The following is a 57,671-nucleotide window of genomic DNA, read 5'->3' as shown; positions in this document are numbered from 1 at the left end:
AACATCGAACCGGCCCCGTGTACCGGTCGCGCGCTCGTCGCGCTAGCCCAGACTGAGTGAGATAGGAGAGAGACCATGGCTTTCGAATTGCCGCCGCTGCCTTACGCGAAGAACGCCCTTGAGCCGCACATTTCCGCGGAAACCCTGGAATACCACCACGACAAGCACCACAACACCTACGTCGTGAACCTGAACAACCTGGTTCCGGGTACCGAGTTCGAAGGCAAGAGCCTGGAAGACATCGTCAAGACCTCGTCGGGCGGCATCTTCAACAACGCAGCCCAGGTGTGGAACCACACCTTCTACTGGAACTGCCTGAGCCCCAACGGCGGTGGCCAGCCCACCGGCGCCCTGGCTGACGCCATCAACGCTGCCTTCGGTTCCTTCGACAAGTTCAAGGAAGAGTTCAGCAAGACCTCCATCGGCACCTTCGGCTCCGGCTGGGGTTGGCTGGTGAAGAAAGCCGACGGTTCCCTGGCCCTGGCCAGCACCATCGGCGCCGGCTGCCCGCTGACCAGCGGCGACACCCCGCTGCTGACCTGCGACGTCTGGGAACACGCCTACTACATCGACTACCGCAACCTGCGTCCGAAGTACGTCGAGGCATTCTGGAACCTGGTCAACTGGGATTTCGTGGCCGAGCAGTTCGCTGCTTGATCGCACCCCGATTGATCTGAAAAAACCCGGCCCCGTGCCGGGTTTTTTCGTAATGGGCGCGTAACGCCTTCGTGTCGGCTAACCTGAAAGGCCGGTACAGTCACGAAACACAACGATGGCCCTTTGACGCCATTGCGCCAATTGCCAATACTCAGCCCCAGTCGTTCGCCCCTGGCGAGAAACAAGGAAAGACCTTGAAACTGGATCCCCGGCACAGCCTCTCCCTCAAGCTGCTGCGAATGGTATTGCTCGCGGCCCTCGTGGTCGGGGTGGTACTCAGCTGTGCCCAGATCGTCTATGACGCCCACAAGGCGCGCCAGAACGTACACAACGACGCCCAGCGCATCCTGGCGATGGTCCGCGACCCTTCCACCCAGGCCGTCTACAGCCTGGACCGCGACATGGCGATGCAGGTCCTCGAAGGCCTGTTCCAGCACGAAGCCGTGCGCTATGCCGCCATCGGCCACCCGGACGAACCCATGCTGGCGGAAAAATCCCGCCCGCTGCTGGACTCCAATACCCGCTGGCTGACCGACCCGATCCTCGGCGCCGAGCAGAACTACTCCATCCGCCTCGCCGGCCGGGGCGGCTCCAACGAATACTACGGCGACCTGAAGATCACCCTCGACACCGCGCCCTACGGCAACGATTTCGTCGCCACTTCGGTGATCATCTTCATCTCCGGCATCCTCCGCGCCATGGCCCTGAGCCTGGTGCTGTTCATGGTCTACCACTGGCTGCTGACCAAGCCGCTGTCGAAGATCATCGAGCACCTGGCCTCGATCAACCCGGACCGCCCCAGCCAGCATAAGCTGCCGATGCCCGACGGCCATGAGAAGGACGAACTGGGCCTGTGGGTGAATACCGCCAACCAGTTGCTGGCCTCCATCGAGCGCAACGGCCACCTGCGCCGCGAGGCCGAAGACAGCCTGCTGCGCATCTCCCAGTACGACTTCCTCACCGGCCTGCCCAACCGCAAGCTGCTGCAACAGCGCCTGGACCAGATCCTCGAAGGCGCCTCGCGCCTGCAGCGCCGTGTCGCCGTGCTCTGCTTGGGCCTGGATGACTTCAAGGGCATCAACGAGCAGTACAGCTACCAGTTCGGTGACCAGTTGTTGATCGCCCTCGCCGACCGCCTGCGCACCCGCAGCGCGCACCTCGGCGCCCTGGCGCGGCTGGGTGGAGACCAGTTCGCCCTGGTCCAGGCCGACATCGAGCAGCCCTACGAAGCAGCGGAGCTCGCCCAGCAGATCCTCGACGACCTCGAAGCGCCCTTCGAGCTGGACCAGCACCTGGTCCACCTGCGCGCCACCATCGGCATCACCCTGTTCCCCGAGGACGGCGAGACCACCGAGAAGCTGCTGCAGAAAGCCGAACAGACCATGACCCTGGCCAAGAGCCGCTCGCGCAACCGCTACCAGTTCTACATCGCCAGCGTCGACAGTGAGATGCGCCGCCGCCGCGAACTGGAGAAGGACCTGCGCGAAGCCCTGGCGCGCAACGAACTGCACCTCGTGTACCAGCCGCAGGTGGATTACCGCGATCACCGCGTGGTCGGCGTCGAGGCGCTGCTGCGCTGGCAGCATCCGACCCAGGGCTGGGTCGCGCCGGACCTGTTCATCCCGCTGGCGGAACAGAACGGCAGCATCTTCAGCATCGGCGAATGGGTGCTCGACCAATCCTGCCGCCAACTGCGCGAGTGGCACGACCAGGGCTTCGACGACCTGCGCCTGGCAGTCAACCTGTCCACCGTGCAGTTGCGCCACAACGCCCTGCCGCGCGTGGTCAGCAACCTGTTGCAGATGCACCGCCTGCCGCCGCGCTCGCTGGAACTGGAGGTCACCGAGACCGGCCTGATGGAGGACATCTCCACTGCCGCCCAGCACCTGCTCAGCCTGCGCCGTGCCGGCGCCCTGATCGCCATCGACGACTTCGGCACCGGCTACTCCTCGCTGAGCTACCTGAAGAGCCTGCCGCTGGACAAGATCAAGATCGACAAGAGCTTCGTCCAGGACCTGCTGCTGGACGACGACGACGCCACCATCGTTCGCGCCATCATCCAGTTGGGCAAGAGCCTGGGCATGCAGGTGATCGCCGAGGGCGTGGAGACCGTCGAGCAGGAGGCCTACATCATCGCCCAGGGCTGCCACGAAGGTCAGGGCTACCTCTACAGCAAGCCGCTGCCGGCGCGCGAGCTGACCCTCTACCTCAAGCAGGCGCGGCGCCTGGCCGAGGCTGCCGGCGGCAACTCCAACGGTTCCGTCGAACGTCACTGACTCCGCCTTACCGTAGGGCGCACAACGCGGAACGCTTTATCCGGCGGCTGCGCTTCCAATGTCGGTGGATAACGCCAGAGGTGTTTTTCGCCCTACAACGGCCTCCCGCTTAAATCACGTGATACTCCCGCGAGCGGCCGCTCTGGTGGCAACTTACTGGCCCCGCGGCGAATGGCGCCAGCGATCTCTCTTTTCAAAAATGCAAATCTTTCGCATTATGTTGCGGATTTTCTTGCGCAGTCCTTTTTCGTGCGCCTCCTCTCCATGCAAAGGAACCCGTCATGACTCGTATGCCCTGGGCCACTGCCAGCCTGCTCGCCATCGCCATTTCCCTCGCCGGCTGCGGCGATGACAAGAAAGCCGAAGCCCCCGCCGCCGCGCCGGCTGCCAGCACCCAGAGCACTGCCCCGGCAGCGGCTGCCAAGGTCGACGAGGCCGCGGTCAAGGCCGTGGTGAAGAACTACCTGGACATCGCCGAAGCCACCTACGGCGACGCCCTGACCACCGCCAAGGCCCTGCAGACCGCCGTCGACGCGCTGATCGCCAAGCCCAGCGAAGAAACCCTGAAGGCCGCCCGCGAAGCCTGGATCGCTTCCCGCCCGTCCTACTCGCAGAGCGAAGCCTTCCGCTTCGGCAACTCGATCATCGACGACTGGGAAGGCGCGGTTAACGCCTGGCCGCTGGACGAAGGCCTGATCGACTACGTCGCCAAGGACTACCAGCACGCCGAAGGCAACGCCGGCGCCACCGCCAATATCATCGCCAACACCGAGATCCAGGTCGGCGAAGACAAGATCGACGTCAAGGAAATCACCGGCGAGAAGCTCAAGGGCCTGAACGAGCTGGGCGGTTCCGAAGCCAACGTCGCCACCGGCTACCACGCCATCGAATTCCTCCTCTGGGGCCAGGACCTCAACGGCACCAAGCCGGGCGCCGGCGATCGCAAGTACACCGACTACGCCCAGGGCAAGGACTGCACCAATGGTCATTGCGACCGTCGCGCTGCCTACCTGAAGGCCGTCACCGACCTGCTGGTCTCCGACCTGGAAGAAATGCACGGCAACTTCAAGTCCGGCGTCGCCGACAACTACCGCGCCAAGGTCGAGGCCGACACCGCCGAGAACAATCTGCGCAAGATGTTCTTCGGCATGGGCTCCCTGTCCCTCGGCGAGCTGGCCGGCGAGCGCATGAAAGTCGCGCTGGAAGCCAACTCCACCGAAGACGAGCACGACTGCTTCAGCGACAACACCCACAACACCCTGTTCTTCAACGCCAAGTCCATCCGCAACATCTACCTGGGCGAATACAAGCGCACCGACGGCAGCGTCGTGAAGGGCCCGAGCCTGTCCGACCTGGTCGCCAAGGCTGACGCCGCCGCCGATACCGATCTGAAGAATGACCTGGCCAACACCGAAGCCAAGATGCAGGTCATCGTCGACCGTGCCGAGAAGGACGGTGTGCACTTCGACCAGATGATCGCTCCGGAAGACAAGGACGATCAGCAGAAGATCCGCGACGCCATCGCCTCGCTGGTCAAGCAGACCGGCGCCATCGAGAAGGCCGCTACCGCGGTCGGCGTGCAGGACCTGAAGCCGGACAACGCCGATCACCAGTTCTGATCCGCGCGTCCTGAAGTGACTGCGGCTCCAGGCCGCAGCTACTGAAATGGCAAAGGCAAAGCCCCGCACTGCGGGGCTTTGTCGTTTCCGGGCGGCAAACGATGTCGTTCGCAAATACAAATTTTTCATATTTGCATTTGACGCCCCTGATAACATGGCGCGCTGCCATGTCACCGCTCTGGAACCCGTCGATGCTCCACCGCCGTACCGCCCTGCACCTCGTGCCGCTGCTGACTGCCCTCGCCCTTGCCGCGTGCAAGCCGGAGACCTCCCAGCACGCCGTGAGCGAACCTGGCGAAGCGCTTTCCGGCGGCGCCACCACGGTCAAGCAGAGCGACCGCAACGCCTATTCCATGCCCTCGGCCAACCTCACGCCGAGCCGCCGCCTGGACTTCGCCGTGGGCAACAGCTTCTTCCGCAATCCCTGGGTGATCGCGCCGACCACCACCACCGCGCGCGACGGCCTCGGCCCGCTGTTCAACACCAACGCCTGCCAGAACTGCCACATCAAGGACGGCCGCGGCCATCCTCCGGAGTTGAACGACGTCAACGCCGTATCGATGCTGGTACGCCTGTCGATCCCCGCCGGCTCCGCCGACGCCGAAACCATCAAGCGCCTGGGCGTGGTGCCCGAGCCGGTGTACGGCGGCCAGTTCCAGGACTCGGCGATCCCCGGCGTGGCGCCCGAAGGCAAGGTCCGCGTGGAGTACGACGCGGTGCCGGTGACCTTCAAGGACGGCACCGTGGTCGAGTTGCGCAAGCCGAAACTGCGCATCAGCGACCTGGGCTACGGCCCGATGCACGCGGACACGATGTTCTCCGCGCGCATCGCCCCGCCGATGATCGGCCTGGGCCTGCTGGAGTCCATCAGCGAGGCGGACATCCTCGCCAACGCCGAGCAGCAGGCCAAAGGCAGCGATGGCATCCATGGCCGACCGAACCGCGTCTGGGACGATGCCACGCAACAGACCGTCCTCGGCCGCTTCGGCTGGAAGGCCGGGCAGCCCAACGTCGCCCAGCAGAACGCCCACGCCTTCTCCGGCGACATGGGCCTGACCAGCGATCTGCTGCCCAGCGACGACTGCACGGCGGCGCAGACCGACTGCAAGAGCGCCATCGACGGCGGCAAGCCGGAAGTCAGCCAGCACATCTTCAACCAGGTCGCCTTCTACGCCCGCAACCTCGCGGTACCGGCGCGGCGCAAGGTCGACGACCCACAGGTGCTGACCGGCAAGGGGCTGTTCTTCGACACCGGCTGCGCCAGTTGCCACACGCCCAAATTCACCACCGGGCCGAACGCCGCCGAGCCCGAACTGGCCAACCAGGTCATCCGCCCGTACAGCGACCTGCTGCTGCATGACATGGGCGAGGGACTAGCGGACAATCGCCCGGAATTTCTCGCCAGCGGCCGCGATTGGCGCACCGCGCCGTTGTGGGGCATCGGCCTGACCGAAACGGTCAACGGCCACACCCAGTTCCTGCATGACGGCCGCGCCCGCAACCTGCTCGAAGCCGTGCTCTGGCACGGCGGCGAAGCCGAAGCGGCCAAGCAACGCGTACTGAACTTCGACGCCGGGCAGCGCGACGCCCTGCTGGCGTTCCTGAACTCACTCTAAGGAGCCGAGCCCACCATGTTCCGCCCCCGACTTCTGATCACCAGCCTCGCCATCGCCCTGGGCGCCTGCTCGCCCACCGATCCGCAGGCGACCACCAGCGCCACGCTGGCCCAGCAGGTGATCCTGCCGACCTACAGCCGCTGGGTCGACGCCGACCGCGCGCTGGCCGCCAGCGCCCTGGCCTACTGCCAGGGCAAGGAAGACCTGAGCAAGGCCCGCGCCGACTTCATGGCCGCCCAGAAGGCCTGGGCCGAGCTGCAGCCGCTGCTGGTCGGCCCACTGGCCGAAGGCAACCGTTCCTGGCAGGTGCAGTTCTGGCCGGACAAGAAGAACCTCGTGGCGCGCCAGGTCGAGCAACTGCTGAGCAGCGGCAACGCGATTTCCCCGGCGACCCTGGATAAATCCAGCGTCGTGGTCCAGGGCCTGACCGCCTACGAATACATCCTCTACGACGCCAAGATCGACCTGGCCAACGCCGAGACCAAGGCGCGCTACTGCCCGCTGCTGGAAGCCATCGGCAGCCACCAGCAAGCCCTGGCGGAGAACATCCTGGCGCAGTGGAAGCAGGACGGCGGCATGCTCGCCCAGCTCTCCAAGTTCCCCAACGACCGCTACGCTGACGCTCACGAGGCCATCGCCGAACTGCTGCGCGTGCAGGTCACCGCGCTGGACATGCTGAAGAAGAAACTCGGCACCCCGCTGGGTCGCCAGAGCAAGGGCATCCCGCAGCCGTTCCAGGCCGAAGGCTGGCGCAGCGACATGTCGCTGGCGAGCCTGGACTCCAGCCTGACCGGCGCCCAGGCGCTGTGGGACGGCACCGACAAGAAGGGCCTGCGCGCCCTGCTGCCGGCCGAGCAGAAAGAGCTGGCCGGCAAGATCGACGCGGCCTACGCCGACGTTCATGGCAGGCTGAAGGCGATCAACACCCCGCTCAGCGAACTGCTCAAGGACGATGCCGGCATCAAGCAACTGAACGAGCTGTACGACAGCCTCAACGTCGTCCACCGCCTGCATGAAAGCGACCTGGCGAAAGCCCTCGGCGTACAGCTGGGGTTCAACGCCAACGACGGCGACTGATTCGGTCTGCTGCGCGTCGGCCAGGTGTCGTTGGAAAATACGTCGAATTGCTCATTGGCTGGAGCCAACTCCGCATTCGCCGCACCTTTCCGCCTAACCTGGCTCTAGCTCGCAAGACCGATGGAATACGAGAAGTGATAGAGGTGAACGCCATGTTGCGACGTCACGTGATCGGCCTGGGCAGCCTGCTGCTCGGTGCCCTGACCTTCGGCGGCTGGACGCTGTCACGCAAGGGCAAGGAGCCCCTGGTGCTGTCCGCCCGTGACGACGCGGATGGCAAGCACTACGCCGTGGGCTATCGCCTGGACGGCAGCTGCGCCTTCGCCACCGAAGTCGGCCTGCGCTGCCACGACGTGGTGCAGCATCCCGAGCTGCCACTGGCGCTGTTCGTCGCCCGCCGGCCGGGCCGGCAGAGCTACCTGATCGACCTGAACGACGGCCGCCTGCTGCAGACCCTCGACTCGCAGGCCGACCGCCACTTCTACGGCCACGGCGTGTGGCACAAGGACGGCGAATGGCTCTACGCGACGGAGAACGACACCACCGATCCGGGCCGCGGGATGCTCGGTGTGTACCACTTCGACGGTGAACGCCTGAGCCACACCGGCGAGATTTCCACCCACGGCCTCGGCCCGCACCAGGTGTCCTGGATGCCCGATGGCGAAACGCTGGTGGTGGCCAACGGTGGTATCCGTACCGAAGCCGAAAGCCGCGTGGAAATGAACCTCGACGCCATGGAGCCGAGCCTGGTGCTGATGCGCCGCGACGGCTCGCTGATCTCCAAGGAAACCCTGCCGCAGCAGATGAACAGCGTGCGCCACCTGGCCATCGCCGGGGACGGCACCATCGTCGCCGGTCAACAGTATATGGGCGATGCTCACGACCGCGCCGACCTGCTCGCCATCAAGCGCCCCGGCGAGGCCTTCCAGCCCTTCCCGCTGGCCGACGAGCAGCGCCTGGCGATGACCCAGTACACCGCCAGCGTCGCCGTGCACAACGAGCTGCGCCTGGTCGCCCTCACCGCGCCGCGTGGCAACCGCTTCTTCATCTGGGACCTGGACTCCGGCGCCGTGCGCCTGGACGCGCCGCTGCCCGACTGCGCCGGCGTCGGCGCGGTGAAAGACGGCTTCGTCGTCACCTCCGGCCAGGGCCGCTGCCGCATTTACGACTGCCGCCAGGAACGCATCGCCGGCACGCCGCTGGACCTGCCGCCGGCCTTCTGGGACAACCACCTGCACCTGGCTTGATAACGGCCCGCGCGCTGCATCCAGATTTGCACCGATTCAGCGCGCATTTCTCGTAAACCCTTCAGTTTCAGCGGGAAACGTCTTGTAAACGCGGCCCTTTGACTCGCCACCGATTCAGGAATAAGGTGCGCAATTGCGCCCCGCAATGGGGCGTCCCACGTATAGGCTTCAGAGCCTGATCGACATCTGCGCGAACGGAAGGCCGCCCGGCCAATAGTGGGCGAGCGATCGCGCTCGATAGCTGCCAGGCACGTACCAAGGAACAGGAAGATGTTGCGCCGCATGCTGATCATGCTGGGCGTAGTTGCCGTCATCGTTGCGGTGCTCGCCGGCTCGAAATACCTCTCCATCACCCAACAGATCGCCATGTTCTCGGCTCCCCGCCCGCCGGTGAGCGTGAACGCGACCCACGCCGAAGAACGCGACTGGCAGAGCCGCCTGGCAGCCATCGGCACCCTGCGCGCGATCCAGGGCGTGACCCTGACTGCGGAAGTCTCCGGCACTGTGAGCGCCGTGCAGTTCGTCTCCGGCGACAAGGTCAAGGTCGGCCAGCCGGTCGTGCAGTTGGAATCCGACGTCGAGCAGGCCACCCTGCGCACCGCCGAGGCAGACCTGGGGCTGGCCCAGGTCGAGTACGAGCGCGGCAAGAGCCTGGTGGGCCGCCAGGCTATCTCCAAGAGCGAGTACGACCGCCTCGCCGCCCAGCTGAACCGCTCCACCGCCACCGTCGCGCAGCTCAAGGCGGCGCTGGCGAAGAAGCGCATCCTCGCGCCGTTCTCCGGCACCATCGGCATCCGCCAGGTGGACGTGGGCGACTACGTTTCCCCCGGCACCGAGATCGTCACCCTGCAGGACCTTTCCACCCTTCAAGTGGACTTCTTCCTGCCCGAACAGGACTTCCCGCTGCTCAAGCGCGGGCAGAAGGTGGTGGTGCGCGTGGCAGCCTATCCGGGCCAGAGCTTCGACGCGCAGATAGACGCCATCAGCCCGCGCGTGGACAACCAGACGCGCAACCTGCTGGTCCGCGCCAGCATGGCCAACCCGGAGGGCAAGCTGCTGCCGGGGATGTTCGCCAACCTGGAAGTGCAATTGCCCGACAGTGCGCCGCGCGTCGTGGTGCCGGAAACCGCCGTGGCCTTCACCCTGTATGGCAACTCGGTATACGTGGTGGTGCCGCACAAGCCCAAGGACGGAGAGAAAGCCGCAGAGGCCAAGGCCGGAGACGCACCGAGGCTGGAAGTCGAACGCCGCTTCGTGAAGACCGGCGAACGCCGCGAAGGCAACGTGGTGATCCTCGAGGGCCTGAAGGCCGGCGAAGAAGTGGTGACCTCCGGCCAGCTCAAGCTGGACAACGGTACCGCCGTGGCCATCGTCAAGGACCCGCAGTAATCGCATAGCCGGCGCGTCGCTCGATGCTGCGCGCCAACAGACCCCGCCGTCATCCGGCAGGGTCCGCATTAAAGGATTGAGCTATGTTCACCGATCCCTTTATCCGTCGCCCCGTGCTGGCGACCGTGGTCAGCCTGCTGATCGTCCTGCTCGGCATGCAGGCCTTCAGCAAGCTGGTGATCCGCGAATATCCGCAGATGGAAAACGCGCTGATCACCGTCACCACCTTCTATGCCGGCGCCAACGCCGAGACCATCCAGGGCTACATCACCCAGCCGCTGCAGCAGAGCCTCGCCAGCGCCGAAGGCATCGACTACATGACCTCGGTGAGCCGGCAGAACTACTCGGTGATCTCGATCTACGCGCACATCGGCGCCAACACCGATCGCCTGGTCACCGAGTTGCTGTCGAAGATCGGCGAGGTGAAGACCCAGCTGCCGCCGGATGCCGAGGACCCGATCCTCGACAAGGAAGCGGCCGACGCCTCGGCGCTGATGTACATCAGCTTCTTCAGCGAGCAGATGAACAACCCGCAGATCACCGACTACCTGTCGCGGGTGATCCAGCCCAAGCTCGCCACCCTGCCGGGCATCGCCGAAGCCGAGATCCTCGGCAACCAGGTGTTCGCCATGCGCCTGTGGCTGGACCCGGTGAAGATGGCCGCCTACGGCATTACCGCCGGCGACGTGGCCAGCGCAGTGCGCGAGTACAACTTCCTCTCCGCCGCCGGCGAGGTGAAGGGCGAGCTGGTGGTCACCTCGGTGAACGCCACCACCGACCTGAAATCCCCGGAAGCCTTCGCCGCCATTCCGCTGAAGACCGCAGGCGACCGCCGCGTGCTGATGGGTGACGTGGCGCGCATCGAACTGGGCGCGGCGAGCTATGACGCGGTCAGCTCGTTCAACGGCATCCCCTCCGTGTACATCGGCATCAAGGGCACGCCCAGCTCCAACCCGCTGGACGTGATCAAGGAAGTCCGCGCCAAGATGCCGGAGCTGGAAGAGCAGCTGCCGCCGGGCCTGAAAGTCTCCATCGCCTACGACGCCACGCGCTTCATCCAGGCATCCATCGACGAAGTGGTGAAGACCCTGGCCGAGGCGATCCTGATCGTCATCGTCGTGGTATTCCTGTTCCTCGGCGCGTTCCGCTCGGTGATCATCCCGGTGGTGACCATCCCGCTGTCGATGATCGGCGTGCTGTTCTTCATGCAGATGATGGGCTATTCGATCAACCTGCTGACGCTGCTGGCGATGGTGCTCGCCATCGGCCTGGTGGTGGACGACGCCATCGTCGTGGTGGAGAACATCCACCGCCACATCGAGGAGGGCAAGTCGCCGTTCCAGGGCGCCATCGAGGGCGCGCGGGAAATCGCCGTGCCGGTGGTGACCATGACCATCACCCTGGCCGCCGTGTATGCGCCCATCGGCTTCCTCAGCGGCCTGACCGGCGCGCTGTTCAAGGAGTTCGCCTTCACCCTCGCCGGTGCGGTAATCATCTCCGGCATCGTCGCCCTGACGCTGTCGCCGATGATGTGCTCGCGCCTGCTGCGCCACGACGAAAACCCCAGCGGCCTGGCGCATCGCCTGGACCTGATCTTCGAGGGTCTCAAGCAGCGTTATCAGCGCGCCCTGCATGGCACGCTGAACAGCCGTCCGGTGGTAATCGTCTTCGCCCTGCTGGTGCTGGCGATCATCCCGCTGCTGTTGATGTTCACCCACAAGGAACTGGCGCCGGAGGAAGACCAGGGCATCGTCTTCATCATGGCCAACGCACCGCAGACGGCGAACCTGGATTACCTGTCGAAGTACACCGCCGAGTTCGAGGGTATCTTCCGCAAGTTCCCCGAGTACTATTCGGCGTTCCAGATCAACGGCTACAACGGCGTGCAGACCGGCATCGGCGGCATGCTGCTCAAGCCCTGGGACGAGCGCGACCGTAGCCAGATGGAACTGCTCCACGCGGTACAGGAAGAGCTGAACAAGATTCCCGGCCTGCAGATCTTCGGCTTCAACCTGCCGTCGCTGCCAGGGACCGGCGAGGGCCTGCCGTTCCAGTTCGTGATCAACACCGCCAGCGACTACCAGTCCCTGCTGCAGGTGGCCGAGCGGGTGAAGAAGCGTGCCGAGGAATCAGGCAAGTTCGCCTTCCTCGACCTCGACCTGGCCTTCGACAAGCCCGAACTGGTGGTCGACATCGACCGCGCCAAGGCCGCGCAGATGGGCGTCAGCATGCAGGACCTGGGCGTGTCCCTCGGCGCGCTGCTGGGTGAAGGCGAGATCAACCGCTTCACCATCGACGGGCGCAGCTACAAGGTGATCGCCCAGGTCGAGCGCGCCTACCGCGACAACCCGAGCTGGCTGAACAACTACTACGTGAAGAGCCAGAGCGGCCAGCTGATCTCGCTGTCCACCCTGGTGACCTTCCACGAGCGCGCCCGCCCGCGCCAGCTCAACCAGTTCCAGCAATTGAACTCGGCAATCATCTCCGGCGTGCCCATGGTCAGCATGGGCGAGGCCATCGAGACGGTGCGCGGTTTCGCCGAAGAGGAATCGCCGCGCGGCTTCTCCTTCGACTACGCAGGCGCCTCGCGGCAGTTCGTGCAGGAAGGCAGCGCGCTGATGATCACCTTCGCCCTGGCATTGGCAGTGATCTTCCTGGTGCTGGCGGCACAGTTCGAGAGCTTCCGCGACCCATTGGTGATCATGGTCACCGTGCCGTTGTCGATCTGTGGCGCGCTGATCCCGCTGTTCCTCGGCCTGTCGAGCCTGAACATCTACACCCAGGTCGGCCTGGTGACGCTGATCGGCCTGATCAGCAAGCACGGCATCCTCATCGTCGAGTTCGCCAACCAGCTGCGCCATGAGCGTGGCCTGTCGGTGCGCGAGGCGGTCGAGGAAGCCGCGGCGATCCGCCTGCGCCCGGTGCTGATGACCACCGCGGCGATGGTGCTGGGCGTGACCCCGCTGCTGTTCGCCAGCGGCGCCGGCGCGGTCAGCCGCTTCGACATCGGCGTGGTGATCGCCACGGGCATGAGCGTCGGTACGCTGTTCACCCTGTTCGTCCTGCCCTGCGTGTACACGCTGCTGGCCAAGCCGGACAAGAAGCCTGCTGAAGCCGGCACGCCAGCCACGGCGCACTGAATGAAAAAGCCCCGCATCCGCGGGGCTTTTTTCTCTGTTTGATCCGCGCGCCTGGCCCTTGTAGGAGCGAGCTTGCTCGCGAACCGCCTGATGCCAATGTCCCTGGCTAAACCGCGTTCGCGAGCAAGCTCGCTCCTAGAGTTCCTGCACAACCGGGACTTCACTGTTTCGGAATTGAAAACGCCACCAGCCGATACCCGTCGGCGGTGCGGATGAAATCGAAACTCGCATGCTTGGCCGGCTCGAATGAGCCCTGCTCCCAGTGCTCCATGGCCGAGACCTTGGGCGTCATCCACTGAGCGAAGTCGCCGCAGTTGTCGAAGTACTGCGGGTCGCTCTCGGGGTCGAACGGCCAGCCCATGTCGTCCTGGCGCACGCCATAGCCACCTGACGCACGCAGGGTTTCCAGGCGCTTGCGCAGCCCGGCCACGTGTTGGCGCAAAACATCGTCCACCGGAGCGGCCTGCCAGTCATCCAGCGATTCGCTGCCCTGACCGTGCCAGACTCGCGAGTAGCTGTGCGCCTTCAGCGAATCATCATCGAGCTGCGCGAGAAAAACGTCCCTGAACCAGAGGGCGAAGTCCTTCTCGATGTCGACGAAGCTGATGTAACGACCGTCGACTCCCTGGAAGGAGACGCGGCGCGGGTCGTTGGAGGGTTGTTCGCTCACCTGCCGCGAGAACCAGTCCAGCGCGCCAGCACGGGTGCTGTCGAAGTTCGACACCAGCGCCTTGCCATGGCGGTCGAGCAGCAACTCGGTGCCGCCCTTCCAGCCTCGGTGTTCACAATGCTCCAGGCTGATACCCGGATCGGCGCAGGTTCGGCGGGCCCCCGTCAGCGCCATGACCATGCCGTTACGCATGGCACTGGCGTCGCTCAGCTCGGCCGGGATCAGCACCCGGCCATGGCCATCGAGGAACCCCACCTTGTCACGCTGGCGATCGCGGAAGCGGATGCTGTTCTCACTCTCGCAGACCGGCGCGTTGTCGAAGAAGTAGACCGCATCCGGCGCCACCCGACGACCATCGCGCAGCAGGTGGTAGGTGCGGTAACCGTCGGCGGTTTCCTCCCCGGTGGCGATGATGTGCTCGAAGCGCCGCGCCATCGTGAACATCGGGCTGAGCCTGGGCGGGACCTGCACCGTGCCCTGCGCATCCTTGAAGCCGATGAGGTCGTTCTGCGTGAACGCCACCCAAGGCTCGTTCGCTCCTGCCGGAGCGCACAGCGCCAGTGCCCCCAGGACAAGCAGCCCTGCACGAATGCCCTTTCCTTCCATGCTGGAAATCTCCCCTCGAACCCATGTTCCGTCGCATTGTGCCACGCACAAAGAAAAGCCCCCGCGCATCGCTGCGCGGGGGCTCGGTGCCGAACTGGCAGTATCAGGCCGGCTGGCGTTGCATCGCGCCGCTGCCGCTGTCGCCCTTCAGGCTCCAGCTCTTGAGGTGCTCGAGGCTGGCCCGGTATGGCTTCAGGCCGTTGGCCAGGAACAGCGCGCCCGCCAGCAGGGCCACGGCGCTGACGATCAACAGCGAATAACGCAGCGCCATGTCGTCGGCGAACACGTAGTCGGTGACCAGGGCGATGGCGGTGGGGCCTACGCCCAGGCCCAGCAGCGTGACCACGAACAGGTAGATGGCCGAGGCCTGGCCGCGCATGGAGTTGGGCATGATTTCCTGGATCGCCGCCGGGGCGACGCCGAAGGGCATGCTGAGGAAGAACACGATGGGCGCCATCATCGCGGCAGCCGCATTGGCACTGTCCAGCAGCGGGTAGACCAGGCTCAGCGGGATGGCCAGGATGGCGGCCAGCAGGCCCACGCGCATGTTGGCGTCGGTGCGCCCGCGCTTGGCCCAGTAGTCGGCCAGGCGGCCACCGCAGACGATGCCCAGGCAGCCGAACACGGCGACGATGCTGCCGTACACCACGCCCACGTGGCCGGCGTCCCAGCCATAGGTGCGGACGAAGAAGGTCGGCACCCAGGCGCCGCTGCCGTAGCTGGCGAAGGAGATGCAGGCGAAGCCGAAGTTGTGGCAGATCACCGTCTTGCGGTTGGCGCGCAGGTAGGCGCCCACCTCGCTCATTGGCACCACCACGCCGGCCCCCACGCCACGACGGGTCGGCTCCTTGACTGCGAGCATCAGCAGGGTGAACAGCACGCCGGCCGCGCCGAGAATCAGGAAGATCAGCTGCCAGGGGCGCACTTCACCGAGGACCGGCAGGTGCACGTCGCCCTGGGCCGAGGCGAACTTAATCACCAGGCCGCCGAGCAGGAAGGCCAGGCCCGAGCCGAGGTAGATGCCCATGGAGTAGACGCTGATGGCGGTGGCGCGGCGATTGGCCGGAAAGCTGTCGGCGATCAGCGAATAGGCTGCCGGCGACAATGCCGCCTCGCCCACGCCGACACCGACGCGGAACAGCAGGAAGTGCCAGTACTGCTTGGCCAGGCCGCAGGCGGCGGTCATGGCGCTCCAGATCAGCACGCCGACGGTGATCAGCCCGCGGCGGCTGCGGCTGTCCGCCATGCGCCCGAGGGGAATGCCGCACAGGGTATAGAACAGCGCGAAGGACAGGCCCATCAGCAGGCTCATCTGCGTGTCGCTGATTTCCAGGTCGCGGCGGATGGGGCCGACCAGCAGGTTGAGAATCTGTCGGTCGATGAAGGAAAGCACGTAGGCGACCATAAGGATCGCAACCGTGGACCAGGCCACGGCACTGGAGGGGTAGCCGTTATTGTTGTTGTTCATGCCGGGCTCCTGATACGCCGCCAATCGCGGCGAAGGCGAAGGGGAGACCCGCAGAGTAGGCATTGCGAACACACAGCGCGCGCACTATCAGGTCTCTGAATGCGTGCGTCGGCCGTTGGCTGATGAATGGGTGGTCAGAGGCTGGCCGCCGGGTTTCAGCAGGGGCGCTCCTACGAAGAGCAGGCAAGTACCGGAGATACTCTCACCCCAGCCCTCTCCCAAAGGGAGAGGGGGCAATCCGAGCCGGCTGACGCGGAGCTTTCATCCTGTACCGAACGCTCCCCTCTCCCTCAGGGAGAGGGTCAGGGTGAGGGGAAGCCAGAGCGCCGAAGTCGATCAGATCGCGGCCGGCGTCCGCTCGCACAACTTCGCCAACGCCCGCGCCCACAACTCCTGGTCATTCAGGCAAGGCACCAGCACCAGCTCCTCGCCACCTGCCGCACGGAACTGCTCGTTGCCGCGCTGGCCGATTTCTTCCAGCGTCTCGATGCAATCGGCGACGAAGGCCGGGCACATCACCAGCAGCCGTTTCACGCCCTGCTTGCCGAGTTTGTCCAGCTGTGCCTCGGTATAGGGCTCGATCCACTTGTTGCGTCCCAGACGCGACTGGAAGGACACCGACCAGCGCCCGTCCTCCAGCCCGGCACCCGCGGCGAAGTCTTCGGCCGTGCGCAGGCACTGGCTGCGGTAACAGACAGCCATGACGTCCTCGTGCACGCCCCGGCTGGAGCTGGCGGTGAGGTCGTGGCTCTTGTCCTTCACCAGCTTGCGGATGTGAGACTCGGGCAAGCCATGGAAGCTCAGCAACAGATGGTCATAGGGCTGCTCCAGATAGGGCTTCACGCTATCCACCAGCGCCTGGCGGTACTCGGGCTCCGCGTAGAACGGCGGCAGCACCTTCAGCTCCAGCTTGAGGCCATGCTCGCGCATGACCCGGCGGGCTTCCTCGATGGCGGTGGTGGTGGTGCTGTCGGCGAACTGCGGGTAGAGCGGCGCGAAGGTCACCTGGGTAATGCCCTGCTGGCTCAGGCGCAGCAGCGCACCCTCGATGGACGGCTCGCCGTAGCGCATGCCCAGCTCCACCGGGCCATGCGACCAGAACGGCCGGACGGCCTCCTGCAGGCGGCGGCTCAGCACGACCAGCGGCGAGCCGTCGTCCCACCAGATCGACGCATAGGCATGGGCGGACTCCTCCGGGCGCTTGCGCAGCACCAGCGAAACCAGCAGCCGGCGAATCGGCCAGGGCAGATCGATCACGTAGGGGTCCATGAGGAATTGATCGAGGTAGCGGCGCACGTCCTCGACCCGGGTGGAAGCCGGCGATCCCAGGTTGACCAGCAGGAGGGCGTTTTGGGTCATGCAGTGTCCTTAAACCGGTGCGGTAGGCGGTCATCGTGCGGGCTGCGCAGTTTACACGCAGCTCGCTCCATCAAGAGGCCCCGAGGCTGTCACCGATGTCGCAGGGCCTCGGCAGGCCGGGGTTCAGCGGGCCTCGCGAAGCACGTCGGCCAGGGCCTCCTTCAGCTCCGGGAAACGAAACTCGAAGCCGGCGTCCAGCAGGCGTCGCGGCACGATGCGCTGGCCGCCCAGCAGCAGGGTCGACATCTCGCCCAGCAGCAGGCGCAGGGCGAAACCCGGCATGGGCATCAGCGTCGGCCGGTGCAGTGCCTGGCCCAGCTCCTGGGTGAAGTCACGGTTGCGCACCGGCTGCGGCGCGCAAGCATTATAGGGACCCTCGGCATCGGCCTTGCGCAAAAGAAAATCGATCAGGGCGATCTGGTCCTCTATATGGATCCAGGACATCCACTGGCGACCGTCCCCCAATCGCCCGCCCGCGCCCAGGCGGAACGGCGGCAACAGGCGCTTGAGGAAGCCACCTTCGGGCGCCAGCACCAACCCGGTACGCACCAGGACCACACGGATGCCCAGTGCCTCGGCCTCGCGGGCGATCTGCTCCCAGGCCAGGCACAGCTCGCTGGCGAAGTCTTCGCCGGCCGCTGCGCTGTTCTCTTCCAACGGGCGCTCACCCGCGTCGCCATACCAGCCGACCGCCGAGCCGTTGATCAGCACTGCCGGGCGCTGGCTGCGGCTTTCCAGCCAGGCCACCAGGCGCTCGGTCAGGCGCACCCGGCTGTCCCACAGCAAGGCCTTGCGCCGGGCACTCCACGGCTTGTCGGCAATCGGCTCGCCGGCCAGGTTGACCACTGCGTCCAGCGGCCCGTCGCCATAGCCTTCGAAGTCGGCGATGCCGCGCACCGTCTCGCCGCACAGCGACGGAACGCGCTGCGGCTGGCGGCTGAGCACGGTGAGCTGGTGCCCCTCGGCGCTCCACTGGCGGCAGAGGCGGCGGCCGATCAGGCCGGTACCACCGGTCAAGAGAATATGCATGGCGAACTCCTTGTTGCGTTGTTCCACCTTCCATCAGTCTGGACGAGAGGGAGGCGATTGCATTGACACTCCCTCTGCGGCGAGGTCTACGCTGTAAGTGCCGGAACCCGAGCCGGGCTCATCTCTGAATGAACCGATGCGGCACCGAAGGTTCCGATGATCGGATTCCTATCGATGACGAGCGCAGGCAACTGAAAAACAATTGTACAGATAGTTTCGTTTGTACAAGAGCATCCCGCTCGTTACGCTGAAAGACACAGAATACGAGGCATGTCATGAGCGCCCCCATTGCCATTATCGGCACCGGTATCGCCGGACTCTCGGCGGCCCACGCCCTGCGTGACGCCGGACAGGACGTCCAGCTGTTCGACAAGGGCCACGGCAGCGGCGGCCGGATGGCCAGCAAGCGCAGCGAGGCCGGTGCACTGGACCTCGGCGCACAGTACTTCACCGCCCGCGACCGGCGCTTCCTCGACGCCATTCAGCAGTGGCGCGAGCATGGCTGGGTCGCCGAATGGGACCCAGCCCTCTACCAGTACCGCGACGGCGAGCTCAGCCCCTCTCCCGACGAGCAGCCACGCTGGGTCGGCACCCCGCGCATGAGCGCGATTACTCGTGCACTGCTGCAGGACCAGGTCGTCACCTTCGCCTGTCGCATCACCGAGGTATACCGCGGCGAGGAGCACTGGCACCTGCAGGACTCCGAGGGGCAGACGCACGGTCCGTTCAGCCGCGTGCTGGTCGCCACCCCTGCGCCACAGGCCGCCGCCCTCCTGGCCAGCGCGCCTAAGCTGGCCGCCGCCGCCGCGAGCATTCCCATGGAACCCACCTGGGCCGTCGCCCTGGCCTTCCGCGAACCGCTGGATACGCCGGTGCAAGGCTGCTTCGTCCACGAGGGCCCGCTGTCCTGGCTGGCCAGCAACCACTCCAAGCCGGGGCGCGACGAACAACTGGACACCTGGGTGCTGCACGCCGCCAGCGGCTGGAGCAAGCAGCACATCGACCTGCCCAAGGAAAGCGTGATCGAACACCTGCGCGGGGCCTTCGCCGAGTTGATCGGCTGCGCCGTGCACGCGCCCGACTTCGCACTCGCCCACCGCTGGCTCTACGCCCGGCCCATGGAAGCCCATCAGTTCGGCGCCCTCGCCGATGCTGACCTGGGCATCTACGCCTGCGGCGACTGGTGCCTTTCCGGTCGCGTAGAAGGCGCCTGGCTGAGCGGCCTGGAAGCCGCCCGCCGCCTGCTCGAACACCTCTGATCGCGCACGGCCCTCACCTTCCGGAGAGGCCGTGAAGCCCCACGCTGGCGTCGCGCCCCTGTACAAAGCTTTGCACTTGTACAGGCTTGCGTCTATCCTGGCCGATAGTTGTACAAATAAATCATCATGTACAAGAAATCGGTCAAAACCATGTCCAGCATCCCGCCACGTCCCAAGCTCGGCATCAGCGCCTGCCTGCTGGGCGAACCGGTGCGCTACAACGGCGGGCACAAGGCCTCGCGCCTGTGCCTGGACGTGCTCAGCCGCTATTTCGACTTCGTCCCGCTGTGCCCAGAAGTCGCCATCGGCCTCGGCGTGCCACGCCCAACCCTGCGCCTGGTGGGCGACCAGGATGATCCCCGCGCGCTGATCCAGCGCGAGGGCGGCCGCGACGTCAGCGAAGCCCTGCGCAATTTCGGCCGCCAGCAGGCCACTCTGCAGCAGGACATCTGTGGCTACATCTTCATGCAGCAATCGCCCTCCTGCGGCCTGTACCGGGTGAAGCTGTACCGCTTCGACGGCCAGTTGCGCTCAGCGGGCGGGCGCGGGCTGTACACGGAAACCTTCTGCGCCGCGCGCCCGGAACTGCCGGTGGAAGAAGAAGGCCGGCTCAACGATCCGGTAATCCGCGAGAACTTCCTCACTCGCGTCTTCGCCTACGCCGAATGGCAGAAGCTCTGTACCCAGGGCCTCACGCGCCATGCAGTGATCACCTTCCACTCGCGCTACAAGTACCAGCTGCTGGCACACAACCCGCGTCAGTACAGCGCCCTCGGCCAGCGTCTGGCGAAGATCGGCGAACAGCCGCTGGAAGACTTCGCCCCGGGCTATTTCCGCGACTTCATGCAGGCCCTGGGTAGTTGCGCCACCCGCGGCACCCACAGCAATGTCCTGCAGCACCTGGCCGGCTACCTCAAGCACGACCTGCCCTCCGCCGAGAAGGCCGAGATGCAGCGCCTGATCGATCAGTACCGCGAAGGCGTGATACCGCTGGTGGTGCCGCTGACCCTGCTCAAGCACCACTTCCGCCTGCACCCGCACCCCTACATCGACGCTCAGGCTTACCTGCAACCGCACCCGGAAGACCTGAGCCTGCGCAATGCCATCTGACGTACCCACAGGATCCCCATGAACCCCGACCACCCTCACCGCGAGTCGGACGACGACTACCGCCAGGCCCTGGCCGACGGCTGGCTGCCGATCCGCGAAGTATCCCGGCGCACCGGCGTCAACCCGGTCACCCTGCGCGCCTGGGAACGCCGCTACGGCCTGGTCGTCCCCCAGCGCACGCCCAAGGGCCACCGCCTCTACTCCGAAGCGCAGGTCTCGCGCATCCAGGCCATCCTTACCTGGCTCGGCCGAGGCGTGGCAGTGAGCAAGATCCGCGCGCTACTCGACGACAACGCGCCGCTGCCGCTGGACACCTCCGCCTCCCCCTGGGACGACCTGCGCCAGCAATGCATCGCCGCCATCGGCCGAATCAGCGAGCGCCAGTTGGACGAACTGTTCAATGGCGCGCTGGCGATCTACCCCGCACAGACACTCTGCGAACAATTGATGCTGCCGCTGCTGGACGAACTGGAACGGCGCTGGCAGGGCCAGTTCGGCGCGCAGCTGGAACGGGTGTTCTTCCATACCTGGCTGCGCACCAAGTTCGGCACCCGCCTGTACCACCACAACCGCCAGCAACGCGGTGCCCCGCTGCTGCTGGTCAACCAGTCCGGCTTGCCGCTGGAGCCGGGCCTGTGGCTCACCGCCTGGCTGGCCAGCAGCGCCGGCTGCCCACTGGAAATATTCGACTGCCCGCTACCGCCGGGCGAGTTGGCACTGGCGGTGGAGCGACTGCAGCCACGCGCCGTGCTGCTCTACTCCAGCCACACGCTGAATCTGGTGCAACTGCCCAGACTGCTGGCTGGCGTCGACTGCCCGCGCCTGCTGGCCGGCCCCGCCACTGCCATCCACCCCGATGCGCTGCAGGAACTGGACATCGGCGAACCGCCGCTGCACCTGGCGAGCGACCCAGTCGCCGCGTTCGACCTGCTGCGCGAGCTGCACCTGCTCAACGGGGAGGCTGCATGAAGCGCCAACTCGTCTGGCTGCGCACCGACCTGCGCCTGCGCGACAACAGTGCCCTGCACGCCGCCGCCGAGCGCGGACCGGTGATAGCCCTTTACCTGCTCAGCCCCAGCCAGTGGCAACGCCACGACGATGCACCGAGCAAGGTCGACTTCTGGCTGCGCAACCTGCGCGAGCTGCGCACCGGCCTCGGCGAGCTGCACATCCCGCTGCTCATCCGCACAGCGGACCACTGGGATGAGGCACCGAAGGTCATCGCGCAACTCTGCCGCGAGCTGGACATCGAGACGCTGCACGTGAACGAGGAGTACGGCGTCAACGAAACGGCCCGCGACGCCGCCGTGGAGAGGGAGCTGGTGCACAGCGGTGTCCGCTTGCGCAGCCACCTTGACCAGCTGTTCTTCACACCCGGCACCATCCTCACCAAGAGCGGCACCTACTTCCAGGTCTACAGCCAGTTCCGCAAGGTCTGCTACGAACGCCTCAACCTGGGCGTACCCAGCCTTGTGCCTGCGCCCCGCTCACAGCAGGAGCTGAATATCGCCAGCGATGAGGTGCCCGAATACATAGAAGGCTTCGAGCCTCCGCCGCCGCAACTGCGCGAAGAATGGCCCGCTGGCGAAGACGCCGCGCACGAGCGCATCGTGCTGTTCACCGACGAGATCCTCAGGACCTACCAGGACACCCGCGACCTTCCCGCCCGCGACGGCACCAGCCGCCTATCGCCCTACCTGGCCGCTGGCGTGCTCTCGCCCCGGCAATGCCTGCATGCGGCGCTGGCGAATAACCATGGCGAGTTCGAGACCGGCAACAGTGGCGCAGTCAGCTGGATCAACGAGCTGCTCTGGCGCGAGTTCTACAAGCACATCCTGGTCGGCTTCCCGCGCGTGAGCCGGCACCGCGCATTCCGCGAAGACACCGAGAAGCTGAAGTGGCGCCAGGACAAGAAGGACCTGGAAGACTGGCAGCAGGGTCGTACCGGCTTCCCCATCATCGACGCCGCCATGCGCCAGTTGCTCGCCACCGGCTGGATGCACAACCGCCTGCGCATGGTGGTGGCGATGTTCCTGACCAAGAACCTGCTGATCGACTGGCGCGAGGGGGAACGCTGGTTCATGCGCCACCTGATCGACGGCGACCTGGCGGCGAACAACGGCGGCTGGCAGTGGAGCGCCTCCACGGGGACCGATGCGGCGCCCTACTTCCGCATCTTCAACCCGATCTCGCAATCCGAGCGCTTCGACCCGGACGGCCGCTTCATCCGCCGCTGGGTTCCGGAGCTGGCCGGACTGCAGGGGCGCGCGCTGCACGATCCGTCGAAGCAGGGCCTGTTCGGGCCTGACGGTTATCCACAGCCGATGTGCGACCTCTCCGCCACGCGGGAGCGGGCGCTGGAGGCGTTCAAAAGCCTCGCAAACTCCCGCTGAGGCCCCCTCTTCGTGGGTGCGGCTGAACCTCGATATGGCGCACATAAAAAAGCCGGGCGCTGGGCCCGGCTTTTTGTCAGCGATCTGTTACAGCGGATGCGTGTAATAAAGGCTGTAGGATTCGATGCCATCGTTCGGCTGGCTGATACCGGCGTTGGAGTAGTGCATGGCCCGGACACCCAAGGCCTGACCCTCGCCGAAACGCAGGCCGACGCCCAGGCGATCCTCGAAGTTGAAGGCGCCACCCAGGTTCTGGTCGCCGACACGGGAACCGCTGAATACGGCTACGCCGATACCTGCCTCAACGAAGGGTTTGACCTTCTCGCCGGAAAATTCGTAGACGAATACCGGGCTGAAGGACAGCGAGTGGCGGCCACTGGCTTGGTCACCGCCTTCCCAGTAAGTGTAGCCGGCGTCCCAGTAACCGGTGAGGCGGCCCGTCGAAGTTTCCCACCAACTCTTGTCCCAGTCGAAACCCAGGCCCAGTCGGTAGGTCATGTCGTTCTGCCCGGTGAAACCGACAGCGCCGGTCAGGCTGGCTGCCTGCGAAGAGACCATGTATCCGAGAGTCAGAGCTGCCACAGTGGCAAGCGAGAGCAGTTTCTTCATCGAAACGTCCTTTATTAGAAAGCTGAATGAAAAATCTCCGCGAATAGCTGGCAATTATAAGGCCATTTGTCAGCATTTACTGACAGACCAAAGTAGATAGCTAGCTATTTTCCATCAGCCAGGGAAGTGACTGACAGGTTCGTCAGTTCCCCAGAGCACTGGCAATACCGGTTCAAAGGCTTCGACTGCGCCGCTGGTCCATAGCTCAATTTTTTTTGCGTGGCCTTCAGCCAGCATCCCCCGTGCCTGCAGCACCCGCTCAAGCTGGCGAGCTACGGCGGCCCCGGTGTCGATCAGCGAAACGTCCGCGGGCACCAGTTGGCGCAGCAGCGGACGCAAAAAAGGATAGTGCGTGCAGCCCAGGATCAGCGTGTCGCAGCCTTCGGCCAGCAACGGCGCAACATAACTCATCAGCAGTTCACGGGTCTGGGGGCCGTCCAGATCGCCCAGCTCGATGCGCTCCACCAACCCAGGACAAGGCTGGGTGATAACCCTCACATCGCTGGCGAAACGATCCAGCAACGCGGCGAATCGCGCACTCTTCAAGGTCCCGGTGGTGGCGAGTACGCCCACCACACCGCTGCGGGTCGCCTCGGCGGCGGGCTTCACCGCCGGCTCCATGGCAACGATGGGCAGCTGTGGATAAAGCTCGCGCAGGTCGGCGGCCGCAGCGGCCGTTGCAGTGTTGCAGGCCAGCACCAACGCCTTGGCGCCACGGCCCAGAAGGAATTCGGCGATGGCACGGCAACGCGCGCGGATGTACTCGGGAGTCTTCTCGCCGTAGGGCACATGGCCGCAGTCGGCAAGATAGATCAGCGATTCATGGGGCAGCCGTGCGCGGATTTCGTGGAGGACGCTCAGGCCGCCCACGCCGGAGTCGAACACACCGACCGGCGCGGCATCAGCCATGCGCCGCTCCGCACACGGCGCACTGCGGATCGCGCTTGACCCGCAGCTCGCGGAAGCGCGAGCCCAGCGCATCGATCAGCAACAGGCGGCCCACCAGCGGCTCGCCGAAACCAGCCAGCAGCTTCAGCGCTTCCAATGCCTGCAGGCTGCCCACCAGGCCCACCAGCGGACCGACCACGCCGGCCTCGCTGCAAGTCAGCTCGGCTTCGCTGCCATGGCCATAGAGGCAGTGGTAGCAGGGGCTTTCCTCACGGCGCGGGTCAAACACCGAGAGCTGCCCTTCCAGGCGAATGGCCGCGCCACTCACCAGCGGCTTCTTCGCGGCAACGCAGGCGGCGTTGACCGCCTCCCGGGTGCCGAAGTTGTCGCAGCAATCCAGTACGAGATCGACGGCAGCAACCGCGGCGTCGAGGGAGTCGGCGTCCAGCGCCTGGCGATGGGCGACCAGCTTCACGTCCGGATTGATCGCCGTGAGGCGGGCAATGGCGGAATCCACCTTGCTCACTCCCACGCTGTCGCTGTCGTGGATGATCTGCCGCTGCAGGTTGGTCAGGTCGACCGTATCGAAGTCCGCCAGGTGCAGCTCGCCAACGCCGGCGGCGGCCAGGTACAACGCCACCGGAGCGCCGAGGCCGCCGAGGCCGACGATCAGTACGCGGCTGTCTTTCAGGCGCAATTGGCCGTCCACGTCGATCTGCGGCAGCAGTATCTGCCGGCTGTAGCGCAGCAGTTCGTTGTCGGTCAGCATGTCCAGCGCCCCAGGCTGATGCGCTCGTGGCCACCTAGGTCGCGGCGACTTTCCACGGCAGTGAAGCCACGGCCTTGCAGCAGGTCGCGCACGGCGTCAGGTTGGTCGAAGCCGTGCTCGAGCATCAGCCAGCCGCCGTTTTCCAGGTGGTCCGGCGCCTGGTCGATGATCAGGCGGATATCGTCCAGCCCGTCCTGCCCGGAGACCAGCGCGCTCGAAGGCTCGAAGCGCACGTCGCCCAGCTTGAGGTGCGGGTCGGTACTGGGAATGTAGGGTGGGTTGCTGACGATCAGCGAGAAGCGCTCGCCATCGACCGCAGAGAACCAGTGACTGGCACGGAAGGCGACATTGGTCAGGCGCAGCCGTTCGCGGTTGCGCTCGGCCAGGGCCACGGCCTCGGGAATGCGGTCCACACCCAGCACTTGCCAGCTCAGGCGCTCACAGGCCAGCGCGAGGGCGATGGCGCCAGTGCCGGTGCCCAGGTCGAGCACGCGGGAAGGCGAGGCCGGCAGCAGCGCCAGCGCGGTCTCCACCAGCAGTTCGGTGTCCGGGCGCGGGATCAGGGTATGCGGCGCGACTTCCAGGTCCAGGCTCCAGAAGCCCTGGCGGCCAAGGATGTAGGCCACCGGCTCGCCGGCTAGGCGGCGCGCCAGGTAGCGGTCGAAGAGGTCGTGCGCCTCACGGCTGACCACGCGTTCGGGCCAGGTGCGCAGGAAGCTGCGCGGTTTGCCCAACGCGGCGGCGAGCAACAGCTCGGCATCCAGGCGCGCACTGGGCGAGTCCGGCAATTGCGCCTCGTTGAGCAGAGTCATGATGGTTGCCATGGTCTGTCGCTCTCTTAATCGCCGAGCGCGGCCAGCTGGTCGGCCTGGAACTCTTGCAGCAAGGGCTCGATCACTTGCTCCACCGCGCCTTCCATCACTTCGCCCAGGGAATACAGGGTCAGGTTGATGCGGTGATCGGTGACGCGCCCCTGAGGGAAATTGTAGGTGCGGATGCGCTCGGAGCGATCACCCGAACCGACCAGCAGCTTGCGCGTGCTGGCGATCGCCTGCTGGGCCGCGGCCTGCTGCTGGTCGTTGAGCTTGGCCGCCAGCCAGGCCATGGCCTTGGCGCGGTTCTTGTGCTGCGAACGCTCTTCCTGGCACTCGACCACAATGCCCGACGGAATGTGCGTGATGCGCACCGCCGAGTCGGTCTTGTTCACGTGCTGGCCGCCGGCACCGGAGGAGCGGTAGGTGTCCACGCGCAGGTCGGCTGGGTTGATCTCGATGGCCGCCTGTTCGTCCGGCTCGGGCAGCACCGCGACGGTGCACGCCGAGGTGTGGATACGACCCTGGGACTCGGTCGCCGGCACACGCTGCACGCGGTGTGCGCCGGACTCGAACTTGAGCTTGGCGAAGACGCTTTCGCCCTCGACGCGGGCAATCACTTCCTTATAGCCGCCATGCTCTCCCTCGTTCTCGGACATGACTTCCACACGCCAGCCCTGCTTCTCGGCGTAGCGCGAGTACATGCGGAACAGGTCGCCGGAGAAGATCGCGGCTTCGTCGCCGCCGGTGCCGGCGCGGATTTCCAGGAAGACGTTGCGGCCGTCGTTGGGGTCCTTGGGCAGCAGCATGCGCTGCAGGCGGTCCTCCAGGCCAACCAGCGCACTCTTCGCTTCGGCGACTTCTTCCTCGGCCATTTCGCGCAGGTCCGGGTCGCTGTCCTTGAGCAGCGCCTGGGCGCCTTCAAGATCGGACTGCACCTTGCGGAACTCGCGGAAGGCAAGGATCACCGGCTCCACCTCGGCGTACTCACGGGAGTAGGCGCGGAACTTGGTCTGGTCGCTGATCACCTCGGCGTCGCCCAGGAGCGCAGTGAGCTCTTCGAAGCGATCGCTGAGGATATCCAGCTTTTTCAGGAGGGACGCTTTCATCGCTTGTCAGTGCCCTCCTCGAGGGCGAACAGTTCCTGCGCGACGGCCAGCGCATCGATGCGGCCCTCGGCGGAGAGTTTCTTCATCTGCACGCTGGGGGCGTGCAGCAATTTATTGGTCAGGCCACGGCTGAGCTGGGCGATGACTTCCATCGGGTCGGCGCCATTGGCCAGCAGACGCTGGGCCTTCTGGGTTTCCTCGTCGCGCAGGCGCTCGGCCTGCTGGCGATAGGCGCGCAGCACGTCGACCGCGGCCAGTTCGCGCAGGCGCTGCATGAACTCGACGACGCCATCGCCGACAAGCTCCTCAGCGGCCTGGGCGGCGCCCTGGCGGCTCTTGAGGTTCTCGGCGACCACTTCGTGGAGGTCGTCGACGCTATAGAGGTAGACGTCTTCCAGCTCGCCGACTTCCGGCTCGATATCGCGCGGCACGGCGATATCGACCATGAACATCGGCTTGTGCCGGCGCTGCTTCAAGGCTCGCTCCACCGCGCCCTTGCCGAGGATGGGCAACTGGCTGGCGGTGGAACTGATGACGATGTCGCTGTTGACCAGCTCGTCCGGCATGTCTGCCAGCAGGATGGCGCGGGCGCCGAACTGCTCAGCCAGTTGGCTGGCGCGCTCCAGGGTGCGGTTGGCGACCACGATGCGCTTCACGCCCTGCTCGTGCAGGTGGCGGGCGACCAGCGTGATGGTCTCGCCGGCGCCGATCAGCAACGCCTGGCTGCGGCTCAGGTCGCTGAATATCTGCCGGGCCAGGCTTACAGCGGCGAATGCGACCGACACCGGGTTCTCGCCGATGGCCGTGTCGGTGCGCACGGTCTTGGCGGTGCTGAAGGTAGCCTGGAACAGGCGCCCGAGCATCGGCCCGACGGTGCCGGCCTCGCGGGCCACCGCGTAGGCGGACTTCATCTGCCCGAGTATCTGCGGCTCGCCCAGTACCATGGAATCCAGGCCGGCCGCCACGCGCATCATGTGGCGCACGGCTTCCTCGTCCTGGTGGACGTAGGCGCAGGCGCGCAGGTCATCGATGCCCAGGTTGTGGTAATCGGCCAGCCAGGCCAGCACGTCGCCGGCATCCGGGTGTTCGATCTCCAGGTAGAGCTCGCTGCGGTTGCAGGTGGAGAGGATCGCGGCCTCGCGGCTGGAGGTCAGCCTGCACAGCAGCTGCAGGGCCTCGACCATCTGCTCGGGAGTAAAAGCCACGCGCTCGCGCACGGCCACGGACGCGGTCTTGTGGTTGATGCCGAGGGCAATGAAGGCCATGCAGAATCGCTGATGCTGATCGGAAAGCCCGCAATTGTCCTACTTAGGCCAGTGAAGGACAACCACCCGCGACGTATCGCACACTGCAAATCGTATACAGGCCATCCAGCGGCGCTTGCCCATGGGATTGGCACTTTCCTTATGTCATGATGGTCCCATTTCGCAGGTCAGGCCCTCGTCCTTCCTCTATGAACAAGTCTCTTGCGCTGCTGACTGCTCTGCTGCTGCTCGGCGGCTGCCAGTCTCTTACACAGAAAAATTCCGACAGTGCTTCCGCGGAGAAGGACAAGGCCGCGGCTGCCCAGAAGGACCAGAAGTACGGCTCCTTCAGCGAGGACACGATGTTCTCGCTACTGACCGCCGAACTGGCAGGCCAGCGCAACCGCTTCGACATCGCCCTCGCCAACTATGTCGAGCAGGCCAAGGAAACCCGCGACCCGGGCGTCGCCGAGCGCGCGTTCCGCATCGCCGAATACCTGGGCGCCGACCAGGAAGCCCTGGACACCTCGCTGATCTGGGCCAAGGCCGCGCCGGACAACCTCGACGCCCAGCGCGCCGCCGCCATCCAGCTGGCGCGCACCGGGCAGTACGACGAATCCATGGTGTACATGGAGAAAGTCCTCAATGGCCAGGGCGACACCCACTTCGACTTCCTCGCGCTGTCCGCCGCCGAGACCGACCCGGATACCCGCGCAGGCCTCTTGCAGAGCTTCGATCGCCTGTTGAAGAAGTACCCGGACAACGGCCAGTTGCTGTTCGGCAAGGCCCTGCTGCTGCAACAGGACGGCCGCCCGCAGGAAGCCCTGCACCTGCTCGAAGACAATTCCGCCAGCAAGCACGACGTCGCCCCGCTGCTGCTGCGCGCCCGCCTGCTGCAGAGCATGAAGCGCAGCGATGAAGCGCTGCCACTGCTCAAGGCCGGCATCAAGGAACACCCGGACGACAAGCGCGTCCACCTCGCCTACGCCCGCCTGCTGGTGGAGCAGAACCGCCTGGAAGACGCCAAGGCCGAGTTCTCCGCGCTGGTCGAGCAATTCCCCGATGACGACGACCTGCGCTTCTCCCTGGCCCTGGTCTGCCTCGAAGCCCAGGCCTGGGACGAAGCCAAGGTCTACCTGCAGGAACTGGTGGAGCGCGACAGCCACGTCGACTCCGCCCACTTCAACCTGGGCCGCCTGGCCGAGGAGCAGAAGGACCCGGAAACCGCGCTCAAGGAGTACGCCCTGGTCGGACCGGGCAACGACTTCCTCCCGGCCCAGCTGCGCTCCACCGAGATCCTGCTGGACCAGAAACGCTATGACGATGCCTCGCGCCGCCTCGCCGAAACCCGCGACCGCCAACCGGACTACGCCATCCAGCTGTACCTGATCGAAGCGGAAGGCCTGTCCAACCGCGACCAGGTCGATCGCGCCTGGAGCGTCATCCAGCAAGGCCTCAAGCAGTTCCCGGACGACCTCAACCTGCTCTACACCCGTTCCATGCTCGCCGAGAAGCGCAACGACCTTGCGCAGATGGAGCAGGACCTGCGCCTGATCATCCAGCGCGAGCCGGACAACGCCATGGCGCTCAACGCGCTGGGCTACACCCTGGCCGACCGCACCACCCGCTACAGCGAAGCCCGCGACCTGATCCAGAAGGCTCACTCGCTGAACCCGGACGACCCGGCGATCCTCGACAGCCTGGGCTGGGTGAATTATCGCCTGGGCAACCTCAGCGAAGCGGAAACCTACCTGCGCAAGGCGCTGGAACGCTTCCCCGACCACGAAGTGGCCGCGCACCTGGGCGAAGTACTCTGGGCCCAGGGCAAGCAGAGCGAAGCCCGCAAGGTCTGGGCCACCGCCCTGCAAAGCCAGCCTGACAGCGCCGTCCTGCGCGACACCATGTTGCGCCTGACCGGCTCCGGAACCCTCTGATTTATGCGTTTACGTCATCTGATCGGCGCTGCCGCGCTGGCCCTGCTGGCCGGCTGCTCCAGCTTCGGCACCCACGAAGCCCTGGAAGGCCAGGGCAACGCCACCGCCTGGAATGCCCACAAGGCCCGTATCGCCACCCTCGACGGCTGGCAGATCGACGGCAAGGTCGGCATCCGCGCGCCCAAGGATTCGGGCAGCGGCACCCTGTTCTGGCTGCAGCGCCAGGACTACTACGACATCCGCCTGTCCGGCCCGCTCGGCCGCGGCGCCGCGCGGCTGACCGGCCGCGAAGGCGCCGTGACCCTCGAAGTCGCCGGCCAGGGCCGCTATGAAGCCGCCTCCCCCGAAGAGTTGCTGGAACAGCAGATGGGCTGGCGCCTGCCGGTTTCCCACCTGCTCTGGTGGATTCGCGGCCTGCCCGCCCCGGACAGCAAGAGTCGCCTGACCCTCGACAGCGAGAGCCGCCTGGCCAGGCTGCAACAGGACGGCTGGGACGTGGAATACACCCGCTACAGCGAACAGAACGGCTACTGGCTGCCCGAGCGCCTGAAGCTGCACGGCCAGGACCTGGACGTCACCCTGGTGGTGAAAACCTGGCAACCGCGCCAGCTGGGCCAGGCGAGCCAGCAGTGACATGCAAGACCGCCTGACCCTGCCGGCACCGGCCAAGCTCAACCTGTTCCTGCACATCACCGGTCGCCGCGCCGACGGCTACCACGAGTTGCAGACCCTGTTCCAATTTCTCGATCATGGCGACGAACTCCAGTTCGCTGTGCGCGAGGACGGCGAAATCCGCCTGAACACCGACATCGCAGGCGTGCCCCACGACAGCAACCTGATCGTGAAAGCCGCACGCCGGCTGCAGGAACAATCCGGCACGAAGCTGGGCGCCGATGTCTGGCTGGACAAGCGCCTGCCCATGGGCGGTGGCATTGGCGGCGGCAGTTCCGATGCCGCCACTGCCCTGCTGGCGCTGAATCATTTGTGGTCACTGGGCTGGGACGAAGACCGCCTTGCCGCACTGGGCCTGAGCCTGGGCGCAGACGTCCCGGTATTCGTACGCGGCCGAGCGGCATTTGCCGAAGGCGTCGGCGAGCAGCTCACGCCAGTGGAACTCGACGAGCCCTGGTTCCTCGTCGTTGTGCCGCAAGTCTTTGTCTCCACTGCAGAAGTTTTCTCCGATCCCGAGTTGACACGGGATACTCCGCCCATTAAAGTTCGCAGCCTTCTCGGGGTGGACGGTCATAACGACTGCCAGCCGGTCGTCGAGAAGCGTTACCCGGATGTACGTAACGCACTGATCCAGCTAGGTAAATTTACCGAAGCGAGATTGACCGGCACCGGAGCTTGTGTGTTTGGGAGCTTCCCAAACAAGGGCGATGCTGATAAAGTTCGCCGCCAACTTCCGGCCACTCTGCCGAGTTTTGTTGCCCAGGGCCGTAACATCTCGATGTTGCACCGAAAGCTGCAAGGCCAGGCCTGAGAAGCAGTAATGTAATCGGTTGTACGATACAGGGGCGTCGCCAAGCGGTAAGGCAGCAGGTTTTGATCCTGCCATGCGTTGGTTCGAATCCAGCCGCCCCTGCCATTAACCCAAGGGGTTATACGTACAGCGTCAACGAACACATTGCTCCGCAAGTTGTAAGCTACAGGGGCGTCGCCAAGCGGTAAGGCAGCAGGTTTTGATCCTGCCATGCGTTGGTTCGAATCCAGCCGCCCCTGCCATTTTCTTCTGGCTCAACCGGGCCTACCCTCAAGCCGACACAGGTACCGCAGCGTGTCCAAAATGATGGTTTTCACGGGGAACGCCAACCCCGATCTGGCACGCCGTGTCGTACGGCAGCTGCACATCCCCCTCGGTGACGTTTCTGTCGGCAAGTTCTCCGACGGCGAGATCAGCGTTGAAATCAACGAAAACGTTCGTGGTAAGGACGTCTTCCTGATTCAACCGACCTGCGCACCGACCAACGACAACCTGATGGAACTGGTGGTGATGGCCGATGCCTTCCGCCGCTCCTCGGCGACTCGTATCACGGCAGTCATCCCCTACTTCGGTTACGCCCGCCAGGATCGCCGCCCGCGTTCCGCTCGCGTGGCCATCAGCGCCAAAGTCGTTGCCGACATGCTGACCGTCGTAGGCGTCAACCGCGTACTCACCGTTGACCTGCACGCCGACCAGATCCAGGGCTTCTTCGATATCCCCGTCGACAACATCTACGGCTCGCCCGTACTGGTCGACGACATCGAAGACCAGCGCTTCGAGAACCTGATGATCGTCTCCCCGGACATCGGTGGTGTGGTGCGTGCGCGCGCCGTCGCCAAGTCCCTGGGCGTCGACCTGGCCATCATCGACAAACGTCGTCCGAAGGCCAACCAGTCCGAAGTCATGCACATCATCGGTGATGTCGAAGGCCGTACCTGCGTACTGGTCGACGACATGGTCGATACCGCCGGCACCCTCGGCCACGCCGCCAAGGCTCTGAAAGAGCACGGCGCCGCCAAGGTCATCGCCTACTGCACCCACCCGGTGCTGTCCGGCCGCGCCATCGAGAACATCGAGAACTCCGTACTGGACGAGCTGGTGGTGACCAACACCATCCCGCTGTCCGCTGCTGCACAAGCCTGTGGCCGCATCCGCCAGCTGGACATCGCTCCGGTTGTCGCTGAAGCCATGCGCCGCATCAGCAATGAAGAATCGATCAGTGCCATGTTCCGCTAAGGCGGGACAGGCCTGACGTAAAGCGCTTCGCCATGCCGGCGGAGCATCAGCAAAATCGCCCGAACGCTGGTCGCAAGCGTCCGGGCGATCTTGTCATTTTGGAGATAGTCAAATGGTTGATTTTGTACTGAATGCCCAAGAGCGTTCCGACCTGGGGAAAGGTGCGAGCCGCCGCCTGCGTCGTAATGCTGGCCTGATCCCGGCTGTGATCTACGGTGGCGAAAAAGCCCCGCAATCCGTCACCCTGGAACTGCGCGAGATTTCCAAACTGCTGGAAAACGAGGCTGCCTTCAGCCACGTGATCAGCCTGAACGTCGGTTCCGCCAAGGAAACCGTACTGATCAAGGCCCTGCAGCGCCATCCGTCCAAAGGCTTCGTCATGCACGCTGACTTCCAGCGCGTCGTTGCCGGCCAGAAGCTGTCCGCCCACGTTCCCCTGCACTTCCTGAACGAAGCGACCGCTGTTGGCGTCAAGACCGGCGGTGGCGAGATCTCCCACGTGATCTCCGAAGTCGAAGTTTCCTGCCTGCCGAAAGACCTGCCGGAATTCATCGAAGTCGACCTGGCCAAAGTAGAACTGGGTCAGATCGTTCACCTGTCCGACCTGAAACTGCCGAAAGGCGTAGAGCTGGTGCAACTGGCCCATGGTAACGACCTGGCCGTCGCCAACATCCACGCTTCCCGCGTAGTGAAAGAAGAAGGTGAAGGCGAAGCTGCTGCCGAGTAATCGCGCGCACCATTGCCTTTAAGGAAGGGGCCCCCGTCGTGACTGCCGTACAACTGATCGTTGGCCTGGGAAATCCAGGCCCTGAATACGACCAGACCCGGCATAACGCGGGGGCCCTTTTCGTTGAGCGGCTGGCGGACGCGCAACGCGCGAACCTGTCTCTCGACAAGAAGTACTTCGGCCTGGTCGGCAAGTTCAGCCACAAGGGCCGCGACGTTCGTCTGCTGATTCCCACCACCTACATGAACCGCAGCGGCCAGGCCGTCGCGGCGCTCGCCGGATTCTTCCGCATTCCGGTCGAAGCCATCCTGGTGGCCCACGACGAACTCGACATGCCTCCCGGCGTCGCCAAGCTCAAGAAGGGCGGCGGGCACGGTGGGCACAACGGGCTGCGCGACATCATCGCCCAGCTCGGCAACCAGAACGGTTTCCATCGCCTGCGGCTTGGCATCGGCCATCCAGGGCACAGCAGCCTGGTCTCCGGTTTCGTTCTTGGCCGCGCCCCGCGCGCCGAACAGGAACTGCTCGACACCAGCATCGACTCCGCCCTCGGCGTGCTGCCGGAAATGCTCGACGGGGACTGGACCCGCGCGATGCAGAAGCTGCACAGCCAGAAGGCCTGATCACACCTCTTTTCCGCCACTGGCGCGAGGGACCTAGCATGGGATTCAACTGCGGCATCGTCGGCCTGCCCAACGTCGGCAAGTCCACCCTGTTCAACGCCCTGACCAAATCCGGCATCGCGGCGGAAAACTTCCCCTTCTGCACCATCGAGCCGAACAGCGGCATCGTGCCGATGCCTGATGCGCGCCTCGATGCGCTGGCCGAGATCGTCAAGCCCGAGCGCGTGATCCCAACCACCATGGAATTCGTCGACATCGCCGGCCTCGTCGCCGGCGCGTCCAAGGGTGAAGGCCTGGGCAACAAGTTCCTCGCCAACATCCGCGAGACCGACGCCATTGCCCACGTCGTGCGCTGCTTCGAAGACGAGAACGTCATTCACGTCTCCAACAGCGTCGACCCCAAGCGCGACATCGAGATCATCGACCTCGAACTGATCTTCGCCGACCTCGACAGCTGCGAGAAGCAACTGCAGAAGGTCGCGCGCAACGCCAAGGGCGGCGACAAGGAAGCCCTGGTGCAGAAAGCCCTGCTGGAGAAGCTCATCCCCCACTTCAGCGAAGGCAGACCCGCCCGCTCGCTGATGAAGAACATGGGTGATGACGAGAAGCGCGTCGTGCGCGGCTTCCACCTGCTGACCAGCAAACCGGTCATGTACATCGCCAACGTCGCCGAAGACGGCTTCGAGAACAACCCGCACCTGGACGTCGTCCGCGCCATCGCCGAAGAAGAAGGCGCCATGGTCGTACCGGTGTGCAACAAGATCGAAGCCGAGATCGCCGAACTCGACGACGGCGAAGAGAAGGACATGTTCCTCGAAGCCCTCGGCCTCGAAGAACCCGGCCTGAACCGCGTGATCCGCGCCGGCTACGAACTGCTGCACCTGCAGACCTACTTCACCGCTGGCGTGAAGGAAGTCCGCGCCTGGACCGTGCGCGTCGGCGCCACCGCCCCGCAGGCTGCGGCTGTGATCCACACCGACTTCGAAAAAGGCTTCATCCGCGCCGAAGTCGTCGCCTACGACGATTTCATCCAGTTCAAGGGCGAACAAGGCGCGAAAGAAGCCGGCAAATGGCGCTTGGAAGGCAAGGATTACATCGTCAAGGACGGTGACGTGATGCACTTCCGCTTCAACGTCTGATGGACAGCACTTTTATTACGTCCTTCTGACGCCGTGAAAACCCCGCTTACGCGGGGTTTTTTATTTCTTGTCGTCACGCGTCACTTCGTTTCGCGCCAAACCGCCCACCCGGTGATAGTAAACGAATGATCGAGCAAGTCCTTTCCCTTGAGTCCCGCACCCGAGCCAAAGACCTTGGCGCATAAGCGCCCGTAGGGTTATCGCCTTTACATGGATACCAAGTCAGCCTCCGCTCTCCCAATCCATCAGGCTCTTCCCAGCCCCCGCCCGCCCTTTCAGCCCTGCCTTACTGGCTGGAGTAGCTCCCAAGATGGCTGCAAGAACCGAGGCGTCGAGGCGTAGGCTGAAGCGCTGGCACACGAATCTGACTATAAGTTCAAGCCTTCCCGTTACGAATCAGAATTTTCTTGCCGGAAAATGAGCGGCATTGGAAAATCCCGGCTTCGAAGCATCCCATAACAACGTAGAAAAGCCTGGTGCGTCTTCCGGCGCTCCACCCGCCGCCAGCACAAGCAATTAATTGATGAAAATAAATAACATGCAGAAGAACATCCTCTCACACAGTCTTGCCTGGCTAGACATCGTCCGATTGCTGTCAATCTTTCTCGTTATATACGGGCATTTCGCGAGCGTAGGAGGCTTTGCGCCAACAATCCCCGGAATAATATCACCCGAGACAGCTCTTCCCCTGATGAACGGTCCACAGATCGCCTTCCTGAACTTCGACATATTCTTGATCAATACATTCTCGACACAATCGGCGATTGTTGGCGTCGCATTATTCTTCATGGTAACGGGCTATCTGATGCCTGCCATGATGGAGCGATACTCTCGTCAAAATTTCTTGATCAATAGATTATTCCGAATCTTCCCTCTGCTGATAGCTTCCACCTTGATCATCGGTTGCTACTTGTGGCTGACGCAGAATATCAACTACGGACTTCCTAGCTACCTTGCAAGCTGGACCCTGACTTACTACATATTCGCCGTCCCGCCAGTCATGGGCGTTCTCTGGACACTGGTTATCGAGGTGCTGTTCTATTTGATCACCGCCCTAATTGGAAAATTCAGCACATTAAAGCTGATTCTTCTTCAATCGGTATTGCTCGCATGCATCATAATCAGCGCCGCCTACAAGGGCTACTACAGCGGAGTACTCGCAAAGAATGCACTCTTCATCTTATTTATCACTATTGGAATTGGGTTTTTCTTGGCTGAAAATGAGAACACCATAGCCAAGAAGTTGACACTTGTCTTCAATACCACGGTTATTTCCTACCTTGGCTTTCAGTTCTACAAACAAAATGTAGGAAGCTCCGGGACATATGAAAACATCGGCACACACCTGCTGGCTGTTGGAATATTCGCCGCGCTTATGCTTCTCGGAAAGCTAAAACTTCTATCCCGCACGCCAAAGTTCATAAGCTGGCTGGCAGACCTGGTTTATCCAATGTACTTATTCCATACCGCGCTAGGTCTAGCCACCATGGCACTGATTCGAACTCACTTCGACAACTATATCCTCATGCTAACTGGCGCCCTGCTTGTTACAGTCACCACGGCATGGGTCACGCACATTGCAGTCGAGAAACCCATGATCAAGTTCGGACGTCGCTTCACCTCGTCAGAGGCAGCTCCAGGCAGCAAGGAGTCAGTCGCAGCGCTTGCTTCTTGAGCGAGGCTTTCCCGCCGCTACCATTTCCGAGACAGCCCGCCCCCATAGGAAAGACGTGCCCCCGGCCGGCGATCTGGCGGCTCAACTGCTGCCAGATCGCTCAGCCACTGAGCACCAGCCGAGCTCGAAAGTCCCCTGCCACCCACCTGGGGTTTCTGCATGATCGCCCTACCGCACCGCTCATCGAGAAAACTACGACTCCCGGCTAAACGATTGATAGAACAGAACAATATTCAAGAAAAGGGGTTGACACCCCCTCTCGATCTGCGGAAAATGCGCGCCACTCGGCTACATAGCTCAGTCGGTTAGAGCGCAGCATTCATAATGCTGATGTCCCAGGTTCAAGTCCCGGTGTAGCCACCATATAAAAGAAGGGGTTTAGCGAAAGCTAAACCCCTTTTTCTTTGTCTGCGAAAAGTCATTCTTTCCCCGACTACTCAGCTTCGGCCAGCAAGCCATCCCCATCATTCCGCGTGTCATTTACCCGCAACGAAACCCGGCGTCCCGCAAAGTCCTCCCGCGCGTGACGAATCAGGTCGTCCACCGCCTCGATACGAGTGGCAGTAGACAGCCATTCCTCGAAGCTTTCCGGCGCCAGCACCACAGGCATGCGATGGTGGATGTTTTCGATGCTCGGCGCAGCGGATTTGGTGAGTAGGGCGCAGGAGAGGACCGGTTCGCCATTGGGGCTCATCCACAGGGACCAGAGGCCCGCGATGGCGATGATGGGGTCGGTGTCGCTGTGGATGAAGTAAGGCTGGTGGACTTGCCGGCCCGCCGGGTTGCGCAGATTTTCCTTCTCGTTCCACTCATACCAGCCCAGCGCGGGCATCAGGCAGCGAGTGCTGCGCAGGGCGTGCCGCCAGAGGGGTTTGCCTGCAGCTTCTTCGCTGCGGGCGTTGAAGGAGAAGCGTGGCGGAATGGAGTCCTTCCACCAGTTGGGGATCAGGCCCCAGCGGGCAGGCAGCAGTTCGAGTTGGCCGCTTTCGTTGTGGCGCAGGATGGGGACGGTCATGGTCGGGGCGACGTTGTAGCAGGCCTCCAACCAGCGCGGCGGTGTGCGCGCACCGATGTGCCAGTAGCGCTCGATGGCGGCCTCTTCAGGACTGACGTAGCGTCCGCACATGCAGCGCACCTCAGGAGAGTGGTGCTTTCAGCGTAGTTCGGGCCGATAGTCAGCGAGGGTCACCGCGACCGGCAAGATCGCTCAATCAGCCCAACCGCTCCAACACACCCTGCCCAATCACCCGCGTCGTTTCGATCCCGAAGTCCACCTTCCCCTCCTCCCGCAGGAATGCATCCACCGCGTCATCGATGCGATCAGCCAGTTCCGGTAACTGCCAGTAATGTCGCAGCAACATGCCGGCACTGAGGATGGCCGCGAGCGGGTTGGCGCGGCCAGTGCCGGTGATGTCCGGGGCGCTGCCGTGGACGGGTTCGGCCAGGGCGATGCCGGCGCCAAGATTGAGCGAAGGTGCAAGGCCCAGGCCGCCGCCCCAGTGGCTGGCGAGGTCGGAGAGGATGTCGCCGAAGAGGTTGGTGGTGACGATGAGGTCGAAAGACTCCGGGCGTTCGACCAGTTGCAGGGCGGCTACATCGACCAGGCGTTCGTCGAGTAGGTCGCTCCAGCCATCTTCGGCCAACCGGTCGCGGCAGGTATCGCGGAATAGGCCGCAGGTGAGCGGCAGGACGTTGGCCTTGTGCACGAGGGTGATGCGCCGTGCGTGGCGCAGGCGAGCAAGCTCCGCGGCGCCAGCGGCGAGGCGTTCGCAGGCGGTGCGGCTGATGACTCGTTCGGCGATGGCGACGCCTTCCGCCTCCCAGTGCTCACGGCCGCTGTAGAGGCCTTCGCTGTTCTCCCGCAGGACCAGCAAGTCGATGCCTGCGCGCGGCGAGACGACTGGGCGCGAGCGTACGGGGCGCAGATTGAGGTTCAGCGCCAGCGTCTGGCGCAGGCTGAGGATGGCGCTGCGGTAGCCTTCGACCTTGTGGCTGGGCGAGGAAACGGCGCCGAACAATCCGGCGCCGCAGGCGCGCAGGCGGTCATAGGTAGTGTCGGGCACCGAAGTGCCGTGGCGCTGGAAGCAGTCCCAGCCGGCTTCGGCCTCTTCTATCTGCAGATCGGGCAGCAGGCGGTGCAGGACTTCCATGGCGACGGGCACGACCTCGCGGCCGATGCCGTCACCGGGGATGACGCAAAGACGTCGGCTCAAGACTGGCCGAGCGGGCGCAGGCGGTATTGCGGCGGCAGTTGGTCGAGACCGCTGACGGTGACGTTGAGGTCCTTCCAGATACCGTCCTTGATCCCGTAGATGCAGCCGTGCACGGAGAGCTTCTGGCCACGGTGCCAGGCGTTCTGGACGATGCTGGTGTGGCTGACGTTGGCCACCTGCTGGATGACGTTGAGCTCGCAGAGACGGTCGACGCGCTCTTCTTCCTTCTCGAACTGGCCGAGGTGGTCGCGGTATTCGTAGGCGAGGTCGCGGATGGTGCGCAGCCAGCCGTCGATCAGGCCGAGCTGGGTGTGCTGCAGCGCGGCGCGCACGCCGCCGCAACCATAATGACCGGTGACCAGGATGTGCTTGACCTTGAGCACGTCGACGGCGAACTGGATGACCGACAGGCAGTTGAGGTCGGTGTGCAGTACGACGTTGGCGACGTTGCGATGGACGAACAGGTCGCCCGGCAGCAGGCCGACGATCTGGTTCGACGGCACGCGTGCATCGGAGCAGCCGATCCACAGGTATTCGGGAGTCTGCTGGCGGGCCAGTTTGGCGAAGAACTCGGGGTCCTCCTCCTTGATGGCTTCGGCCCAGCGGGCGTTGTTGTCGAACAGTTCCTGCAGATCGCTCATGTCCGGCTCCTCATCATTGGCTGGCGGCACCTTACGCAGCGCGGGCGTGACTGACAAGCGGCATCAGTGCACGGCGTTGAGCCGCCACCAGCGCGGTGGACGCGGCGCCTGCTGCAGCGCCAGCTGGTACCAGGCGTCATGCCAGGCCTGACCTTCGGCGGCGAGGCGCGGCCAGTCCAGCGTGCGCCGATCCAGGGCACTGAGCAACTCGGTTTCCAGCCAGCCGTGGCCGGCGCGCAAGGCATCGGCGAAACCGGGATCGGCCAGGGCGCGCTGGTGCACAGTCTCGAAGCGCCACCACAGCGAGTCCTCCACGGCGTCGGTTTCGAGACTGAGCAGACCTTCCCCGGCGCGCTCTTCGAAACCCAGCGGCTGGAACATGGACAGGCAGGGTGCAGATGTGCCGGTGGCGGCCAGGCGCGGAGATTCACCGTCGAGCCGGGCGATGAGGCTGGCGGTGGTCTGCGAGGGGCGCCAGAAGCTGCCGGCGTGCAGGCAGATCTGCCGGTTGTCGTGCAGGTCGAAGCGATGCCCGCGGTGACCGTGGCTGCGCAGAGCGACGACCAGCGCCAGCCAGTCGACCTTCGCCGGGCAGTGGGCGAGAAAGTCTTCGTTGAGCTGGCGGCGCTGGTGGGCACCGGCAACCCAGGGCAGCACGCGGCCATCAAAGGCGCGGGCGAAGTGGAAATCGCCGCGGCCATTCCAGCAGCCGAAGCGGCGCGCCTGGGTTTCCAGGTCAGGGCTGGCGAGATCGTACTCGTGGCCGAGGCTCAGGGCATTGGAGATCGCCCAGCGCTCGACCTTCTTCGCCGCCCACAGGCGCCCGGCGGTTTCCAGCACCCAGGCTTCGTCGCGGTCGGCGATCAGGTAGCTGTTGTCGTAGCGCATGCGCTTGTTGCGATAGCCGGCAGGGCCTCCCTGCCCATGGCGCTCCAGCAGTCCGGTGATCACCGACAACGCCTCGCGGGCGCTGCTGCCGCGCTCCAGCCCAAGGCGCAGCAGGTCCATGCCGAGCAGGGCTTCGCCGTCGCGCTGAGTCAGTCTGGTGAACACGGCTTCGTTGCCGATGGCCACGCCCTTGTCGTTGACGCCCATCTCGGCGCCCCACAGCCAGGCCGGCTGGCTGAGGATGACGCCATGGCGATGGGAGGTCTGGGGGATATCCAGATAGGTGGTGCGCACCTTGGCCGCGCTGTCGCCGCTCACAGCAGGCAGGCGGATCAGGCGTTGCGTTTCGGCAGGCTCGCGGTCGCTGTTCTTGGCGAACCAGGTGGCACCGCCGCTACGCAATACCAAGGTGTCGCACATAGTCTTCCTCCCCGTGATCTTCCCGCGCGCCCAGCACTTCCCGCGCCGCACGCTCCCCGGCCTCTACGGCTCCGTCGAAATATCCCATCCAGCGCGTCGCCGTTTCTGTGCCGGCGAAGTGCAAACGCCCGTAGGGTTCGCGCAGGCGCGCCGCGCCGCTGCTCCACAGTCCCGGCGGGAACAGGGCGGCATAACAGCCCCGGGCGAAGGGTTCCTCGGCCCAGGATTTGTCCACGTAATCCTTCGGCTGGAGCGCCTGCTCGCCGAAGTAGCGGGCGAAGCACTCCAGCACCTGGCCGCGGCGCTCGTCGGCGAGGCGGGCGGTCCACTGGCGCGCTTCGTCGCCTTCGATAAAGCCCAGCAGCACGCCGCGTCCGGAGTCGGGGACGCTATTGTCGAAGGTCAGGCGGACCGGGCCGATCTCGCTAGTGGCCTGGCCGGAGAGGCCCTTGTCGCGCCAGAACGGGGTGTCATAGAGCGCCATGCACTTGATCACCGAGCCCTGCGGCAGGCGTTGCAGCAACTGGTCGCGCCAGCTGGGCAGCAGCGGCTCCTGGGTGATCCGCAGCAGTTGGGTGGGCGGCACGGCGAAGATGACACGGGCGGCCTGGTGCGTACCGCGGTCGGTGATCAGCTCGACGCTGCTGCCGTTCTGCCGCACGGTGCGCACCGGCTCGCCGGTGATGACGTCTGCGATACGCTCGCCGAGTGTTTCGCTGATCCGCTGGGAGCCTCCGTGGATGCGGTCCTGTTGGGCGCCGCCCTCGACGCCCAGCAGGGTATCCAGGTTGGTGCCGCTGTGGATGTAGAACAGCACATGGAGGAACGAGAGGTCATGGGGGCTGGCGGCAAGCACGGCGCCGCTCATCAGCTCGAAGACCTTGCGCCCGGTGGCCGTGCGCACGTTGCGCCGCAGCCATTCGGCGAAGGTGAGGCTGTCCCAGAGCTCGGCCTTGGGGTGCAGGCTGGGGTCGCTCAGGGGGATTTCCCGTGCCATGCGGTCCAGGCGTACATGAGCCTGAAGGACATCGAGCAGAACATGGGGAGGAAGCTTCGGAATAGCGCCGCGATAGGGCCGCAGGCGGTTCCCGAAGAGGGTGAGGTTGTCGCCCTGGTTCCATTGCGGATAGGTCGACAGGCCGAGTTCGGCCAGCAGGGAAAGGATGCGTTCCTGGGTAGGGCCGACCCACTGGCCGCCCACCTCGACCACCTCGCCGCTGGCGAAGCGATGGTTGAGGGTGCGCCCACCGACGCGCTTGTTCGCTTCGATCACTTTGACCCGTTGCCCGGCTTGCGCCAGACGCCAGGCTGCGGTCAGCCCCGAAATACCGGCGCCCACCACGATCACATCGCTGCGATTCATGTCTGCGACCCTATGTTCTTGTTGTTATTGGGCTTAAGCGTAAGCCAGGAATCGCCCTCGGAGAAACCCGAATCGTGGGAAATTTCCAGGCTTTGCGGGGGATGAAATGTCGAGGGCTCTAGCTTGGGCTATCCCGGAATGGAAGTGATCTGGACGGGTCGGAACGAACAGTGCGGCGGGGAGATGATCGCGGACAGAGTCCGCTCCCAGGCACTCCTGGATTCCGGCGTGCGGGGTCGCGGGGAGTCGGGGAAGTTCTCGTAGGATGGGTGGCGCAGAGCGATACCCATGCCACAGGCGCACCGATTGATAAGTGTCGCTTCGCGCCCCCCCATCCTGCGTCCTGGTCAGTGCAAAGAAGCCCGCGTGGTGGGCGCTCAGTCGACCAGCGTGCAGGCCATCACCAGCGCGTCTTCACGGCCGCCGACTGCCGGGTAGTAATCGCGGCGACGACCGATTTCATTGAAGCCGTAGCGCTCGTAAAGGCGATAGGCAGGGCCATTGGAGGCGCGGACTTCGAGAAAGCATTCCACTCCGCCCCGCTCGTGGGCGCGCTTCATCAGGTGTTCCAGCAGCGCCAGCCCCAGGCCGCGGCCCTGGCTCTCCGGCTTGACGGTGATGTTGAGCAGGTGCGCTTCATCGAGGATCAGCTGGATCACGCCGTGGCCGACCTGCTGGGAACCTTCGAACATCACCCAGCATTCATAGCTTTTCAGCCCATCGGCGAAGGTGCCGCGCGTCCAGGGGTGGCTGAAGGCGGCGTATTCGATCTTGAGTACGGCATCGAGGTCCGCCTCGGTCATCGGGCGGAAAGAAACAGCGTCGCTCATGCAGGTGCCTGACTCATCCAGCGTTGCCGCACTCGGCGCATGGCGCGCCAGAGGTCGGCTTTCAAAGTGGGTTCTTCGGCCAGGCGCTCCAGGCCCGGCAGTGCCCAGGCCACACCCAGGCCTTCGACCTGCAGCTCGCGCAGCAGGGACTCTTCATCGCCCTCGCCGGCGAAGCGCACGGCGGGCATGCCGACCAGCCACAGGCAGGAACACGGGGCGCCCTCCTCCAGCCGCGCGGCGACGAAACCCTGGACGAACTCGCGGGCGGCTTGCGGGCCCTGGTCCATGTTGCCGCGGGAGAACAGCGGCCAGCGTACCGGCTCGCCCATCAGTTGCGGGCTGTCCGGCAGGCCGGCGGCGCGCAGCAGGTCCTTGAGCAGCAGGTAGGCCGGGTCGCGGCTGGCCAGCGGCTCGCCGGTGGGCAGTTCGACCAGCACGGTGCATTCGCCGGCACGCAGCAGTTGCAGGGCGAAGCGTGGCGGCGGCGCGATCGGCGCGCGGACAGCCGGTTCGGCTTCCGCCTCGGCCGGATCTTCGGCCTTGACCGCGCCAGCCGGCTTGGCCGCAGCGCCGACCTTGGGCAGCAGGCGCGCAGCGATCGAGCCGGGTTCTGCAGGCATTGCCGGTGCAGCAGGCGCGGGGGCGGCAACCGGGGCGACGGCCTCGCGAGCCACCGCAACGGACGCAGGAGCAATCGGCTCGGCTACGACGGGCGCAGGCGTTTCCAGCAACTCCGGGCGCGACGGAGCGGCGAACGGCAGTACCACGCGCGGCAGCCAACTGGCGACCTGCATGGCGCCAAGGTAGGCACGGCGACGGGCTTCTTCGATCAAGGGGCGTTTACCTGTGGGTGGTGCCTGCGCGAGCAGGCCGACACGACGAGGCGGGATTGTCGCGTGAAACGCGCTGGGGGGAAAGGCCGGCGGGCGGAGAGCCCGTGCGTTTCGCTTACGGAGTGCCGAAGACGTAGACGTTGCCGGTGAGCTTGACCGCGCCGGTAGCCTGGTAGGTGAGCAGGTTGGTCTGCTGCAGGCCACTGCCGGAAACCTTGCCCTGGTTGGCGCCGCCCAGGGTGAACTGCAGGTTGGTGGCGCTGGCGTTGGTCAGGCCGATCTTCATGGCCTGGCGGTTGAACAGCGCGCCGTCACCGTTGAAGCCATTGTTGATGGTCACCATGTCGATGGACATGCCGTCGAAACTGAAGGTGCCCTTGATGTTGTCCAGCACGATATAGCCGGTGCTGTTGAGCGGCTGGATCGCCAGGCGCGCACCGCAGCCACCGGTGCAGCGGGTATCGGCGGTGTTGGCGGCAAGATTGAAGTTGACACTCAGGCTGACGCCGTCCTGGCCGCTGACATCGGCCATTTCGCTGTCGTCCAGGCCGCGCATCTCGCTGTGGGCTGTGGTGGCGGCCAGCAGCAGCGTTGCCAGAAGCGGAAGTCGTGCGCTGTTCACGGCGAGTCTCCTCTTGCGCTAGCGCGGCAGGTTCACGGTGCGGACATTCAAGTAGTCGATACGCAGGCCGCGAATGGCCTGGGAACCGACATCGGTGCCGCTGATGTTCAGGTTTCCGATGCTGATATTGCTCTTCTGAACGTTCTGGTAGAAGGCCTCGTGGTTGGCCCAGGTAACGCCCGGCGCACTGAGCACCAGGTCACCGTTGCTGGCCACGGAGAGCGTTGCCGGCTGGTAATTGGCGTCGCCCAGGTTGAGGTCGAAGTAGACATTCTTGGCCACCACCTTGTTGCTGTCGGCGCAGTTCTCGCAGCCGGCGATGATCAGTTTGTCGGCATACATCTGCAGGCTCATGGAGGCCTTGAGCCCGGCGGCGTCGCCCCACAGGTTGAGGTAGGAGCCGTTGAGAGTGAAGTTCTCCAGGGCGATGGAGAAGAAGTCCGTACGCGAGGTGGTTGCGCCAGCCGATCCGTTGCTGTTGTAGGCCGTACTGGGCAGGGTGAACTTGGTGGCGATGCCGATATCCAGTCCCTGGATGCGGGTGCCGGAGGAGCTCTGCATGGCGCCGGCCACCAGTTGCACCGTGGAGACGTTCTTCTCGGTGCGCGTAATGGTGCCGCTGACGCAGGTGGTGGCGCTGCCGCCTTGGGCGCCGCAGAGCTGGACGAACTTGTCGTAGTCGCTGGCGCGCTGGCTCAGGGTGACGCCGTTGCGGCTGACGTTCCAGGCGGCGCTGAGGTTCTGCTGGGCAGCCGTGAGGTCGCTGGTGCTGGTGTTGTAGGTGTCCACCGAGGCGTTGTAGTTCTTCACCGCGGTGTTGTTGTTGCAGGCGGCGAGGATGCCGCAGTCGTACTTCGTCCCCAGCGCCGGGCGGTCCACGCACCAGAGCCCGCAGACCTGGGCAGGCGCCGAGGTGTAACGAGTGTTCATGGTGTTGTAGTTGGTCTTCTGCACCGCCTGGGCCGCATCGACCTGGGTCTCCCGCTGGTTGACCACCACCATGTCGGCGTCGATGCCGCTCTTGAGCGTTACCATGTTGTTCGAATACGTGGTGAGCAGCGTGTCGCGCTGGGTCTTCAGCGCGCTCAGCTCGGCATTGACTTTGTTGGTCGCCTGGGCCGGGTTGGTGCAACCGGCGTCGCCATACAGGCAGCCCTGGTAGTACGACCACAGGCCGAACTTGTGGGTGTCGTTGATCGGGTCGGTCCAGGTCGGCGTCATCAGTTGCAGCGCTTCCTGGTTGGCCGGGATGTTCAGCCCGGCCTTGTACTTGATCGGCCCGAGGGTGAAGGGGTGCATGGGCGTGCCCAGGTAGGCCTTGGTGTCCAGCGTGCCGCGCTGGCTGCCGGCGCCCTTGATGTAGGCGCCGGTGATATCGACCTGGACGTCCTGGTTGGCGCTGTTCTTGACGCCGGTTATCTTCGAGGTGGCGGTCGCCTGGTCGTAGCTGAAGCCGTCGATGAAGAAGCCCAGGCCGGCGCCACTGACTTCTTCCAGTTGCTCATCATCCAGGGCCTTCATGCCCAACGCCGGGAGGCTGACCAGGCAGCCGGCGAGGCAGGCGAACAACGCGGCGCGCCAGCTCATCTCAGCACTCCTCATCTCAGCAACCTGACGCTTGCGCGCCCATGCAGGTGGACTGCCGGGGCAGGCCGCGCAACGCATCGTAGAGGTTGATCAGGATCGGATAGACCGAATCCGCGCCGGAGCCCACTTTGGGGAAGTTGGCGAAGGCGCCGGACTGGGTATTGACGAAGTTGCCGGCATTGGCCAGGTCCTGCCAAGGCACGTTCTGGTTCTGCAGGGAGAAGAAGATGCCCTGGGCGCCAGTATTGATGTCGGTGGAGCCCGGCTTGCCGATATAGATCGTCTTGTAGTTGGTCAGGTCGAAGCAGGTAGTCAGGCCCAGCGCCTGGCAATTGTTGGTGGTCGACAGGGTCGGGATCAGCGCGGCAATCAGGCCGCCAGCATCCGAATGCAGCGAGTCGCCCTTGGCGATCCCGATCTGCGTGGCGCGGTTGATCGGTTGGCCGTTGATGGTGGCCTCGCCCGTGCCGGCCTTGAGCAGCACCACGTCGGCGTACACCGGCGTATCCCCGGCCACGGCCAGCGCCAGGCAGTTGATCAGATTCGGGCAGCCGTTGCGGGTGTAATAGTCGTAGGCGATGGACGCCGGCCCGTAGATCTGCCCCTGCAGGTTGCCGGTAAGGGACAGGATGTCGCCGGACAGATCGCCTTGCGCCTTGCCGAAACCGACGCGCGCGCCCACCAGTTGGCGCACACCGTTGTTGGTCTGGAAGGCGAACTCGACGTACGGATCCTGGATCTGGAACGGCACCACCTTGGCGTCGGGAGAGTTGGCGTTGTCGACCCTGCCCAGGGCGAAGTTGTTGATCAGGATATCCGCCGGCTGGCCGGAGACGGTGGTCGAGCCGGTGCGGCTGTAGTTGCCCAGGCTCAACTGATCGATGTTGGTCAGCAGGCTGATGTCGGCGCCGAAGTTGAGCCGGGTGTACTGGTAGTTCTGGTAGGTGGAAGCGTCGACGGTGAGCATCGCGCCCTGGCCGGAGATGGCGGACAGCTCATCATCGTCCATCGACTGCATGCGCGCCTGAGCGGAAAAGGCCAGCAGGCCGCCGCAGAGCAAGGCAAGGGCACGCATGAGCGGACCGGAGGACTGATGCATGGCACTCTCCTTTCCTGGCGCACGTCGAGTGAGCGCCTAGTTGTTATTCATCGGGCGAGGCGAGCCGGAAAACAGGTCGAGACTCGGCGCCGTGATGCCACTATAGGAATTCACCCGCCACGGCGGGCCGACCCATAGTCGAGTAAATCACCTCGAACGATAGACGAGGAAAGGAAAGTCCGGGCCAGGTTGTTACCCATCGTCACACCCGGGTGACAGCTTCGGGCGCCCGAAAGCTCAGTGATGGCGGAACAGACCTATCAGATGCTCGGCGATGGCGCCCTTGATGGCATCCAGGTTCAGCCGCGACTGGGCCTGCAGCTTGGCGGTGTTCAAGCGGTGCAGATGCAGCGAGGGCATGCGCGCCTCATACTCGCGCAGGTCGCCCTTCACCAGTACCGGCAGGAAGATGTCCCCGCGCATGCGGTAACGGTTGATCAGCAGCTTCAGGCCATCCTGGAACGGCAACTCCCGCGATGCCACCAGCCGGTGCTCGCCCGGAATCTTCAGGTACAGGCCGCTGTAACCCATCGTCTCGCCGGGCAGGATATGGATGCCGGTGGGCTCCACCGCCTCGGCCGGAATATCGTGGAAGGTATCGAACCAGGCCTGCTCGTCCGGGAGGATGGTGATGCCACCCTCCTGGCTCTCCGGGATCACGAAGCTGTAGTTGCTGTAGAGCTTCTCGACGTACGACGAATAGATGCACAAGCGATTTTCGAAGCGCTGCAGGAATGCGATGGCTTCGTTGCGATCGGTGATCGCATCCAGGTCCCAGTCCAGGTCGTTCTGGCGTTCCAGTTCGGCCCAGCGGGCTTTGGCAAGTGCGGCGTCGTAGGTCATGGCAGCGATCAGCCTTTCGATATCCCGGCTCTGATAACAGGCTATGGCAAAAAACTTGCCAGAAAATTCAGTGAGTTAGCCCTGATTTTCCGTGAACCAGCGCACACCTTGGGCGCTGTCGCGGTCGCAAACTGACGCGTTTCGTCACCCTGTCGGCCAGGGGGGGACCTTTGCAGTACAATCGCTCCCTTTGTTCATTCCGGGCCCAACCAAGCCGATGATCGACCCACGACGCGTACTCCGCGCCCTCGCCGAACACTGGGTGCTGCTCGAACCGCTGTGCGAGCGCTTCGACGCCGGCACCCTGAGCCTGGTGGAGCTGCGTATCCAGCTCACCAGCCAGTTGCCCGACAGTACCCCGGTGGACATCACCGCCCTGCTCGACCAGTGGGTCCGCCTGGACATCCTCGTCCCGGTGGCCAAGAGCCCCAACCGCTTCGAGCTGAACGCGCAGATCCACGACTTCCTCGCCTACCTGCGCCAGGAGCACCGCCTGGGCCTGTGCCTGGAGATCGAAGCCTACCTGCGCCACCTCGAGCGCCTCGCCGGCTACATTCGCGAGGCTTTCGAGGCACGCGACGGCAACGACCTTGCCCGGCAACTGCGCCTGCTCGACATGCGCGTGCGCGACGTGCTGAAGAAGCTCGCCAACGACGAGCAGGCGCTGGTCGCCGTGGCCGATCGGGCCAAGACCCAGGACCGGCAGATTCCGCTGCGCCAGCGCTATGCCGAAGTCCTGGCAACCTGGGACGAATACGTCGAACCGATGATCCAGCTGGTCTCCGCCGATGGCGCCTTCGAACAGGGCGTGCACCGCGTGGAACAGGTGCTGCTACGCCTGCTCAGCGAACAGGCACGCCTGGGCCAACTGGTGGACGACGACCAGTTGCTGCGCACCCACGCGCGTATCCTGGAGATGCAGACCACTGCCCAGCTCACCCTGCGCCGCGCCCGCGAACTGCTGCTGCCGCTGCGCGAGGAAGCGCGCCGGCATAACGCGATCACCCGCGGCGCAGCCCTGGCGCTGTCAGTCATCCGGCGCAAGGGCATCGACGCAGTGCCGCAGGCGGCGATGCCGATGTTCACCCGGCCACAGAGCAACTTCCTGGGCACCGCCTCGCAGGTCGAGAGCTACGTCTTCGCCCTCGCCAACTTCCAGCCCAAGCCGGCGCACTTCCCCAAGGCCAGCGGCAATCGCAAGAACGACGGCCCGCAGCGTTCGCCGCGCACCGCGCGGGAAATGCTCGACCGCTGCCAGGCCGCGCTGCCCCTGCCGGACCTGATGCAATGGCTGCTGGAGCAGGAACCCGAAGGCGCCACCGACGAACTGCTCTACTGGTTCTCGCGCCTGTCGCGCGATGCCCGCTTCCAGCGCGACCGCCTTGAGCGGGCCCAATACGACACTCTCCAGCACAGCGTCAGCCTGTGCTCCTTCGCCCTGATCGCCGGCCCGACCGCTGGCAAGGACAGCAAGAGCGAATCGCATGCAGATTAATCTCACCGAAATGACCCAGCTCGCGCCGATCTTCCGCGAGCTGTTCAAGGGCTTCCACATCAGCCGCCGTGATCCGGAGCTGTACAGCCAGCTGTCCAACCAGCAGGACGCCTACCGCGCGCTGTTCCGCAGCCTGGGCTACGAGCTGGTCTGCGATACCCGCGGCTTCTACTACTTCGTTCCCGAGCAGACCGGCGCCCAGGTGAACAAGACCGCCCAGCGCCTGGCACTGTTCACCTTCATCCTGGTCGAACACCTCGCCGACCAGGGCCGCGACCCGCTGGCCGTCCTCGACGGCGGCAGCATCGGCCGCGACGAACTGCCGCCGCTGCTGGAGAAGTACCGCGACCTGTTCCTGCAGGCCGAGGTGACCACCCAGGAAGAACTGGAAGAGAAGGTCATGCGTCGCCTCACCCAGCTTGGCTTCGCCGCCGAGGACAACGGCGTGTACCGCTTCCTGCCGCCCATCCACCGCTTCCTCGACGTCTGCCTGTCGGTCCAGCAGGACCGCGACCTGGCCAGCAACCTGTACGCCAGCGAAATGCAGTTCACCGCGCCCGCGCTGATGGAAGAAGACGACGAGCCGGTGGTGATCCTCGAGTCCTACGCCGACGAACCGCTGGAAGACAGCGAAGACGCCATCGTGGTGATCGACGAACCCGCTGCCGTCGCGGAAGAAGAGAGCGAAGAAGACGCCCTCGCCCGCGCCATCGCCGAAGAACAGGAGGCCCAGGCATGACCCAGGAACGCTACGGCATCCGCCGCTTCGCCCTGCTCAACACCGCCGGCTACAGCCTCGGCATCTTCCCGCTGGAACAGCCACTGTCGGTGTACGGCGCGAACAACCTCGGCAAGTCGGCGTCGATCAACGCGCTGCAGTTCCCGATCCTCGCGCGCATGTCCGACATGAGCTTCGGCAAGTACAGCCTGGAAGCCTCGCGCAAGTTCTACTTCGCCACCGACACCAGCTACATCCTCATCGAGCTGGACCTGCCCAACGGCCGCCATGTGATCGGCGTCGGCGGCCGCGGTCCAGGCGGCGGCTTCGGCCACCAGTTCTTCGCCTACCAGGGCGAGCTGGACCTGGAGCACTACCAGAAGAACGGCACCTGCCTGCGCCTGCGCGAGCTGTATGCCAACCTTGAGCGCGAGGGCATCAAGTCCTATGAACTGAAGCCCGACGAGCTGCGTCGCCTGCTGGTCGGCGGCCACACCTCGATCCCGCTGGACCTGACCCTGATCCCGCTGCGCTCCACCAGCGAACAGAGCCTGAAGACCTTCCGCTCGCTGTTCATCAACCTGCTGCACATGCGCGAGATCACCGCGGCCAAGCTCAAGCAGCTGTTCCTCGATGCCTTCGAGCACAGCCTGCGTTCGGGCAGCGTCGACTACATCGCCGCCTGCGAGGAAGCCTTCCGCGACGTACGCCGCATGGAAGGTGACTACCAGGCCCTGGTCGCCGCCGGCCCGCTGGTCGAGGCCCTGGCCAACGGCGTGCAGCAGCGCGAACTGCTGCGCGGCAAGATGCACCGCCTCTCGCCGCTGCTGGATAACCTGCTGGGCACCTGGGAAGACTATTCCGGCGCGCGCAAGGAAGAGCTGGTCATCCAGGCCGAGCACTACAAGCGCGAGCAGGACGGCCTGCAGAACGAGCAGCGCGGCAGCACCGCCGAGCTGATGCGCCTGGAGCGCGAGATCAGCGAGATCCAGCGCTGGATGGGCGAACTCGCCGTGCTGAAGAACCGCTTCGCGCTGGTCGATGACGTCAAGGTCCTGGAGCAGCAACTGCTCGCCGCCAAGGACGCTCACGACGAACTGGCCGGCGCCCTGGCGCACTCCCGGCAGTTCTCCAGCGAAGACCTGGAAGAACGCATGCGCGATCTGGAAAAACGCCTGAAGGGCGTTCGCCAGCAACTCGAGCACGCCGACAACAACAGCTATGCCCGCCTGCGCGAGGAATTCTCCCAGCAGGACGTGGAGCGTCTGATGCGTCTGTTCAACGGCGCGCTGTTCAGCCTGCCGCTGGGCGAAAAAGGCGTAGACCTCGACGAAGCCGGCCAGTGGGTCGGCAGCGTCGAGAAGATCCTCGATGCCTTCAAGGGCGAGCGCTTCGAAGTGCCCGGCCTCTCCATCGACATTTCAACCATCGAGCCGCCGGCCCTGCAGGCCCTGGCCGACCGCGCCGCGCTGCGCGACCAGAAGGAGCGCCTGGAGAAGGAGCTCAAGCAGCTCAAGACCCAGCAGGCCGTGGCCGCCGACCGCAACGCCAGCAAAGCGCAAGCGGACAAGTTCTATCAGGACGTGCTCGATGCGCAGAAGGCGCTGGAAGACTTCCGTCGCAGCCAGACGCTCAACGCCGAAGAGCCGGCCAAGCTGGAGCAGCTCGCCCAGCTGGAAGCCACCCAGGACGAGCTCAAGCGCTCCGCCGACGCCTTCACCGAACGCGTCCAGCAGCTCTCCGCCAAGCTGCAGTTGATCGGCCGCCAACTGGCCGACATGGAAGCCAAGCAACGCACCCTCGACGACGCCCTGCGCCGTCGCCAGCTGCTGCCGGCCAACCTGCCCTTCGGCATCCCGTTCATGGACCCGGTCGACGACTCCATGGACAACCTACTGCCGCTGCTCAACGACTATCAGGACACCTGGCAATCGCTGCAGCGCGTGGACGGTCAGATCGAGGCGCTGTACGCCCAGGTGCGCCTCAAGGGCGTGGCCAAGTTCGATAGCGAGGATGATCCGGAGCGTCGCCTGCAACTGCTGATCAACGCTTACGCACACCGCACCGACGAAGCCATGACCCTGGCCAAGGCGCGCCGTGCAGCCGTCACTGACATCGCCCGTACCCTGCGCAATATCCGCAGCGACTACGACAACCTGGAACACCAACTGGCGCTGTTCAACCGCGAGATCAACAAGCGCCAGGTATCCAACCTGCAAAGCTTCCGCATCGTGCTGGCGCCCAACAAGGACGCGCTCAAGCACATCGACCAGATCATCCACAGCGCCGGCCAGTACGAAGAGGGCGAGAACCTCTCCGTCTTCGACCTGACCCAGAGCGCCGAGCAGGATGCGAAGAACGAGGAAGCCAAGGACTACCTGTCGCGCCTGGTGGCGGCGAACAACAACCAACTGGGCCTGAAGGACCTGTTCGAGCTGGCGTTCGAGATCACCAAGCTGGGCGGCCAGCCGATCATGCACACCGATATCGACGGCGCCGCGTCCAACGGCACCACCATGACCATCAAGGCGCTGACCAACATGTACCTGTTGCTGCACCTGATGGACCGCGAGCAGGCCGGCCGCGTGCGCCTGCCCTACTACCTCGACGAGGCGGCGGACATCGACGAACGCAACCAGTCGGCGCTGCTGGAGACCAGCCTGCAACTGGGCTTCGTGCCGATCCTGGCGAGCGTGAAGCCCCAGGTGTCGGCGCAGGTGGCCATCGACCTGGAGGGCGGCAGCGGTCCCAACGGTATCTACATCGACGAGGCGGACTGGAAGTACATCCGCCGGCGCGACACAGAAAAGGCTGCGCACAACGACGTGGAAGCCAGCGCCGAACCGGCGTGATGCTCTCGCAGCGTTAACGAAAAAGCCCCGCCATGCGGGGCTTTTTCCTTTCCGACTCTGCGTGGCCCTGCACTTGTGGGAGCGAGCTTGCTCGCGAACCGCATAACGCCGAAGCCTATCCGATACCCATGCCTCCAGCGACGATGCTGATGGGTACCGGTGCGCACCAAGCCACCCTGCAAATGCTGCTCGTGCATCCACCGCACGCGTAGAATGAAAAGGGCCGCTGATGCGGCCCTTTTCCTGTACGTCTGAAACTCAGTTCGCCTTCCCCAGCGGAATCTTCGGCGCCCAGTCCAGCCACTTCTCGTCGTACTCGTCGAACAACGCAAAGGTCTGCCCGGGTTTGGCCGGCGAACCCATTTCGTCGTTGTTCGGTGTCGCGAAGGCCACGCCGCCGGAGAGGATGGTTTCCATCGACTCCGTGCGCAGCTTCACTCCCTTGAACAAACCTGCGTCGACACCGACGCCACTGGTATTCCAGAAGCGGCTGCCCGTCCGCACCAGCGCCGCATAACGTGGCTCGATGAGAATGTGGACCAGCACGCGGTCCGCCGTCTCGCCCAGCTCGAACGAAGTAACCTTCCCGACCTGCACCTCGCGGTAAGTCACCGGAACCCCGGCCTTGAGCGAACCCCGTCGAGACGCACTCAGGGTCAGGCGCAGGCCGTCAGCATCCAGGAGGCGGTTGGGTTCGCCGCCCAGCAGGCTGAAGCTGGTCTGCGCCTGGCCGGTCTTGGGCGCCGGCAACACTTCGATGTACTGGCCACTGACGATGGTGCTCAGGTTGGATACGCCGGAAAGACCGACCTGCGGGCCCACTACCCAGAAGCGTGTGCCTTGCCGAGCGATGCGATCCGCTCCCCGGGTGAGGCGCGCCTTCAGTTGCACGGACTGCAGATCCTTGCTCAGATCGACCTGCTCGACGCGACCGACCTCCAGGCCCTTGTAACGCAGGACGGTGCCTTCCTTCAGACCATCCGCGGTATCGGCGCGCAGGTCGATGATCTGGCCCTTGAGGTGCGCATCGTCCTCGCTGTCGTACAGCGCAAAGCGGCGCACCTTGGTCACCGGCGCAGCCTTCGGGTCCGGGGTATCGAAGGCGATGCCGCCAGCGATCAGCGTCTGCAGCGACTCGCTCTTCAGCTTGATCCCGTCCAGACCGCCACTGATGGTGACGCCACTGATGTTCCAGAAGCGCGACGAGGTGTTCACCAGCTTGGCGTACTCCGGCTCGATATGGACACCGATGATCAGCCGCGAGGGGTCACGGCGGGAGAGCTGGTAACTCTGCACGCTGCCCACTTTCATCTGGCGGTAGAGGATCGGTGTACCGACCTCCAGCGAACCCAGTTGATCCGTGGTCAGTACCAGGTGCAGGCCCGGCGAGTCGAGATTCAACGGGGGCGCCTTCGGGCGGATGACGAAGTCACGGGTCGGATCGCCGCCACTGGCGAATCGCACACTCAGGTAGTTGCCCTTCACCAGCGCCTCCAGCCCGGTGATGCCCGCCAGCGAAATGCTCGGCTTGACCATCCAGAACTCGGTCTTGCTGTTGAGGAAGTCCTCGGTGCGCGGGTCCATGGACAAGGTGGCGGTGGCGCCATTGAAATCCTTGTCCATGTCGATGCTCTTCACCGTGCCGACCTGCACGCCGTTGTACATCACCGGCGTACTGCCCGGGGTCAGGCCGCTGACGTCGCTGACCTTCACCTTGACGCTGAGGCCGGCCTGAGCCGCGTCGAAGTCCTCATACAGGCGGAACGGTTTGGTCGGGTCGGTGGGCGGGCTGTCCGGGTAATTGTCAGGCGTCGAGAAGGCGATACCGCCGGCCGCGATGCTCGCCAGCGACTCGGTACGCAGCTTCAGGCCGCTGAGGCTGCCGGACAGGGTGATGCCGCTGGCGTTCCAGAAACGTGTGTGCTTGCGCACCAGGTTGGCATAGGCCGGCTCGATGTGGACCTTCACCTCGATGGTCTTCTGGTCCTCCGCCAGGCGGTAGCTCTTCACCTGGCCAACCTGGATCTGCCGGTAGTAGATCGGGCTCCCCTGCTCCAGCGAACCGAGGCGCTCGGCCTTCAAGGTCAGGTGCAGGCCCGGCAGGGAGTCGGACAACGGCGGCGGCTCTTTCAGCGCGGTGAAGTCCTTCTGCTGTTCGCCCTTCACCGGGTCGATGGCGATGTAGTTGCCCGATACCAGGGTCTCCAGCCCGGTGACGCCGGCTATCGAGACGCGCGGCTTGACCAGCCAGAAACGCGTTCCCTTGCTGAGGTACTCGGCAGCCTCCTTGCGCATCTCCACGGTTGCCGTGACGCCAAGGGTGGGCTGGTTGACGTGAAGGTCGACCACCTTGCCGACGCCGATCCCCTTGAAGATCACCTCGGTCTTGTTGGCCTGGATCCCCTCGCCGCTCTCGAACTGGATGTTGATCACGATCCCCGCCTGGTCGTATGCACGCCAGGCCAGCCAGGCACCGATCGCCAGCGCGATCAATGGCAGGATCCAGATTGCCGACCAGTTGGTGGTCTTGCGCATCTTGGGTTTGGGGAGATCACTCATCGTCGTTTTCCGCGTCCGTGTTATCCCAGATCAGCCGGGGATCGAAAGTCACTGCCGCCAGCATGGTGAGGACCACCACGCAGGCAAAGGCGGCTGCACCGAGGTTCGCCTCGATGCTCGCCAGATTGCCGAAGTTCACCAACGTCACCAGGATCGCGATGACGAAGATGTCGAGCATCGACCAACGGCCGATCCACTCAATGAAGCGATACATGATGATGCGTTGCTTGGCGGACATCGGCTGGTGTCGCTGCACCGAGTAGAGCAGCAGCGCAATGCCCACCAGCTTGAACGTCGGCACCAGGATGCTGGCGATGAACACCACCGCCGCGACCGGCAGCATGTCCGCATTGATCAGCTCCACCACGCCTTCCATGATGGTGGCGGGCATACCGTTGCCGAGGAAGTTGACCGTCATGATCGGCAGCAGGTTGGCCGGGATGTAGAGCACCGCGGCGGTGATCAGCAAGGCCCAGGTGCGTGTCAGGCTGTTCGGGCGTCGCTCATGCACCAGCGCACCGCAGCGGCTGCAATGGGTCTCGTCATCCACTTCACGGCGATTGAGCTGATGGCATTCGCCACAAACCAGAATATCGGCATCAATGGCTCGCATCATCGAACTCCCCGGACAGTTCACCCCAGACCTGATGATGGGACATGGTCACTTCGAGCCACACCTGGGTGAACAGCAGCCCGATGAAGCAAGCCAGGCCGACACTGACATGCAACTCGGCCATGTCGATCAGCTTGACGATGGCAACGATGATCCCCATCAGGTAAACCTCCAGCATGCCCCACTCGCGCAGGTGCTGGTAACCGCGGAGCAACAACATCCCCTGGTCGCGCCAGACCTTGAAACGTATGGTCAGCAGGACAAACAGCTGGCACAGCAACTTGGCCAGAGGGATCACCATGCTGCACAGGAAGACCAGGACCGCGACGCCCTTCATATCGGACTCGTACAGACCGATTACGCCGCTCCATACCGTGTCCATGCTGGTCTGGCCAAGAATGGTGATGTGCATGATCGGCAGGAAATTCGCCGGGATATAGAGCAACAGCGCCGTCAGCACCAGGGCCAGCGCACGCCGGATCATATGGGGACGATGGATCTCCAGCTCATAGCCGCAGCGCGGGCAAACGGAGCGATGCCCTGACGGAACAGGCTCGCGGCGCATCAGCAGGTCGCACTCGTGGCAAGCCGTCAGCTCCTCCAGAGGCAGATCCTGCAAGGCATGTCCTTCGACTTCGGGCATGTAGGCACTCAGGGAAAATTTGTCGCTATTGTAGACGACACAACCTCCGATTCGGTGCCCGGAAATTATCTCGAAAACTCTGGAAACCGAGCGGCCGTGCCAACGCAGGCGAACCAGACTTTCCCGCGAGCAAAAGCAAAACCCCCGGCCAGCGAAGCTGACCAGGGGTCTTGGGATAGGAGCTTGACGATGACCTACTCTCACATGGAGAAACTCCACACTACCATCGGCGATGCGTCGTTTCACTACTGAGTTCGGGATGGGATCAGGTGGTTCCAACGCTCTATGG

The 57,671-nt window shown here is 64.5% G+C and carries 47 protein-coding genes, 3 tRNA genes and 1 rRNA gene; 26 read left to right on the top strand and 25 right to left on the bottom strand.

Annotated elements, in window-relative coordinates; translation table 11 throughout:
- The first annotated feature begins 75 nt into the window (after nucleotides 1–75).
- The 8 genes from sodB to GJV37_RS00220 all read left to right on the top strand — a co-directional run bounded on the left by sodB (nucleotide 76) and on the right by GJV37_RS00220 (nucleotide 13,021).
- Nucleotides 76–657 carry a superoxide dismutase [Fe] gene (sodB, locus tag GJV37_RS00255; RefSeq protein WP_024762591.1) on the top strand — a complete coding sequence of 194 codons (582 nt, stop codon included), beginning with the start codon at nucleotides 76–78 and terminating at the stop codon, nucleotides 655–657.
- A gap of 194 nt (nucleotides 658–851) precedes the next feature.
- Nucleotides 852–2,933, top strand: a complete 2,082-nt coding sequence (locus GJV37_RS00250) for a putative bifunctional diguanylate cyclase/phosphodiesterase (RefSeq protein WP_024762590.1) — start codon at nucleotides 852–854, stop codon at nucleotides 2,931–2,933.
- Nucleotides 2,934–3,214: 281 nt separating this feature from the next.
- Complete coding sequence (locus tag GJV37_RS00245; RefSeq protein WP_024762589.1) at nucleotides 3,215–4,552, top strand: imelysin family protein; 1,338 nt, start codon at nucleotides 3,215–3,217, stop codon at nucleotides 4,550–4,552.
- A gap of 191 nt (nucleotides 4,553–4,743) precedes the next feature.
- The gene (locus tag GJV37_RS00240) at nucleotides 4,744–6,168 is read left to right on the top strand and encodes a di-heme oxidoreductase family protein (RefSeq protein ID WP_170859808.1); all 1,425 of its coding nucleotides are present in this window, start codon (nucleotides 4,744–4,746) and stop codon (nucleotides 6,166–6,168) included.
- Between the two features lie 15 nt (nucleotides 6,169–6,183).
- Complete coding sequence (locus tag GJV37_RS00235; protein ID WP_193452062.1) at nucleotides 6,184–7,245, top strand: imelysin family protein; 1,062 nt, start codon at nucleotides 6,184–6,186, stop codon at nucleotides 7,243–7,245.
- A 152-nt stretch (nucleotides 7,246–7,397) separates the two neighbouring features.
- Nucleotides 7,398–8,492, top strand: coding sequence for a DUF1513 domain-containing protein (locus GJV37_RS00230; protein WP_193452061.1), 1,095 nt, complete (start codon nucleotides 7,398–7,400; stop codon nucleotides 8,490–8,492).
- 270 nt (nucleotides 8,493–8,762) lie between these two features.
- A complete protein-coding gene (locus GJV37_RS00225) occupies nucleotides 8,763–9,881 on the top strand; it encodes an efflux RND transporter periplasmic adaptor subunit (RefSeq protein WP_170859794.1) in 1,119 nt (372 codons plus the stop codon).
- 83 nt (nucleotides 9,882–9,964) lie between these two features.
- The gene (locus GJV37_RS00220) at nucleotides 9,965–13,021 is read left to right on the top strand and encodes a multidrug efflux RND transporter permease subunit (protein ID WP_054909822.1); all 3,057 of its coding nucleotides are present in this window, start codon (nucleotides 9,965–9,967) and stop codon (nucleotides 13,019–13,021) included.
- A gap of 160 nt (nucleotides 13,022–13,181) precedes the next feature.
- On the opposite strand, the gene GJV37_RS00215 is transcribed toward GJV37_RS00220, so the two are convergent.
- The 4 genes from GJV37_RS00215 to GJV37_RS00200 form a co-directional block, all read right to left on the bottom strand.
- A complete protein-coding gene (locus tag GJV37_RS00215; protein ID WP_193452060.1) occupies nucleotides 13,182–14,213 on the bottom strand; it encodes a hypothetical protein in 1,032 nt (343 codons plus the stop codon).
- A gap of 187 nt (nucleotides 14,214–14,400) precedes the next feature.
- Complete coding sequence (locus GJV37_RS00210) at nucleotides 14,401–15,765, bottom strand: spinster family MFS transporter (RefSeq protein ID WP_084358742.1); 1,365 nt, start codon at nucleotides 15,763–15,765, stop codon at nucleotides 14,401–14,403.
- Nucleotides 15,766–16,101: 336 nt separating this feature from the next.
- Nucleotides 16,102–17,124, bottom strand: coding sequence for a ferrochelatase (hemH, locus tag GJV37_RS00205; protein ID WP_024762582.1), 1,023 nt, complete (start codon nucleotides 17,122–17,124; stop codon nucleotides 16,102–16,104).
- Between the two features lie 123 nt (nucleotides 17,125–17,247).
- On the bottom strand, nucleotides 17,248–18,153 hold the full coding sequence (locus GJV37_RS00200; protein ID WP_170859797.1) for a TIGR01777 family oxidoreductase: 906 nt from the start codon (nucleotides 18,151–18,153) through the stop codon (nucleotides 17,248–17,250).
- A gap of 275 nt (nucleotides 18,154–18,428) precedes the next feature.
- Here GJV37_RS00200 and GJV37_RS00195 point away from each other — a divergent pair, with 275 nt between their 5' ends.
- The 4 genes from GJV37_RS00195 to phrB all read left to right on the top strand — a co-directional run bounded on the left by GJV37_RS00195 (nucleotide 18,429) and on the right by phrB (nucleotide 22,915).
- Nucleotides 18,429–19,412, top strand: a complete 984-nt coding sequence (locus tag GJV37_RS00195) for an NAD(P)/FAD-dependent oxidoreductase (RefSeq protein WP_024762580.1) — start codon at nucleotides 18,429–18,431, stop codon at nucleotides 19,410–19,412.
- 150 nt (nucleotides 19,413–19,562) lie between these two features.
- Nucleotides 19,563–20,522 (top strand): YbgA family protein, encoded by a 960-nt coding sequence (locus GJV37_RS00190; protein WP_193452299.1) that lies wholly within the window; start codon nucleotides 19,563–19,565, stop codon nucleotides 20,520–20,522.
- An 18-nt stretch (nucleotides 20,523–20,540) separates the two neighbouring features.
- The gene (locus tag GJV37_RS00185; protein ID WP_193452059.1) at nucleotides 20,541–21,491 is read left to right on the top strand and encodes a MerR family transcriptional regulator; all 951 of its coding nucleotides are present in this window, start codon (nucleotides 20,541–20,543) and stop codon (nucleotides 21,489–21,491) included.
- Nucleotides 21,488–22,915, top strand: a complete 1,428-nt coding sequence (phrB, locus tag GJV37_RS00180; RefSeq protein WP_024762577.1) for a deoxyribodipyrimidine photo-lyase — start codon at nucleotides 21,488–21,490, stop codon at nucleotides 22,913–22,915. Before GJV37_RS00185 ends, phrB begins: the two co-directional genes overlap by 4 nt.
- 87 nt (nucleotides 22,916–23,002) lie before the next feature.
- Here the strand turns inward: phrB and GJV37_RS00175 are convergent, their stop codons facing one another.
- The 6 genes from GJV37_RS00175 to hemA form a co-directional block, all read right to left on the bottom strand.
- A complete protein-coding gene (locus GJV37_RS00175) occupies nucleotides 23,003–23,524 on the bottom strand; it encodes an acyloxyacyl hydrolase (protein WP_024762576.1) in 522 nt (173 codons plus the stop codon).
- 114 nt (nucleotides 23,525–23,638) lie between these two features.
- Complete coding sequence (gene murI, locus GJV37_RS00170; protein ID WP_024762575.1) at nucleotides 23,639–24,433, bottom strand: glutamate racemase; 795 nt, start codon at nucleotides 24,431–24,433, stop codon at nucleotides 23,639–23,641.
- Nucleotides 24,426–25,181, bottom strand: a complete 756-nt coding sequence (locus GJV37_RS00165) for a molybdopterin-synthase adenylyltransferase MoeB (RefSeq protein WP_193452058.1) — start codon at nucleotides 25,179–25,181, stop codon at nucleotides 24,426–24,428. The genes murI and GJV37_RS00165 overlap by 8 nt, the downstream gene beginning before the upstream one ends.
- Nucleotides 25,175–26,005, bottom strand: a complete 831-nt coding sequence (prmC, locus tag GJV37_RS00160) for a peptide chain release factor N(5)-glutamine methyltransferase (protein WP_037011947.1) — start codon at nucleotides 26,003–26,005, stop codon at nucleotides 25,175–25,177. Before prmC ends, GJV37_RS00165 begins: the two co-directional genes overlap by 7 nt.
- Before the next feature lie 14 nt (nucleotides 26,006–26,019).
- Nucleotides 26,020–27,102, bottom strand: a complete 1,083-nt coding sequence (prfA, locus tag GJV37_RS00155) for a peptide chain release factor 1 (protein ID WP_024762573.1) — start codon at nucleotides 27,100–27,102, stop codon at nucleotides 26,020–26,022.
- Nucleotides 27,099–28,367 carry a glutamyl-tRNA reductase gene (gene hemA / locus GJV37_RS00150; protein ID WP_038803562.1) on the bottom strand — a complete coding sequence of 423 codons (1,269 nt, stop codon included), beginning with the start codon at nucleotides 28,365–28,367 and terminating at the stop codon, nucleotides 27,099–27,101. The genes prfA and hemA overlap by 4 nt, the downstream gene beginning before the upstream one ends.
- A gap of 146 nt (nucleotides 28,368–28,513) precedes the next feature.
- Between hemA and GJV37_RS00145 the strand changes: the two genes are divergently transcribed.
- From GJV37_RS00145 to GJV37_RS00095, 11 genes are all read left to right on the top strand, one after another.
- On the top strand, nucleotides 28,514–30,280 hold the full coding sequence (locus GJV37_RS00145) for a tetratricopeptide repeat protein (RefSeq protein ID WP_169890142.1): 1,767 nt from the start codon (nucleotides 28,514–28,516) through the stop codon (nucleotides 30,278–30,280).
- Between the two features lie 3 nt (nucleotides 30,281–30,283).
- The gene (gene lolB / locus GJV37_RS00140) at nucleotides 30,284–30,913 is read left to right on the top strand and encodes a lipoprotein insertase outer membrane protein LolB (protein ID WP_170859803.1); all 630 of its coding nucleotides are present in this window, start codon (nucleotides 30,284–30,286) and stop codon (nucleotides 30,911–30,913) included.
- 1 nt (nucleotide 30,914) lies between these two features.
- Nucleotides 30,915–31,763 carry a 4-(cytidine 5'-diphospho)-2-C-methyl-D-erythritol kinase gene (gene ispE, locus GJV37_RS00135; RefSeq protein WP_170859804.1) on the top strand — a complete coding sequence of 283 codons (849 nt, stop codon included), beginning with the start codon at nucleotides 30,915–30,917 and terminating at the stop codon, nucleotides 31,761–31,763.
- 30 nt (nucleotides 31,764–31,793) lie between these two features.
- Nucleotides 31,794–31,868 (top strand) — tRNA-Gln (locus GJV37_RS00130).
- 62 nt (nucleotides 31,869–31,930) lie between these two features.
- Nucleotides 31,931–32,005: transfer RNA gene (locus GJV37_RS00125), tRNA-Gln, on the top strand.
- Nucleotides 32,006–32,057: 52 nt separating this feature from the next.
- The gene (locus tag GJV37_RS00120; RefSeq protein WP_015478849.1) at nucleotides 32,058–32,999 is read left to right on the top strand and encodes a ribose-phosphate pyrophosphokinase; all 942 of its coding nucleotides are present in this window, start codon (nucleotides 32,058–32,060) and stop codon (nucleotides 32,997–32,999) included.
- Between the two features lie 112 nt (nucleotides 33,000–33,111).
- Nucleotides 33,112–33,726, top strand: a complete 615-nt coding sequence (locus tag GJV37_RS00115; RefSeq protein ID WP_193452057.1) for a 50S ribosomal protein L25/general stress protein Ctc — start codon at nucleotides 33,112–33,114, stop codon at nucleotides 33,724–33,726.
- Between the two features lie 38 nt (nucleotides 33,727–33,764).
- On the top strand, nucleotides 33,765–34,349 hold the full coding sequence (gene pth, locus GJV37_RS00110) for an aminoacyl-tRNA hydrolase (protein ID WP_193452056.1): 585 nt from the start codon (nucleotides 33,765–33,767) through the stop codon (nucleotides 34,347–34,349).
- A gap of 38 nt (nucleotides 34,350–34,387) precedes the next feature.
- Entirely contained in the window at nucleotides 34,388–35,488 is a 1,101-nt protein-coding gene (ychF, locus tag GJV37_RS00105; RefSeq protein ID WP_193452055.1) for a redox-regulated ATPase YchF, read from the top strand.
- A 538-nt stretch (nucleotides 35,489–36,026) separates the two neighbouring features.
- On the top strand, nucleotides 36,027–37,163 hold the full coding sequence (locus GJV37_RS00100) for an acyltransferase family protein (RefSeq protein ID WP_170860195.1): 1,137 nt from the start codon (nucleotides 36,027–36,029) through the stop codon (nucleotides 37,161–37,163).
- Nucleotides 37,164–37,449: 286 nt separating this feature from the next.
- Nucleotides 37,450–37,526: transfer RNA gene (locus tag GJV37_RS00095), tRNA-Met, on the top strand.
- A gap of 70 nt (nucleotides 37,527–37,596) precedes the next feature.
- Here the strand turns inward: GJV37_RS00095 and GJV37_RS00090 are convergent.
- The 11 genes from GJV37_RS00090 to GJV37_RS00040 form a co-directional block, all read right to left on the bottom strand.
- Complete coding sequence (locus GJV37_RS00090; protein WP_170860194.1) at nucleotides 37,597–38,289, bottom strand: SOS response-associated peptidase; 693 nt, start codon at nucleotides 38,287–38,289, stop codon at nucleotides 37,597–37,599.
- Between the two features lie 85 nt (nucleotides 38,290–38,374).
- Nucleotides 38,375–39,376, bottom strand: a complete 1,002-nt coding sequence (locus GJV37_RS00085; protein ID WP_170860193.1) for an isocitrate/isopropylmalate dehydrogenase family protein — start codon at nucleotides 39,374–39,376, stop codon at nucleotides 38,375–38,377.
- Nucleotides 39,373–40,017, bottom strand: coding sequence for a carbonate dehydratase (gene can, locus GJV37_RS00080; RefSeq protein ID WP_024766618.1), 645 nt, complete (start codon nucleotides 40,015–40,017; stop codon nucleotides 39,373–39,375). Before can ends, GJV37_RS00085 begins: the two co-directional genes overlap by 4 nt.
- Nucleotides 40,018–40,080: 63 nt before the next feature.
- A complete protein-coding gene (locus GJV37_RS00075; protein ID WP_024766617.1) occupies nucleotides 40,081–41,325 on the bottom strand; it encodes a C69 family dipeptidase in 1,245 nt (414 codons plus the stop codon).
- Complete coding sequence (locus GJV37_RS00070) at nucleotides 41,300–42,688, bottom strand: flavin monoamine oxidase family protein (RefSeq protein ID WP_170860192.1); 1,389 nt, start codon at nucleotides 42,686–42,688, stop codon at nucleotides 41,300–41,302. Before GJV37_RS00070 ends, GJV37_RS00075 begins: the two co-directional genes overlap by 26 nt.
- A 377-nt stretch (nucleotides 42,689–43,065) precedes the next feature.
- Nucleotides 43,066–43,518, bottom strand: a complete 453-nt coding sequence (rimI, locus tag GJV37_RS00065) for a ribosomal protein S18-alanine N-acetyltransferase (protein WP_024766615.1) — start codon at nucleotides 43,516–43,518, stop codon at nucleotides 43,066–43,068.
- On the bottom strand, nucleotides 43,515–44,351 hold the full coding sequence (locus GJV37_RS00060; protein WP_024766614.1) for a hypothetical protein: 837 nt from the start codon (nucleotides 44,349–44,351) through the stop codon (nucleotides 43,515–43,517). Before GJV37_RS00060 ends, rimI begins: the two co-directional genes overlap by 4 nt.
- 115 nt (nucleotides 44,352–44,466) lie before the next feature.
- Nucleotides 44,467–44,973, bottom strand: a complete 507-nt coding sequence (locus GJV37_RS00055; RefSeq protein ID WP_024766613.1) for a DUF6160 family protein — start codon at nucleotides 44,971–44,973, stop codon at nucleotides 44,467–44,469.
- Between the two features lie 18 nt (nucleotides 44,974–44,991).
- On the bottom strand, nucleotides 44,992–46,560 hold the full coding sequence (locus tag GJV37_RS00050) for a hypothetical protein (protein WP_024766612.1): 1,569 nt from the start codon (nucleotides 46,558–46,560) through the stop codon (nucleotides 44,992–44,994).
- Nucleotides 46,561–46,576: 16 nt separating this feature from the next.
- Nucleotides 46,577–47,659 carry a hypothetical protein gene (locus GJV37_RS00045; RefSeq protein ID WP_065327298.1) on the bottom strand — a complete coding sequence of 361 codons (1,083 nt, stop codon included), beginning with the start codon at nucleotides 47,657–47,659 and terminating at the stop codon, nucleotides 46,577–46,579.
- A 237-nt stretch (nucleotides 47,660–47,896) separates the two neighbouring features.
- On the bottom strand, nucleotides 47,897–48,502 hold the full coding sequence (locus tag GJV37_RS00040) for a hypothetical protein (protein ID WP_037011960.1): 606 nt from the start codon (nucleotides 48,500–48,502) through the stop codon (nucleotides 47,897–47,899).
- 217 nt (nucleotides 48,503–48,719) lie between these two features.
- Here GJV37_RS00040 and mksB point away from each other — a divergent pair, with 217 nt between their 5' ends.
- The 3 genes from mksB to mksF are packed head-to-tail and all read left to right on the top strand — an operon-like array spanning nucleotide 48,720 to nucleotide 53,567.
- Nucleotides 48,720–49,997, top strand: a complete 1,278-nt coding sequence (mksB, locus tag GJV37_RS00035) for an Mks condensin complex protein MksB (protein ID WP_084358774.1) — start codon at nucleotides 48,720–48,722, stop codon at nucleotides 49,995–49,997.
- Nucleotides 49,987–50,736: an Mks condensin complex protein MksE gene (gene mksE / locus GJV37_RS00030; RefSeq protein ID WP_084358775.1), complete on the top strand. Its 750-nt coding sequence runs from the start codon at nucleotides 49,987–49,989 to the stop codon at nucleotides 50,734–50,736. The genes mksB and mksE overlap by 11 nt, the downstream gene beginning before the upstream one ends.
- On the top strand, nucleotides 50,733–53,567 hold the full coding sequence (gene mksF / locus GJV37_RS00025; RefSeq protein ID WP_024766608.1) for an Mks condensin complex protein MksF: 2,835 nt from the start codon (nucleotides 50,733–50,735) through the stop codon (nucleotides 53,565–53,567). The genes mksE and mksF overlap by 4 nt, the downstream gene beginning before the upstream one ends.
- Nucleotides 53,568–53,825: 258 nt before the next feature.
- On the opposite strand, the gene GJV37_RS00020 is transcribed toward mksF, so the two are convergent.
- From GJV37_RS00020 to rrf, 4 genes are all read right to left on the bottom strand, one after another.
- Entirely contained in the window at nucleotides 53,826–56,126 is a 2,301-nt protein-coding gene (locus GJV37_RS00020) for a PqiB family protein (protein ID WP_193452054.1), read from the bottom strand.
- Nucleotides 56,119–56,739 (bottom strand): paraquat-inducible protein A, encoded by a 621-nt coding sequence (locus GJV37_RS00015; protein WP_024766606.1) that lies wholly within the window; start codon nucleotides 56,737–56,739, stop codon nucleotides 56,119–56,121. The genes GJV37_RS00020 and GJV37_RS00015 overlap by 8 nt, the downstream gene beginning before the upstream one ends.
- Nucleotides 56,726–57,382: a paraquat-inducible protein A gene (locus GJV37_RS00010; protein ID WP_024766605.1), complete on the bottom strand. Its 657-nt coding sequence runs from the start codon at nucleotides 57,380–57,382 to the stop codon at nucleotides 56,726–56,728. Before GJV37_RS00010 ends, GJV37_RS00015 begins: the two co-directional genes overlap by 14 nt.
- A gap of 181 nt (nucleotides 57,383–57,563) precedes the next feature.
- Nucleotides 57,564–57,671, bottom strand: a 5S ribosomal RNA gene (gene rrf / locus GJV37_RS00005); the annotation flags it as partial.

This window comes from Pseudomonas nitroreducens, assembly GCF_010994165.1.
GTDB lineage: Bacteria > Pseudomonadota > Gammaproteobacteria > Pseudomonadales > Pseudomonadaceae > Pseudomonas > Pseudomonas nitroreducens.
This window is presented reverse-complemented; position numbering and strand designations above follow the sequence as displayed.

Excerpts from the sequence above, each read along its gene's own strand:
- sodB (WP_024762591.1), top strand. The coding sequence starts at position 76 with ATGGCTTTCGAATTGCCGCCGCTGCCTTACGCGAAGAACGCCCTTGAG.
- GJV37_RS00245 (WP_024762589.1), top strand. The coding sequence starts at position 3,215 with ATGACTCGTATGCCCTGGGCCACTGCCAGCCTGCTCGCCATCGCCATT.
- GJV37_RS00240 (WP_170859808.1), top strand. The coding sequence starts at position 4,744 with ATGCTCCACCGCCGTACCGCCCTGCACCTCGTGCCGCTGCTGACTGCC.
- GJV37_RS00235 (WP_193452062.1), top strand. The coding sequence starts at position 6,184 with ATGTTCCGCCCCCGACTTCTGATCACCAGCCTCGCCATCGCCCTGGGC.
- GJV37_RS00230 (WP_193452061.1), top strand. The coding sequence starts at position 7,398 with ATGTTGCGACGTCACGTGATCGGCCTGGGCAGCCTGCTGCTCGGTGCC.
- GJV37_RS00225 (WP_170859794.1), top strand. The coding sequence starts at position 8,763 with ATGTTGCGCCGCATGCTGATCATGCTGGGCGTAGTTGCCGTCATCGTT.
- GJV37_RS00220 (WP_054909822.1), top strand. The coding sequence starts at position 9,965 with ATGTTCACCGATCCCTTTATCCGTCGCCCCGTGCTGGCGACCGTGGTC.
- GJV37_RS00210 (WP_084358742.1), bottom strand. The coding sequence starts at position 15,765 with ATGAACAACAACAATAACGGCTACCCCTCCAGTGCCGTGGCCTGGTCC.
- hemH (WP_024762582.1), bottom strand. The coding sequence starts at position 17,124 with ATGACCCAAAACGCCCTCCTGCTGGTCAACCTGGGATCGCCGGCTTCC.
- GJV37_RS00200 (WP_170859797.1), bottom strand. The coding sequence starts at position 18,153 with ATGCATATTCTCTTGACCGGTGGTACCGGCCTGATCGGCCGCCGCCTC.
- GJV37_RS00195 (WP_024762580.1), top strand. The coding sequence starts at position 18,429 with ATGAGCGCCCCCATTGCCATTATCGGCACCGGTATCGCCGGACTCTCG.
- GJV37_RS00190 (WP_193452299.1), top strand. The coding sequence starts at position 19,563 with ATGTCCAGCATCCCGCCACGTCCCAAGCTCGGCATCAGCGCCTGCCTG.
- GJV37_RS00185 (WP_193452059.1), top strand. The coding sequence starts at position 20,541 with ATGAACCCCGACCACCCTCACCGCGAGTCGGACGACGACTACCGCCAG.
- phrB (WP_024762577.1), top strand. The coding sequence starts at position 21,488 with ATGAAGCGCCAACTCGTCTGGCTGCGCACCGACCTGCGCCTGCGCGAC.
- GJV37_RS00175 (WP_024762576.1), bottom strand. The coding sequence starts at position 23,524 with ATGAAGAAACTGCTCTCGCTTGCCACTGTGGCAGCTCTGACTCTCGGA.
- murI (WP_024762575.1), bottom strand. The coding sequence starts at position 24,433 with ATGGCTGATGCCGCGCCGGTCGGTGTGTTCGACTCCGGCGTGGGCGGC.
- GJV37_RS00165 (WP_193452058.1), bottom strand. The coding sequence starts at position 25,181 with ATGCTGACCGACAACGAACTGCTGCGCTACAGCCGGCAGATACTGCTG.
- prmC (WP_037011947.1), bottom strand. The coding sequence starts at position 26,005 with ATGGCAACCATCATGACTCTGCTCAACGAGGCGCAATTGCCGGACTCG.
- prfA (WP_024762573.1), bottom strand. The coding sequence starts at position 27,102 with ATGAAAGCGTCCCTCCTGAAAAAGCTGGATATCCTCAGCGATCGCTTC.
- hemA (WP_038803562.1), bottom strand. The coding sequence starts at position 28,367 with ATGGCCTTCATTGCCCTCGGCATCAACCACAAGACCGCGTCCGTGGCC.
- GJV37_RS00145 (WP_169890142.1), top strand. The coding sequence starts at position 28,514 with ATGATGGTCCCATTTCGCAGGTCAGGCCCTCGTCCTTCCTCTATGAAC.
- lolB (WP_170859803.1), top strand. The coding sequence starts at position 30,284 with ATGCGTTTACGTCATCTGATCGGCGCTGCCGCGCTGGCCCTGCTGGCC.
- ispE (WP_170859804.1), top strand. The coding sequence starts at position 30,915 with ATGCAAGACCGCCTGACCCTGCCGGCACCGGCCAAGCTCAACCTGTTC.
- GJV37_RS00115 (WP_193452057.1), top strand. The coding sequence starts at position 33,112 with ATGGTTGATTTTGTACTGAATGCCCAAGAGCGTTCCGACCTGGGGAAA.
- ychF (WP_193452055.1), top strand. The coding sequence starts at position 34,388 with ATGGGATTCAACTGCGGCATCGTCGGCCTGCCCAACGTCGGCAAGTCC.
- GJV37_RS00100 (WP_170860195.1), top strand. The coding sequence starts at position 36,027 with ATGCAGAAGAACATCCTCTCACACAGTCTTGCCTGGCTAGACATCGTC.
- GJV37_RS00090 (WP_170860194.1), bottom strand. The coding sequence starts at position 38,289 with ATGTGCGGACGCTACGTCAGTCCTGAAGAGGCCGCCATCGAGCGCTAC.
- can (WP_024766618.1), bottom strand. The coding sequence starts at position 40,017 with ATGAGCGATCTGCAGGAACTGTTCGACAACAACGCCCGCTGGGCCGAA.
- GJV37_RS00075 (WP_024766617.1), bottom strand. The coding sequence starts at position 41,325 with ATGTGCGACACCTTGGTATTGCGTAGCGGCGGTGCCACCTGGTTCGCC.
- GJV37_RS00070 (WP_170860192.1), bottom strand. The coding sequence starts at position 42,688 with ATGAATCGCAGCGATGTGATCGTGGTGGGCGCCGGTATTTCGGGGCTG.
- rimI (WP_024766615.1), bottom strand. The coding sequence starts at position 43,518 with ATGAGCGACGCTGTTTCTTTCCGCCCGATGACCGAGGCGGACCTCGAT.
- GJV37_RS00050 (WP_024766612.1), bottom strand. The coding sequence starts at position 46,560 with ATGAGCTGGCGCGCCGCGTTGTTCGCCTGCCTCGCCGGCTGCCTGGTC.
- GJV37_RS00045 (WP_065327298.1), bottom strand. The coding sequence starts at position 47,659 with ATGCATCAGTCCTCCGGTCCGCTCATGCGTGCCCTTGCCTTGCTCTGC.
- GJV37_RS00040 (WP_037011960.1), bottom strand. The coding sequence starts at position 48,502 with ATGACCTACGACGCCGCACTTGCCAAAGCCCGCTGGGCCGAACTGGAA.
- mksB (WP_084358774.1), top strand. The coding sequence starts at position 48,720 with ATGATCGACCCACGACGCGTACTCCGCGCCCTCGCCGAACACTGGGTG.
- mksE (WP_084358775.1), top strand. The coding sequence starts at position 49,987 with ATGCAGATTAATCTCACCGAAATGACCCAGCTCGCGCCGATCTTCCGC.
- mksF (WP_024766608.1), top strand. The coding sequence starts at position 50,733 with ATGACCCAGGAACGCTACGGCATCCGCCGCTTCGCCCTGCTCAACACC.
- GJV37_RS00020 (WP_193452054.1), bottom strand. The coding sequence starts at position 56,126 with ATGAGTGATCTCCCCAAACCCAAGATGCGCAAGACCACCAACTGGTCG.
- GJV37_RS00015 (WP_024766606.1), bottom strand. The coding sequence starts at position 56,739 with ATGCGAGCCATTGATGCCGATATTCTGGTTTGTGGCGAATGCCATCAG.
- GJV37_RS00010 (WP_024766605.1), bottom strand. The coding sequence starts at position 57,382 with ATGCCCGAAGTCGAAGGACATGCCTTGCAGGATCTGCCTCTGGAGGAG.